Genomic DNA, 45323 nt, shown 5'->3' on the forward strand with positions numbered 1-45323 from the left:
TTATTGTGTAAATAGAAGTGTTTTCTTATTTTTAATATTAAATTTTCTATTTTACCATTACATATTCTCTTCTCCATATGCAAGACTATTTATGCGTTTGCAATGCTTTTTAGTCGAGATGACATTGGAAAGTGTAGCGACAACCTCCACAACTGTCATTCCGAGCGAGCAAGGCGAGTCGAGGAATCTGCCTGTAGAGGAGCCGTTCTGTAAAAATCAATAAAAGTCCTTTGTTATTATCTTTTCCATTACGCTTCTTTTTTTTACCTAAACAAATTCTTTCCATTACATGCAGATCTCTCCATGCGTTCGCAAGCTCACTTAGTCGAGATGACATTGGAAAGGGCAATGAAACCCCTCCAAATGTCATTCCGAGTGAAAAAAATCTTGACAGATTTCTTTCGCTCAGGATGACATGGAGAGTGGAAATATTCTCTCCGTCACTTGCAAGACTTTTTATGCGTTCGCAACGTTTCTTACTGGGTATAATACGAGGAATTTAAAGTTTTTGTTTTTAAAACTCTACACGTCAAAATTTTTATATAAAAAAACCGGACTTAATCCGGTTTTTTGCTTTTATTAATTAAATTCCAGCCATTTTAGATGCTATATCCAAGAATTTTGTGATGATTAATGCATTTGTCAAGTTATTGATAAATCCACCTATTACTGGAACTACAAAAAATGCAATTTTTGAAAATCTATATTTTTCGCAGACAGTTTTCATTGTTGTCATGGATACTGGAACGGCTCCTGTACCGAATCCTAAATGTCCTACAGACATGATAGCTGCGTCGTAATTTTTGCCAAGCAATCTAAATGTCAAGAAGTATACGAACAATAATATAAATATTACTTGTGCTAGTAGAAGTATCACAAGGCTAAATCCAAGTCCTGCTAATTGCCACAACTTCATTGTAACTATTGACATGGCTACAAATAATGCCAGTGAAAAGTCCCCAACTATATCAAGTGCTTCAAGTGTTGTTTCATTTGCTTTATCAGTTTTATCTAAATAAACTCTAACTAAGATACCACCAAGCATTGCACAAACATGAATTGGTATATTTTGACCTATTCTTTGTAGTAAAATAAATATTATTTGTCCAATTCCACAAGCTACCATTAGCATTAAAACTGCAGACATCATATTTCTTCTATTTACAAATACTTCTGCTGCTCTTTGTGTTATTGTTTTGTCATCATCTTTGTAGGCTTCTGCTTCAAAGCCAAATCTTTTTACTATAAATGTTCCAAATGGACCACCGAGGATTGAACCTGCTACAAGACCAAATGTGGCAGATGCTATTGCAACTTCCATTGCTGCCTGAGGTGCTCCAAGTTTTATAGCTTCTGGTGCAAAACTAGCTGCGTTACCATGTCCACCTGATAGTGGAATTGAGCCTGTCATCATTGAAATAAGTGGGTTTACATCAAGTACTTTACCTACTCCAAGTGCCAAAGCGTTTTGTCCTATAGATAAAAGTGCTGCTAATACTACAAATATTGCTACGAGTTTGCCACCCTTTTTTAAAAGTGCCATACTTGCTGCCGTACCACTTGCTGCAAAGAACAAGCAATAAAATAATGTGTTTACTGTTTGGAAATCAAAATTAGGTTCAAATATATTTGCATAATACAAAATCATTGTTACGATAGAAATTAATGTTCCTCCAACAACTGGTGCTGGTAAACAGTATTTCTTTAAAATTGGGAATTTTTCTCTCAAAAAATCTCCAATATAAATTCCGATTACAGCCAAAAATAGAGTTTCGAACATGCCGAACTCGACTACAATTCTTTCCATATTTTTTCCTCCCTTTTATACATTATTTATTGTATGATAATTGATAAATAAATTCAAATGAATTTTCACATTTTTATCACATTTTTTCAAAAAAATAAGTATAGCTTAAAAATTAAACTATACTTTAATATATTTTATAATTTTTGGATGTCATGATTTTTTATCGCATCTTTAACTAAAAAATCCAACAAATCTTCGTAGCTCATGCCATCAATACTTGCTATATATGGAACGTCGGATGTATCCTTAAATAAACCAGGCAGAGTATTTAACTCGATAAATACTGGCTCGTCATGGATATTCATCTTTACATCAATTCTAATATAAGAAGAGCAGTCAAAAATTTTATAGACCTTTAGTGCGTCATCTTTAATTTTTTGTGCCACTTCAGGTGCTAAATTTGCAGGACATTCTTTGTCAATTTTATTTAAATCTTTGATGCGGCGAGACTGAATTTGGTCGTCATTTTTATCTGGGAATATAATCTCAAGTATGGGCAGTGCTTTGGCATTATCTGTGCCAATAACTGCAACAGTAAATTCGCGACCGGGCAAGTATTCTTCAACTAGTGCGTTTTGATTAAAGTTTTTAAGTACATAGCGAATGCGGTCGTATAACTCTTTTTCATTGTGAACGATGCTATCTGCAGTTATGCCAACAGAAGAAGATTCGCTGTCTGGCTTTACCATTAATGGATAATTAAATTTTGTTTCTAGTTTTTGTTTGTCTGATGAAAAGACTTGAAAACTTGCATTTGGTATATTATACGCATCGAAAATATGTTTAGTAAAAGATTTATTTAAGCCAATTTCCTGAACAAAAGCAGAAGAGCCCACGAAAGGTATACCAGTGAGTTCAAATAAAGATATGATATTGGCTTGCTCCTTAGATTTTTTGATGCCACAACAAAGATTTATCAAACAATCGATAGAATCATCTTTTATAATATCGCTCAAAATATTAACTGACATTTTGATAAGACTAACTTTATGACCTTTAGCTTCTAGTGCAGCTTTGACCTCTTGGGCATCTGCAATTTCGTTTAAATTATTGCCTGTATTAGTTAGATAGCTTTGGTCTTTATTAAGACTTTCTCTATCATTATACACAACACCTACATGATACATAAAACCACTTCCTCTTTCTTATAAAATTTTAAAATTTCAATTAATATTTTTTAATATTATACAATAATTATAACATACCCATTTAATGGGAGTTTTATAGATGAGAGGTTAGTTGTGAGGGTTGCGTAGTCCTTTCTAATGTCATCTCGACTAAATGAGTGTAAACGAACGCATAAAGAGTCTACAATTAGTGGAGAGAATATGTACTGATGAAATAGAAAGTGTAGTGAAAAATATAAAAAACATTTCTATTTATTTTTACAAAATAATCCCTCTACGCATATATTCCTTGCCTTACACACTAGGAATGAGACTTAGAGGGACTTTGTGTTATTGAGTTTAATATTTAATTATTTACATTAATCCAGACATCTTAGCTGCTATATTTAAAAATTTTGTTATTATCAATGCGTTTGTTATATTACTTATAAATCCGCCTATTACTGGAACTACGAAAAAAGCAATTCTTGAGTATCGGTATTTGTCGCAGACTGTTTTCATTGTTGTCATAGATACTGGTACGGCACCTGTTCCAAAGCCTAAATGTCCTACTGCCATGATTGCTGAGTCATAGTTTTTGCCAAGTAGTCTAAACGTCAAGAAATATACGAATATTAAAATCATAACAACTTGTACCATCAGCAATATTATTAGACTGAGCCCTAAACCAGCAAGTTCCCATAGTTTCATGGATACTATGGACATGGCTACAAAAAGTGCCAGTGAAAATTCGCCAACTATGTCAAGTGATTCTAATAGACTATCACTTGCTCTTTTTGTTTTGTCTAAAAATATTCGTACCAGTATGCCACCAAACATGGCACATACGTGAATTGGTATGTTTTTGCCAAAGTGCTGGATTATGAGAAATATTATTTGTCCTATACCACAAGATATTACTAATAAATTTACTGCTTGAAGCATATTTCTTTTATTGACAAATATTTCTTGTGCTGTTTCTGTTAGTTTTTTTTGATTATCTTGTAGAGCTGCATTTTCAAATCCAAATCTCTTTACTACGAATGTTCCAAATGGTCCTCCTAAGATAGAACCTGATATTAGTCCGAAAGTTGCAGAAGCTATCGCTACTTCTGTTACGGCAGCTGGTGCTCCAAGTTTTATAGCTTCTGGTGCAAAACTAGCTGCGTTTCCATGGCCTCCTGTTAATGGGATAGATCCTGTCATAAGTGAAATCATTGGGTCAACTTTTAGGACATTTCCAACGCCAAGAGCTAATGCATTTTGTAATGCTGCAAGAAGTGCTGCCAGTGCTGCAAAAATTAATACGAGCTTACCACCTTTTTTAAGTAGAGCCATACTTGCGCCTGCTCCACTTGCTGCAAAGAATAGGCAATAAAATAATGTGTTCACAATTTTGAAATCGAAGTTTGGTTCTAAAATATTTAAATAATACAAAATCAATGTGATAATAGATATTGTAGTGCCACCAACAACCGCTGCTGGCAAGCAGTATTTTTTAAGTATTGGGAATTTTTCACGCAATAAATCTCCCAAGTATATTCCAACTACTGCTAATAGTAAAGTCTCAAACATTCCCATTTCAACTACGACTCTTTCCATATTTCCTCCTCTCAACTGAGTATTTAAGTTGTATTTTGTGTTCTCGCAAATTGTATTTTAAGAACACAAACTCAAATGCTTTAACATATTACAACACAGCTATATAAAACTTTCACTATTCATCTAGTAAAAGTATCAAATAATTTTTTAATATGGTAGAATATTATTAGTATTAAATTTTTAAACAGAGGAGTGATATTATGAGTATTGTGAAACCCTCAACTCTACCTGGTTTTATGGAGTTGTTACCTGAGGATCAAATTCTTTTTAATGAAATGAAAAATGTTATAAGAGAGAATTTTGAAAAGCATGGTTTCCTACCGATTGATACACCGGTTATTGAAAAATCTGAAGTTCTCCTTGCTAAAGGTGGTGGAGAGACAGAAAAACAGATTTATAGATTTGAAAAGGGTTCTACTGATATGAGTCTTAGGTTTGATTTGACAGTTCCTTTGGCTAGATACACTGTTGAACATTTTAATGATTTGTCTTTTCCTTTTAAGAGATATCAGATAGGCAAAGTTTATCGTGGTGAAAAGGCTCAAAAGGGAAGGTTTAGAGAGTTTTATCAATGTGATATTGACACTATAGGCAATGGTGATTTATCTCTTGTTAATGATGCGGAATTTCCTGTTGTTATTTACCACACTTTCAAGGATTTGGGTTTTACTGATTTTACTATTCACTTAAATAATAGAAAGATTTTGAAGGGTTTTTTTGTTTCTCTTGGTATAGAGGATTCTACGGATGCTTTAAGAGCGGTGGATAAGCTCGACAAAATAGGTGAAGATGCTGTAATCGAGGAATTAGTGGAAACCGGCATTTCTGTTGATGCTGCTAAAAAGATTATTGAATTTATCAAAATTGATGGCAGTGTCGATGAGATTTTAGATTCTTTAAATAATTTGGGTGTAGAGGATGATATATTCAAAACTGGTCTTTCTGATATTACTGAAGTCATTGGCTATATTAGAGATTTTGGCATTGATGAAAACTGTTTTGATATAAATCTTAAGATTGCTCGTGGCCTAGATTATTATACTGGAACTGTTTATGAGACAACTCTTGATAATTATCCTGATATTGGTTCTGTTTGCTCTGGCGGTAGATACGATAATCTGGCGAGCAACTATACTGATATGATTCTGCCTGGTGTTGGTATTTCTATTGGGCTTTCGAGATTATTTTATCAATTAAATGAGGTAAAGATTATTGAAAGTGAGAAGAAATCTCTCATTGATTTATTGATACTTCCTATGGATGAATGTATATCTGAAGGTATCAAGCTTGTTTCTGAACTTCGTGAAAATAAAGTTAGGGTTGGTTTATATACTGAATTTGCAAAGCTCAAAAAGAAATTTAAATATGCTAATCAAACTAAGGTAGAATATGTAATAGTTTTAGGTGAAGATGAGATTAAAAATAGATTTTATTCTCTTAAAAATATGAAGACTGGAGAGCAAATTGATATTTCATTTGATGAACTGGTAGAAAAGTTTGAGAGATAATCAGTAAAAATCGCAATTATTTGGGTTTTAAGTGCAAGTAATATTGCACTTTTTTTATGAAAATATTAAAATAGTAGACGAGATTAAAACTAAATATTTTTTCCAGAAGAAGAGGGATGAATTTGTATAGAGAAGATGTAAGAAATATTGCCATTATTGCCCATGTTGACCACGGTAAAACTACACTTGTGGATGCTCTTTTGAAGCAATCAGGTGTGTTTAGAGATAATCAAAAAGTGGACGATAGAGTTATGGACTCTAATGCAATTGAAAAGGAAAGAGGTATTACTATTCTTTCCAAGAATACTGCCGTTAATTACAATGGTATAAAAATTAATATTATAGACACGCCGGGCCATGCTGATTTTGGTGGAGAGGTAGAGCGTGTTCTAAAAATGGTAAATGGTGTCGTACTTTTGGTGGATGCTTTTGAAGGGCCAATGCCACAGACTAAGTTTGTGTTAAAGAAAAGTTTTGAGTTTAATTTACCTGTTATTGTTTGTATAAATAAGGTTGACAGACCTGAGGCAAGGCCTCTTGATGTGGTAGATGAAGTGCTAGATTTATTTATTGAATTGGGTGCTGATGAAGAGGTACTAGAATGCCCATTTGTGTTCGCTTCTGCTAAATCTGGTGTTGCTGCTCTTGATTTGGATGGCGAGATGACTTCTATGGAGCCATTATTCGAAACAATTATTAAGTATATTCCAGCTCCAGAAAATAAAGACGACTTGCCATTTAAGTTATTAATTTCAACTATTGACTACAATGAATATATTGGTAGAATTGGCATAGGTAAAATTGAACAAGGTATTATCAATGAAAATGCTCAAATGGTAAGGGTAAATAAACAGCTGCCTGATTTTAAAGAAAATGTAAAAATAGCACAGCTTTATGAATTTGAAGGTTTAAATAGAGTTGAGGTAAGTTCTTCGCATTCGGGTTCTATAGTTGCTATTACAGGTATTGAAGATATAAATATTGGTGATACTATTACATCTGTTGATGACACAACTCCTCTTGAGTTTGTTAAGATTTCAGAACCTACTATTGCTATGGAATTTAGAGTAAATGATTCGCCATTTGCAGGTCGTGTTGGTAAATTTTTAACTTCTAGACAAATAAGAGCTAGACTTTTTAAAGAACTTCAAACTGACGTAGGTCTTAGAGTTGAAGAAACTGACTCAACTGAAGCTTTTAAAGTGAGTGGTAGAGGTGAACTTCATTTATCTGTTTTAATAGAAAACATGAGACGTGAAGGTTATGAATTCCAAGTTTCTAAGCCACAAGTTTTATTTAAATTTGATGAAAATGGTAAAAAACTTGAGCCTACTGAAAGAGTAACTATTGATGTAGATAGCACATATGCAGGTAGTGTTATTGAAAAGCTTGGTAGAAGAAAAGGCGAACTTGTAAATATGCACGAGCCAACTGGTGGATATCAAAGACTTGAATTTATAATTCCTTCAAGAGGTCTTATTGGATATAGGACTGAATTTATGACTGATACTAAAGGTAGCGGAATTTTAAATTCTATTTTTGAAGATTATGTTCCATATAAGGGTGAAATTCCTAGAAGAGTCAATGCTTCAATTGTGTCTTTTGATACAGGAACTGCTCTAACTTATGGTCTACACAATGCACAAGAGCGTGGCATACTTTTTGTAGAGCCGGGCGAAGATGTATATGAGGGTCAAGTTGTTGGTGAAAGTCCAAAAGGCGTTGAGATTGAGGTTTCTGTAACTAAGGCGAAGAAAATGTCAAATGTTAGAGCTTCTGGGTCTGACGATGCCTTAAAATTATCTCCAATAAGAAATATGAGTCTTGAAGAGGCTCTTGAATTTATAGAAGATGATGAATTAATTGAAGTTACACCTCTAGAATTTAGACTTAGAAAGAAAATATTAAACTCACAACAAAGATATAAATCTAAGAAAAATAAAAACTAAGTGGTGAGAACTGCCAAAGTATAAGGTGATAGAATGTTTCAAGCTTATTTAGATATAATTAAAAACTTTGCACAAGTATATTCAATACTCTTCATATTCAATTTGCTTGTGTCAATGTTTATAATTCTATTTGACCACAAAAAGCCAATATCCACATTATTGTGGGTAATGGCAATTAATTTTTTGCCACTAATTGGATTTATATTTTATCTTTTCATTGGGCAGGATATTTCAAAATCAAAGATTTTTGATGGTAAAACAAAAGCTGACAGGATTATAGAAAAAGAGTTTAAAAATCAACTCAAACAAATCAAAGAAGGTACTTTTGAATTTTCTAATAACAGGACAAAACAATATGTAAATATGATTGAGATGTTCAATAGAGCTGAGGGCGAAATTTTATACACACATAATGATGTTAAGATTTTTAATGACGGCAAAGAGAAGTTCAAACAACTTTTTTATGATTTAGAAAATGCAAAGCACACAATTTATGTTCAGTATTATATTTTCAAATCTGATAAATTATCTACACAATTTATGAATATTTTAAAATCTAAAGCACAAGAGGGGCTTGATGTTTATCTATTAATTGATGGCATGGGTATAAGAAATATGCTGCTTCACGATAGAAAAATGCTCAGAGAATCGGGAGTAAAACTTGGGATATTTTTCCCAGGTATGATAATTAAGATAAACACCCATATGAATTATAGAAATCACCGCAAAATTGTAGTCATAGACAAGAGAATTGGTTATGTAGGTGGATTTAATGTTGGTGACGAATATGTATCTAAAGGGCCTATGGGCTATTGGCGTGACACTCATCTTAGAATAGTAGGCCCAGCTGTCAATGGACTTGCATGGAGATTCTTTTTAGATTTTAAATTTGCATCAGATGAATATACAAAGGGTTTTACTACAGAATATTTTGACAAAAGTATAGGAGATGTAGATATAAATATTGTCACATCGGGGCCAGATACTAAAGCTGATTCAGTAAGAAATGGGTATGAGAAATTAATCACCAATGCCAGAAAAGAAATATATATACAAACACCATATTTTGTACCAGATGAAGGATTACTAAAATGCCTAAAAGTCGCTGCACTCAGTGGGGTAAATGTAAATATAATGTTTCCCGCTAAAAGAGACCATCCCTTTGTGCATTGGGCATCGCTTTCATTTATAGGTGATTTGCTAAAATGGGGCGTAAATGTATACAGATATGAAGGTGGATTTTTGCATACAAAATGCGTCATTAGCGATGATTATCTATCGAGTGTAGGAACTGCAAATTTTGATATAAGATCTTTTGAGCTCAATTTTGAAGTCAATGCCTTTATATATGATGCCGAAGTAAATAAAAAATTGAAAGACCATTTTATTGAGGATATGAAACTTTCCACTAAAATAACTCCAGAATATTATGCAAAGAGGTCAAAGATAGTTAAAGTAAGAGAGGCATTCTCGAGGCTACTATCGCCACTATTGTAATGGAAATAGAAATACAAAAGAAAAAGATAAAAAATCTTAGAATAAAAGTAGAAGATGGAGTTATCAAAGTATCAGCACCTAGATACATGAATAAGGCTGAGATTTATCGCATTATTGACAATAACCACAAAGTCATAGATAGAATGAAAATAGAGGATAAAAATAGAAATAGATACAAAAATCATCTTTTTGGTGTACAATTAAATACAGAAGATGAAGCAGAAATTGAAAAGATTTATAGAGAAGAATTGCCAAAAGTGTTGGATAAAATTTTTGAAAAATTTATTAAATTGACAGGACTAAAACCAGTAGAATATAATATACGAAAAATGAAAGTGCGATGGGGCACTTGCTATCCAACTAGGAAGATGATAAATATAAATTTGAAATTGGCAGAAAGACCACTAGAGCAGATTGAGGCAGTAGTGTTGCACGAACTTGTGCATTTAAAACATTATGGGCATGATGAAGAATTTGTCAAAGAATGTGAAAAATACATGCCTAACTATAAGATTATTGAGCGTGAACTTAAACATTAGGTGATAGAATGAAGAAGTTTTTGAGAATTGTACTTATATTTGTAGCTGTTGTAATATTTATGAATGTATTTAATATATCAGTATTTGTAGGAAGAAAGAAGATAGACAGATATTTTGTAATGGAGCAATTTGAAAAAATTAATGGTAAAGAAATTGTGGATAAAGCCAAAAATGTTGGTGGTGGAGTAAAAAGTAAAGTAAATAAGATGATTGAAAGCACGAGATAATCGTGCTTTTTTTGTGCGTGGGGAGTGGAATGTAATTTTACATTAATAAATTTCAAATGAAAACTTTTATATACACTATTATGTAGAACCAGAAAAAACTTCTACACGTTGTCATTCTGAGCGATCAAAGCGAAAGTCCGCGTGTACTCGAAGAGTTAAAAATCTTTTTCGACTTTTTGCTATAGTTGTTCGTGGTTTGGGTGCTTGAATACTTTTTTATTTTAAACTTTACAGATTCTCTCAACTAATTGTAGACTCTTTATGCGTTCGCAACGCTTCTTAGTCGAGATGACACTATAAGAGGATTACATTTAAGATTTACTATTGTTATTAGAATACACAAAGAAAACTCGCAAGAATTGAAGCCTATAGACGATTACAACTCTTACAACTGTCATTCCGAGCGGAAAATCCGAAGGGTTTGAAGTCGAGGAATCTACCTGTAGAGGAGTCGTTCTGTAGATATAAATAGAAGTCTTTTCTTATGCTTATTTCACAACATTTTTTATTTTAAACTTTACAGATTCTCTCCACGACATGCAGCTCCTTCGACTTCTGAATCTCACAAGATTTCTTTCGCTCAGGATGACATGGGAGGGGAAAAATTCTCTCCATCACATGCGAGACTCTTTATGCGTTCGCAACGCTTCTTAGTCGTGATAAGATAGTGAGTGGAAAGTATTTTCTAATAAAAATGTAACTTTTATTTAACTAATTTTAGTGCGATACAATGGTATAATAAGTTTATGATATATATATTATTATTTTTAGTGCTATTTACTGGTTGTTGCAAAACTGAAGTTATTGATGAAGATTCTATGAATGGTTTTGATGCTAAACTTATTTATAATGCTTCTTGTGACGAGAGTTTAATTATAAAAAATAATGAGAAAAGCTTCGAATTAAATTTAAGCAATATTAGTCCGTGGAAAATACAATTTTGTAACATTGATGGAGATGAAATAGAGCTTGCTATTGGTGTGAAGAAAAAATCTCCATATCATAGTGAAAAGGTTAAAAGATTATTCTTATACAATCTTAGTTTTAAAAATAAAAGGTTGAAACCCAAATTAAGAATAAGTCGATTGTCTAATCCTTTGGTGGACTTTTGTATGCTAGATATTGATGGTGATGGATTTGATGAAATTATATCTATAGAAAAAGACATTAAAAATTGTTTTGATTTTAATGGATATGATTATGCTAATGCTTTTGTTTTTGAAAAAAATTATAGAAGTAAAAAATTAAATGCAAAGCCTTATTTCATAGATAAAAATGGCAGTATTAAAGTTGAAAATGAAATTTATGAGTTGTTTTTGGATGGAGGAGAGATAAAATGGCAAAGAAAAGATATTTAGTAATTTGCATTTTAGTTTTACTAATTGTGACGACGGCTTGCAACAAAAAAACTACTGAAGTTACGAATTCAAATAGCAAGGCTAAAGTTGCTCTGCAAGATACGAGTTTTCTAGAGGAGATGGAGAGAAAGAATGTAAATTTAGAGTTTAAGCAATCTGAAATTAATCCAAAAGTAAAAGATTATGATATAAAAAATGATTTATCTAATGTAGAAAATATTGACTTGTTTGGCAAATTTATACAAGCACAACAAGATGATTTAGTAGAAAATGGTTTTGTGATTACAAAGACTAAAAATATTGCTGGTTATGATGGGAAAGATGAATATCAATATGACCAACTATATCAGATTTATGAAGCCAATGAATACATGGAGATACCTTCTTTTGTAACTACAGATTCTGTAACTCACATTTTCCATATCTTTTATGATAACTTTTTGAGAACATTAGAAAGAGAAAAATTATATCCAGAACTTCAAAATTTCAACCAAAAATTATTGGCAACAAATATTGATCTGTACAATAATTTAAAAAATGAAGAATTAAAGAAAATTCAATTAAAAAATGTAGCTTTCTTGGCAACTGGTGCAAGACTTATGAATCTAGAAATGGTGGAGACACCAAAAGAAGCTAATGCGATAGTTGATGAAGAGCTGAAAAAAGTGGAAAATGAAGCTTTGGACGAGTCCCCCATCAATAATTTCCAGATAGACTATTCACAGTTAAAGCCGAGAGGACATTATACAAGAAGTGAAGAACTAGAAAAATATTTCAAAAGTACAATGTATTATGGTCAAGTGGGATTTTTCCCTAAGAAAAATGATGAATATGATAGAGAAACTGTTTTACAATCTATGTTACTCACTTACAGTATCTATAACAACAAAGAAACTCTAAAATCGTGGGAAAATCTAGTTGGCCCAATAGATTTTTTAGTTGAAACTGCTGACGATATATCTATTAAAGATTATGCCAGAATACTTTATGGAATATATGGAAAAGATATAGACATAGATAAAATTGATGATGAAGAAAAATTAAAACAAACTTATAACGCAATAGACGACTTACCGATGCCGCAAATTGCAGCATTTCAAGGAAAATCATTTAGACTCATTCCTCAAAGAAGCGTAATTGATAATATATTATTGCAAAACACAGTAGATGTGGCAAAAGATGAGCCTTCCAAAAGACCAATATACTCAGGGCTCGATTTGATGAGCACATTTGATAATAAAATGGCAAAAAAAATTCAAAAAAATGATGACTATAACAAACATTGGGACAAATATGAAGAAAGAATTGACCAAAATATTAAAATATTTAATGAAATGCATGAATCTGATTGGCAAAAGAATTTATATCGTGGTTGGCTTTGGATGTTATCTTCTTACAATAAAGAATTTAGAGAAGGATATCCTAAGTTTATGCAGAATGAATCTTGGCAAAAGAAAGATTTAGTATCTGCACTAGGTTCTTACGCAGAAATGAAACACGACACTATTTTATATGGCAAGTCTGTAATGGCTGAAGCAGGAGGTGGTATGGATATAGAGTCTTATTCATATGTAGAACCAAATATTGATTTATATGAAAAATTATCATGGCTCATTGAATACACAAAAATTAATTTAAAAGATAGGGATATACTTGATAATTCAGGAGAAGAAAAACTTGACAACTTCAAAGAAATGGTAGATTTTCTAATACTTTGTTCTAAAAAAGAATTGAATAATGAAGTTATATCTGAAGAAGAAAATCAAAAACTTGCCTACATTGGTGGCTGGATGGAAATGCTAATGATAGATTTCGTAGAATCAGTTGACGAAAATAGTGTTATGCACTGGTATGAAATATCTAATCCACAGGACAGAAGAATGCCTATAGTTGCCGATTTGATGAGGGTAGCAAGAAATTCAGTAGGACTTAAAGAAGGAGATATATTCTCTATAGCAACAGGAAAACCAGCAGAAATTTATGTAATTTATCCAGTAGGTGAAAAATTATACATGGGTCGTGGTGGAGTATTCACTTATTACGAATTTGTGGATAATAAAAGATTAGACGATAAAGAATGGCAAGAAATGGTATTTAAAGATGAGAAAGAATATCCAAGTTGGTATAAAGATATAATAAAAGAAGAAAAGCCTGAGTTTGAAGGCGGAGTAGAGGCTTATTGGTGAGAGAAGGAGGGAAACCTCCTTTTTTGTATATAAGTTGATATTTTGAATTTAATTTTATATTTACTTCTGCAAGACTCTTTATGCTTTCGCAACGCTTCTTAGTCGAGATGACACTATAAGAGGATTTCATTTAAGATTTACTATTGTTATTAGAATACACAAAGAAAATTTGTAAGAATTAAAGTCTATAGACGATTACAACCCCCCAACTGTCATTCCGAGCGGAAAACCCGAAGGGTTTGAAGTCGAGGAATCTACCTGTAGAGGAGTCGTACTGTACATATAAATAGAAATCTTTTCTTGAACTTTTTCACCACTTTTTTTATTTTAAACTTTACATATTCTCTCCACGACATGCAGATCCTTCGACTACAGAAATCTTGACAGATTTATTTCGCTCAGGATGACATGGGAGGGGAAAAATTTTCTCCATCACATGCAAGACTCTTTATGCGTTCACAACGTTTCATAGTCGAGATGACAGTTGACGGAGATTTCATTTAAGATTTACTATTGTTATTAGAATATACAAAAGAAAATTCGCAAGAATTGAAACCTATAGACAATTACAACCCCTACAACTATCATTTTGAATGTAAAGCCTAAAACGCTTAATATTTTCATTATAAAATTCTAAAATCTAAATCAAAATTTCCAATAAAACCTTTATGTTGTATAATAAAAGAAATGTTTTTGTTTAAAATGTTATAATTAATATAGGTGATAATATGTTATTAGATTTAGTTAAAAAAAGACGTAGTATTAGAAAATTTACTGATGAACCTGTTACTAATGAGGATATTAAAAAAATTATTGAGGTGGCTCTGCATGCTCCTACTGCTAAAAATCTAAATCCTGTTAGATATATTGTGGTAAGGGACAAGGATAGGCTAAAGGAGCTTTCTAAATTCAAAAAAGTTGGTGCTCATTTTATCGATGGTGCTAGTGTGGCAATTGCAATTGTTACAGATACGGAAATTTCACCTGTTACTAATCACCAAGATGCTTCTATTGCTGCGAGCTTTATTATGCTACAGGTGGCAGAGATGGGTCTGGGTGCTACTTGGGCGAATGTTACTACTTCTGTAAATGCTGATGGACGTGCTGCTAAGGATGTTTTGAGAGAGTTTTTTAATTTGGATAATAAGTTTGATGTTGAATGCATTATGGCGATTGGGCATCCTGCGGAGCAAAAGTCAGAGAAGATTGCTTTTAATTACGATGAAAATGTATTTGAGGATTTAGATGATATTAAATAATTTAGAGGAAACTGAAAAATTTGGACTTTTTTTAGGTCAAAATTTGCAAAGTGGCATGACAGTTTGTTTAAATGGTAATCTTGGTGCGGGCAAAACTACAATGACCAAAAGTATAGCCAAAGGACTGGGCATTGATGATTATGTAACTAGTCCGACTTTTACTATCGTAAATGAATATTATGGTTCTATTAATTTATATCATATTGACACTTATAGACTTGATGATGAAGCTGATGTAGACTATTTAGGATTTGATGAATATTTTTATTCTGATGGAGTGACTATAGTTGAGTGGGCAGAGAAGATTAGATATGCACTTCCTGAAAATTTTATTGAGTTGAATATTAGTTCTGATGGAAATAAAAGAAAAATTGATATTGTGGCTCATGGAGAGAGGGAAGAAGCATTAAAGGAGAAAATACATGAGAGTTTTGGGGATTGATACTTCAACAAAAACAACAGCTGTGGGTCTTGTAGAAGATGGAAAGACAATTGCAGAGTATAATTTAACTGGACTTACTTTTCATTCTGAGTCTGTTACCAATATGATTGAAGAAATATTTAAGAAATTTAATTTTAAATTAAGTGATATTGATTTAATTGCTGTCGGCATTGGACCAGGTTCATTTACTGGCCTTAGAATTGGCATAACTGTTGCAAAAGTACTGGCATTTACATTGCAAAAGGATATTGTAGGAGTATCTTCACTTGTAGCAAATAGTATGAGAGACAGTGGCGTAGTGGCTGCTTTGGCTGATGCTAAAAGAAATAAATTGTATGCTTCTATTGTGAATAATGAAAACCAATTAGAAATACTAATGGAAGATGAAATAATATCAGTAGAAAATTTTAAAAATATTTTATCAAAATATGAATTTATTACTTTAACTGGTATAGATGCACCTAATTTTATTGATAATTTTGAAAATGCAAAGTTAAGTTTAAATTTAGAAATGAGCGGGGCAAGTGTAGCAAAACTTGGTATTATAGAATATGAAAAAAGAGGTGCAGATAATACATTTAGTATTGTTCCTAATTATTTGAAACTGTCCCAAGCTGAAAAACAATATGAAAAAAACAAGAATAGCTAATATAAAAGATATTGATAAAATTTATGAAATAGAGAAAGAAACTTTTAAAAATCCTTGGTCAAAAGAGTCCATATATTATGAGATATATGAAGATGAGCTTTCTGATGTAATTGTAATTGAAGAAAATGGAGAAGTTGTGGCATATATTGGGTATATGATTATCTTTGATGAAATTCATATAGCTAATGTAGCTGTTGCTCAAAAATCACGTGGTTGTGGTTATGGAAAGTTACTTTTAGAGGAAATTTGTAAATTTGCAGATGAACATGATAAAAAACTAACATTAGAAGTAAATGCACACAATGATGTTGCAATTTCACTTTACAAAAAATATGGATTTAAAAGTTTTGGTACACGAAAAAACTATTATGGGCAGGGAGAAGATGCTCATATAATGTGGAGGGAGTGAATAATAGATGAAAGTTTTGGCGATAGAGTCTTCATGTGACGAAACCTCTGTTGCAGTATTAGAAGATGGAAGAGAGATTCTATCTAATATTATTGCAACGCAAATTGAAACTCACAAAAAATTTGGCGGTGTAGTGCCTGAGGTTGCTTCTAGACAGCATGTTGAAGCGATTAACACAGTATTAAAAGAAGCCCTAGATACGGCAGGTGTTAGGCTAGATGAAATAGACATAGTATCTGCGACAAAAGGGCCAGGATTAATAGGTGCTCTTTTAGTGGGACTAAGTGCAGGCAAAACAATAGCAATGGCTATAGATAAGCCTTTTGTAGGTGTAAATCATATAGTGGGACATGTTTGTGCAAATTATATTTCGTTCAAAGATTTAGAACCGCCATTTGTAGGTCTTATAATTTCTGGTGGACACACATATCTTATCGAAGTAAAAGATTATGTAGATTTCACGCTTCATGGTAGAACCCAAGATGATGCAGTCGGTGAAGCCTTCGACAAAGTGGCAAGAAGTTTGGGACTTGGTTATCCAGGGGGTCCGTTAATTGATAAATTGGCAAAAAAAGGAAAAGAGACAATTGAATTTCCACGTGTCATGATAAAAGAAAATAATTATGACTTTTCATTTAGCGGTTTAAAGACAGCGGTATTAAACTATCTAAATTCAAAAAAACAGAAAAATGAAGAAATAATTGTAGAAGATGTTTGTAAATCTTTCCAAGAAGCCATAGTTGATGTCTTGTTAGAAAAAACATTTAGACTTGCTGAAGAAAAGAATTTGGACAAAATTGTACTATGTGGTGGAGTGTCTGCTAATTCAAGGATAAGGGAAGCTTTCCTTGAAAGAGCAAAAATAGAAGACAAAAAAATATATTATCCAGATATTAAATTGTGCACAGATAATGCAGCGATGATTGGCTCAGCTGCCTTTTATACTTACAAAAGTGGAAAGGTAGAAGAAGAAAATTTTGCTAATCCTAACTTAGGTCTATAAGATAAAGTTAATCAGATTATATATTATATATTAATTAAAAATGAAATTTTGGATTTCTCTTGATTGAAATGTCAGGTAAAGTCCAAAATTTTTTTATTTTTGGGAATACTACTAATTGTCATTCCAAGAAAGATGGAGTCGTCGTGTACTCAATGGAAAGGGAAACAACAACCCAGCAACCGTCATTCCGAGTAAAAGAAAAAGCGTGAGAATTTTCTGTAATCTCCTTGTACTCGAAGAGTGAGGAATCTGCATGTATAATAGCCACTTTGTAGAAATAAATAGGGAACTAATCTTAAAAAATAAAAAGAAAAAGTTCTAAGAAAAAAATGTAAATAGAGTGACAACTTCTCAATCTGTCATTCCGAGCGGAAAACCCGAAGGATTTGAAGTCGAGGAATCTGCCTGTGTAGGGGTAGCTTTGTAAAAATAAATAGAAGTGTTTTCTTATTTTTAATATTACATTTGCTATTTTACCATTACATGTTTTTCCATCACATGCAGACTCTTTATGCGTTCGCAACGCTTCTTATTCAGGATGACTTAATAAGCTAAAATTTACTTCTGACCAAAAAGCATTTTCTATCCAATATAATGTCATAAAATAATTAATTATTTAAACTATAATATATTATTTATGCTACAATTGATTTATCAAACACATAAGAGAGGCTTAGAATGGAAAAAATTTTAAATTAAAAAAACAGAAATTTCTATTATTTGGTGTAATATCTATATTATTCTTATCTCAAAACATATATGCTTTAAATGACACCAAAACTACATCAGAAATAACTAATAATGTAGAAAACGAATTCAACTCAAACTACATATCTAAGACTAAGATAGAAGGGTATATTTACTTGCAAATTACCACAAGTAAATATGGGTATCTAAGCAATAATGAGAGTAAATATATTATTTATTACAATCCAAACAAATTTAAAGATGTAAAAGATGTATTAGAAAAGCTAAATGTCGCTCATCCAATTTATGGTTATGATTTTCATAAACAGATACCTTGGTATATTGATGAAAAGTTTGATAGATCAAAAAAGGAATGGCAATATTACGCGAAAGCTATTTTTGTGCCTATAAAAGATATCTTTATTGGTGGAGAAAGAATTAAAAATTTTTATGAGATTTATTTTGTATCTCCAGATAATTATATAATGCACTTTGAAAAATATGCCATAGGAATTGAATCTATAAATGGAGATTTACTTTTTCATCTCAATAAAGAAAGAAGACCTCATTTCAAATATCGTGATATTGAATTTCCTGAAATAAAAGTAAAACCTGGCTATAAATTTATATCTTGGATAGATATAAGAGAAAAAGAAATAAATCTAGATGACGATATTAAGAGTACTAGTATATATGCTAAAGTCGAAAAATTAGATGATGTAATTATAGATGACGGAAAAACTACAAAACCAGAAGGTTATGTAGAGGTCTTTTTTAATCTTGGGCATGCAGCCGAGCACAAAGAAAATATTTCATTAAAATATTTTGTCAAAAAAAATACAGATATTTCAGACAAATTACCAATCACTAAAGAACAAGATATATTACTAAAAAAAGGGTATAGTTTGGGAAAAGAAATTTGGACTGAATCTATAAAACATATTTATGATGAAGACACAAAATATAATTTGAACTACAATTATGCAGGAGATATAATAGATAGATATCTACCGGGTTATTTAAAAATAAAATATAAAGCTCGTGAGTAGAAGATAGAATCGGAAGAAAATAAATTTCCAATTATTGAATACATAAATCTAGATGCAAAATTAAAAGTATCTGATGTTGGATTTCCCAATTTGAAAATAAAAAAAGGCTATAAACTAGGGAAACCAAGCTGGATAATGGATTCAGACACTCAAATTATCGATAGAGATATTGTGTTTAAAGCAAATATAATCCCTGATAAGGCAACTAATGATAAACTTGAACATAAAATATTATAAATTCTCATAAAAAATAATTTTTAAAACAGATGGCAATGGATATATAAATGGAACAAAAGAATATATTGTTGATAGTAATGATATAAATAATCTAAAAAATATAAATTATCCAAAGCCAATTGGATATGATGGTTATAAATTTCAAAAATGGGAAATTATAGACGATAATTTATTTTCTAAAAATGAAGACACTGTAATTGTGGCAAAATTTATAAAAGAATTGGATAAAGGTTTATCGGATGATTTTAGAATAAAAAGAAGGTCTATATATTTAGACTCTAGTAGAAAAATAAAAAGAAAATCATTTTAAAAATTGGTTATGACAAAGTAAAAATTGAAAATGAATCTATAAAATATTTACAGAATTTAGATTCCCCTCCATTTATTTATAACAATCGCACAATGTTACCAATAAGGAGTGTAGCAGAATTACTGGGATTTAAAGTAAAATGGGATGAAAATACTAAATCAGCAAAACTAATTAAAGACAAAACTGTAGTAATAATACCAAAAGACAGCAACAAAATATTAGTAAATGATAAAATATATTTTACAGATACAAAATCTATCATCAGAAATAATCGCTTTATGCTCCCAATTGGAAACATATCAAGGGCATTGGGCTTAAAAGATGATGAAGATATAATTTGGAAAGAAGATACGCAAGAAATTATTTTAAATATATAAAGAAGAAACATCCAATATCAATTGGGTGTTTTTTGTTTAATTTTTAATTTCAAAATTTTATCTAATTTTTATTAACAGTCCTAAAAAATGTTATAATAAAAGTTGGAGGTCGATATGATAGATATTTTAAAAGTTTTTATACTTGGTATTATAGAAGGTTTGACAGAATTTTTGCCTGTTTCTTCAACGGGCCATTTAATTATAGCTGATGCTTTTATTAAACTTGAGCCAAAGTCTTTTTCAAATGCTTTTAATGTAATTATTCAGCTTGGAGCTATTCTTGCTGTGTTTTACTTATATTTTTATGATATTAATCCAATTGCTAAGGGAAAACTTGTACAAGAAATTGGCGAAGAGAAATACAATGAGCTAAGTTTTAAAGAGAAATTTAAATACAGAGATATGTCAACTATGCGTTTAATTGCAAAGATAATTGTTGGATTTTTGCCAGCGGCTTTTTTTGGTTTTTTGTTAGATGATTTAATAGATGCATATCTTTTTAATACTACTACTGTTTCTATTGCTCTTGTATTTTATGGAATTGTTATAATTTTTATGGAAAAAAGAAACAAGGAAAAGTCGTTTAAATATGAGTCATTAGATGATATTGGAATTAAAACTGCTCTTGTTATTGGTTTTTTTCAGTGTCTTGCAATGGTTCCAGGGACATCACGTTCAGCGGCTACTATTATAGGTGCTATGATTATGGGGTGTTCTAGAACTAGTGCTGCAAAATTTTCTTTTTATCTTGCTGTGCCAACAATGCTTGGTGCTACTTCTCTTAAAATTATAAAAATGGGATTTGCATTTAGTGCTTGGCAATGGTTTTTGATTATATTAGGTGGAGTTATTTCTTATATTGTTGCAATTGTGGTAATAAAACAATTTTTGGGGTATATAAGAAAACACGATTTTATTCCCTTTGGTATTTATAGAATAATACTTGGGACATTAATTTTATTTTTAGGATACTTTAATATAATCTAAGGAGGAATTATGAAAGATTTTAAGGTAGGAGTAGTACAATTAAGAGCTACTAGTGACAAAGATGAAAATATAGATAAAATGAAGTCTTATGTGACTGAGGCAGCGAAAAAAGGAGCAGATATTGTTGCACTGCCTGAAATGTGGAACTGCCCTTATCAAAATTCATATTTTCCAAAATTTGCTGAAACTGAATGCGAAAAAACTTATATTTCAATGCAGGAGGTCGCTAGAGAAAATAATATTTATTTAGTTGGCGGCTCAATTCCAATAAAAGAAGACGGTAAAATATACAATAGGTCTTTTGTATTTGATAGAGATGGCAACGAAATTTACAAATATTCAAAAATTCATCTTTTTGATATTGAAGGATTTTCTGAGTCTGATACAATATCAGCTGGTAAGAGTTTGGGACTTTTTAAAACAGAATTTGGAAATTTTGGGCTTGCAATTTGTTTTGACTTGAGATTTCCTGAAATATTTGAAGATATGAGAAATTTGGGAGCAGAAGTTTTCTTTGTACCATCTACTTTTTCTGTGAGAACAGGCGAAAAAGCGTATCATCTATTGAATAGAGTGCGTGCCATAGATAATCAAAGTTATTTTATCACACCTGCTATGGCTAGGGATAATGAACTTTCAAAGAATGCTTTTTCACATTCTTTGGTAGTTAAACCTAGTGGAGAAGTAATGCTAGATATGGGAACAGATGAAGGTCTAGAAGTTGTAGAGATTAGATCTCATGTAATAGAAAAAGAAAAGAAATATATGCCATTAGATAGATCTAGAGAAAATAGAAAAAATAATTAATGACAGTCAGCATTATGAGCTGGCTGTTTTTAATTGCAAAAATTTTATAGAATATTTTGGTTCTATTTATATTAATTTTATAGATAGGTATTAAAGAATTATTTAAATTAGAGAATTAAAAGATATTTTTATTCCTTTGCTACCCAATAAATAGTGTTTAAATTAGAAGTATTAATTAAAAAACAATCATTTATTTTAAAATTAAAAAATATTTATCTCTAATTTGTGTAATTATTTTTCTTTTTTTATATTTTTAGGTTTTTTGAGTTACAATTTGTAAATAAAAGCATTATAATATGGGTATAATTAAATTATCGATGATTAAGAGAGGTCATCGTTTTATTTTATATTATATCTTATATCGCTACTTATTTTATTTTTTATGCAAATAAATAGAAATTTATCACAGTAAAATGATTTACTGGTATTATATTCTATTATTGAAGATATTTTAGTGATATAATTAATTATAGTGCTTTATAGGGGGTGATTTGGTGTCAACAGATGCTGTAAAAAGAGTCAGAGACTCTGAAGCAGATGCTAAAAAAATCATTGATGATGCGAATTCAAAATCAAAAGAGATTATTGAATCTGCTAAGATCGATGCCAAACAGGCCTATGATGATTTAGTTTCAAAGGCCAAAGAAAACCGTGCTCATATTCTTGAGAAGGCAAGAGTAAAGGGTGAAAAAGACAGCATACCGATAATTGATGAGGCTAAGGCAGAAATAGATGATTTATCTAATATTGATGTTAATTTAGCTTCGAATGCAATTAAATCAGTTGTAGAGAGGATTGTGAATAATAATGGCAATAGTTAAAATGAAAAAATTTAACCTCTTTACCTTTGATGAAAATAGAGAAAAGCTTTTGGATAGATTTCAGAAGTTTAATTATGTTCATCTTGTGGAAACTGATGTGGAAGATGGTTTTGATGAGGAATTTTCTAGACCAAAGTCATCTGAGGAACTTATTGAGATTGATAATAAAATTAAGAGATCTAAAGATGATATAGACCTTCTACTTAAGTTTAAAGATAAAGAAAATTTATTGAAAAGCTTAAAAGAGGGTGTCGAGGATATAAGTCTAGAGGAATTAGAAGAGAAAGCTATTAGTTTCCCTTTTGAGAAAATTGATGGTGAGATAAAGTCTTTAATCAATCAAAAGGATAAAAACAAGAGTGAAATTCAAAATATAGATTCAAAAATTGCAGATTTAAAGCCGTGGAAGAAGCTTGATTCTTCTATGGACGATATTAATTCTCTCGATTCTGTAAATGTTTACACAGGAACCGTGTCATCAAAGTATGCACAGGAGTTCGAAGAAGAGATTTTAAAATTTGATCTTATGCATGTTGAGAGAGTTTCACAAGACAAGAATTATTATTACTATTTGATTATTGCAGATTTTTCTATTGATAAAGAGGTTAAAGAACTTCTGACAACTTATGGTTTTACTCCATTAAGTATCAAGGCAGAAGATAGAGTTATTGATAAAATCAATTTTTATGAAAATTTAAAAAAAGATTTAAGTGACAAAAATAATAATATTGATGAAAATTTAAAAAAGTATTTGGTATATTTAGATGACTTCAAGATAAGTTATGAGTTTTATCGCAACGAAAAAATAAAGATTATGTCGGAGTCGAAGTTTTTAAAGACTACAGAACTTGACCTTATTGAGGGTTATGTTCCAGATAATAAATTAAAAGATTTTGAGTCTGAAGTTCAAAAAGTTTGCGGTGAAAATTATTATTTAAGTGGCAAAGATGCAAATAAGGATTCGAAAGATGTGCCAATTTTACTTAAAAATAATTCTTTTGTAAGTCCTTTTGAGTTAATGACAGAGATGTATGCTATGCCTAAATACAATGAAATTGACCCGACACCATTTTTTGCACCTTTTTACTTTATTTTTGCTGGAATAATGGTTGGTGATTTTGGCTATGGTCTTTTAGTTTTTTTAGGTACTTTATTTGCTTTAAAAACTTTTAATTTAACTGAGAAGAAAAGGCGTTTTATTAAGTTTTTTAATTATCTTTCTATTTCTACAATAATTTTTGGACTTATTTTTGGTTCGTTTTTTGGAGGAATTATTGATTTGCCAAGTTTGATTGACCCGGCTGAGGATTCTACTTTACTTGTTATTATTTCTCTAATACTTGGTGGTATTCATATATTCTTTGCTTTGGGAATTAAAGCTTATATGAACTTAAGAGATGGAAAACCAAAAGATGCTCTTTTTGATGTAGGTTTTTGGTACATGGCTTTAATTGGCGTGATTGGATTTTTGTTAGGAGGTCCAATTGATATATTAATGCCATATAAAAAAGTGTTTTTGGCAGTCATGATAATTGGAATGATAGGTATTGTAGCTACAGGTGGACGAAGTGAAGAGTCTACGGCAGGTAAAATTGGATGGGGAGTATATTCTCTTTATGGGATAACTTCTTATCTTGGTGATTTTGTTTCATATCTAAGACTAATGGCTTTAGTTTTATCGGGCTCGTTTTTGGGCCTTGCTATCAATATGATTGCAGGAATGTTATTCGGTTCTGGAATTATAGGAAAAATTTTTGCAATTTTAATTTTTGTAGCATTTCAACTTTTTAATGCATTTCTTTCTTATTTGTCAGCTTATGTGCATACAGCTAGGCTTACTTATGTAGAGATGTTTAATAAGTTCTATGAAGGTGGCGGAATACCTTTCAAGAAGATGATAGAAAATTCAGATTATTTTAATATAGACTAGGAGGAGAAATATGTTTAATGAGTTAATATCACAATATGGCGGACTAATGATGGGAGCAATTGGTATATTTTTGGCAGTTGCACTTGCGGGTGCTGGTTCCGCTAAAGGTGTAGGAATGGCAGGGGAAGCTGCGGCTGGTGTTGTAATTGATGAACCAGACAAATTTGGTAAGTCATTAGTTTTACAATTATTGCCAGGTACACAAGGTTTATATGGTTTCGTTATTGGTCTATTTATTTTATTTAGATTATCGGTAGATACTCCTGTGGATACAGGATTTATGTATATGGCAAGTGGTGCAGTTATTGGACTTGCTGGTTTAATTTCTGCCATTTCTCAAGGAAAGGTTTCTGTAGCTGGTATTAATATACTAGCAAAAAATGAAGAGCAACAAGCTAAAGGTATCATTTTTGCAGTAATGGTTGAGCTTTATGCTATCCTTGCTTTTGCAATTTCTTTCTTTATATTATTTAGAGCCTAGGTGATACTATGGCTGGATTAGATAACATATTGGCGAAAATTAAAGATGATGCAGAAAAACAAGCAGATGTTATCGTTAAAGAAGCAGAAGCAAAAAGAGAAAATATTATAGCGAGTGGTAAGGATAAGGGCAGAAAAGCCGTTTATCAAATTTTAAGAACAACTCGTGAAGATAGAAACAATATCTTGATGCGTGCTTCTTCTCAAGCTAAGTTAAAAGCTAGAGATATGATAATTACGGCAAAACAGTCTAAAATTGATGAGGTTTTAAATAAAGTTTTGCATGAGCTTGATAATTTAAGTGAAGAAGAATTTATTAATTATGTTAAGAATAATTTAAAAGAGATAAATTTGAGCGAAAAAGATGTAATAGATGTTCCAAAAAAATATAGAGAAGCTATAAAAACAGCAAATCTCGGTGTTACTGTTTCAGATAAAGATGTTCAAAATGGTTTTAAATTGCACAAAGATAATGTTTTGTATAATGGCGATTTTGAATCTATACTAGAGTCTTCAAGAGAAGATTTAGAAAAAGATTTAGCGGAAGAACTCTTTGATAATTAGGAGGTCATTTATGGATAGAAATAAATTTATCCAAAGTTCGGCACGTGTCCGCATTCTTGAAAAAAAACTCTTAAAAAATGAAAATTTTATGAGATTATCAGAGCAAGAATCACTAAAAGATACGCTTAGAGCTTTAACGGATACAGTTTATAATGAATATTTGAATAAACTTGAGTCTCCTACCAAATACGAAGATATGCTGTCAAATGAGCTTACAAAACTATTTAGAGATTTATATGAACTATCACCTGAAGATACTCCAGTTGATATGGTAAGCCTTAAATATTTTTATCACAATATGAAAGTTTTGATAAAAGAAAATATTCAGAAAGAAGACTTTTCGCATCTGTATATTTTGGTGAAGGATTTTGACTTAAAAAATTATCGTGAAGCTCTAAAGAAAGAAATTTCTAGAGATAAGTATCAAGAAATGCTATTAAACGCTAAAGAACTTTACGAAGAGACTCATGATCCTCAAATTATTGATGTATTTTTTGATAATGAGTATTTTAGAGAATTGTTAGAAATAGCAGAAGAGTCTAAAGTGGATTTATTTATACGATATGTTAAAAATTTAATTGACTTTACTAATATCAGGACACTTTTAAGAGTAAAATCCGAAGGTGCTGGTAGTGAATTTCTCACAAATGTGTTGATAGATGGAGGAAATATCTCTAAAGATTCATATTATTATCTTTTGAAAGCAGATTTAAATGATAGTGATACTTTGAAAAAACTAGAAATTTATAAATATGTAAAAGAAGGACTTGAAAATTATAAAGAAAACAAGACTTTGACAGATTTTGAATTAGAAATGGACAATTATTTTATAGATTTAATTAAAGAGGTAAAATATATTACTTTTGGTCCAGAGGTTATTTTCGCATATGCTCTAGCAAAAGAAATGGAAATAAAAAACTTGAGAATAGTTTTGGTTTCTAAATTAAATGGGCTTGATAAAGAATTTATCAGAGGAAAGTTGCGTGATAATTATGTATAAAATAGCAGTAATAGGAGATAAAGACTCTGTCCTATCTTTTAAAGCTATTGGTGTAGATGTATATGTAGCATATGAGAAAGACAAGGCAAGAGCTATTGTAGATAAACTCTCAAAAGACGACTACGGAGTTATATTTATCACAGAAGAATTGGCAGCTAAAATACCAAACACTATTTCAAGATATGACGATAAGCTTGTACCGGCAATTATTTTGATACCGTCTAATAAAGGTAGTCTTGGAATTGGAATGGAAAAATTAAATAAAAATGTAGAGAAAGCAGTAGGAGCTAATATATTGTAAGGAGGAGCTTTATTGAAATCAGGAAAGATAATTAAAGTATCCGGACCACTTGTAGTGGCAGAAGGCATGGAAGATGCCAATGTCTATGACGTGGTTGAAGTTTCAAAAGATAAATTAATAGGCGAAGTTATAGAGATGAGAGGAGATAAGGCTTCTATTCAGGTATACGAAGAAACAACTGGTATTGGACCTGGAGATGATGTTTATACAACTGGAGCACCTCTTTCTGTAGAACTTGGACCAGGCATGATAGAAGAAATGTTTGATGGAATACAACGTCCTCTTGAAATGCTAAAAGATGAAGCTGGAGACTTTTTAAAAAGAGGAGTAACTGTAAATCCACTAAATAGGGAAAAGAAATGGGAGTTTTCACCACTTGCAAAAGTTGGGGATGAACTAGTAAGTGGCGATGTTCTTGGTACAGTAGAAGAAACAGCTGTTGTTACTCATAAAATAATGGTGCCAAATGGTATAAAGGGAAAATTAAAAGAAATAAAGAGTGGTTCATTTACTGTAGTAGATACTATAGCAGTTCTAGAAACAGAAAATGGCGATAAAGAACTTACTATGATGCAAAAATGGCCCGTTAGACGTGGGCGACCTTTTGCAAAAAAAATTGACCCTAAAGAACCTTTAGTTACAGGTCAAAGAGTTATCGATACATTTTTCCCAATAACTAAAGGTGGTACGGCGGCAATTCCAGGTCCTTTTGGATCAGGAAAAACAGTAGTACAACATCAACTTGCCAAGTGGGCAGATGCTGAAATTGTAGTATATGTAGGATGTGGCGAACGCGGCAACGAAATGACTGATGTATTGATGGAATTTCCTGAACTTATTGATCCAGACACAGGCGAGTCAATAATGAAGAGGACGGTTTTAATTGCAAATACATCAAATATGCCCGTAGCTGCACGTGAGGCTTCGATTTATACAGGAATTACAATTTCGGAATACTTTAGAGATATGGGTTATTCTGTTGCTATGATGGCTGACTCTACATCCCGTTGGGCAGAAGCTCTTCGTGAGATGAGTGGGCGTCTTGAAGAGATGCCTGGTGATGAGGGTTATCCTGCTTATCTTGCATCTAGAATTGCAGAGTTTTATGAGAGAGCAGGACGTGTCATTGTAAATGGAGCAGAAGAAAGAGAAGGAGCTTTATCTGTAATTGGTGCGGTTTCTCCTCCAGGTGGAGATATTTCTGAGCCTGTTACACAAAATACTTTGAGAATTGTTAAAATATTCTGGAAGCTCGACTATGATTTATCTTATCAACGTCACTTCCCGGCTATTAACTGGATAGATTCATATTCTTTATATCAAACAAAAATAGATAAATATTTAGATGAGAATTTAAATGATGCATTTTCTGCTAACAGAAAAAGAGCAACAGCATTATTGCAAGAAGAAACAGGCCTTTTGGAAGTAGTTCGTCTAGTAGGGCGTGATACATTATCTGAAAAAGACCAATTAAAACTTGATATAACAAAGTCAATCAGAGAGGACTTTTTACAACAAAATGCATTCCATGATGTAGATACCTATTGTCCTTTAGAAAAACAGTATAAAATGCTCGATACAATTTTATACTTTTATGACAAATCACTAGAAGCTTTAGATAAAGGCGTTTACTTCTCTGAAATTGAATCTCTAGATGTAAAAGAAAGAATTGCAAGAATGAAATATGTTGACAACGAAAAATTGGAAGAAATTGATTCGATAAAAGAAGAGATAGATAATTCATTGAAAGATTTAGAAATAGGAGGTGCCGAAATAGATGCTTAAAGAATATAAATCAGTAACGGAAGTAGTTGGCCCTCTTATGGCAGTAGAAGGTGTCGAAGGAGTTACTTACGAGGAACTTGTAGATATTGAAATACAAACAGGAGAAAGAAGACGTGGTCGTGTTATAGAAATAGAAGGCGACAAGGCCATGGTACAAATATTTGAAGGTTCAAGTGGTATTAACCTTCAAGATACTAATGTTAGATTTTTAGGAAAGCCTCTAGAGCTTGGAGTATCACCTGATATGATAGGCAGAGTCTTTGATGGGCTTGGGGCACCTATTGATGGTGGGCCTAAAATAATTCCCAAAGAAAAAATAGATATAAATGGTACTGCAATAAATCCAGTATCAAGAGACTTTCCATCAGAATTTATTCAAACGGGAATATCTGTAATTGATGGTCTAAACACTTTAGTTAGAGGACAAAAACTTCCAATATTTTCAGCAGCAGGACTGCCACATAATGAGCTTGCTGCACAAATTGCAAGACAAGCAACAGTGCTTTCAGGCGGAGACTTCGCTGTAGTTTTTGCAGCTATGGGAATCACATTTGAAGAAGCACAGTACTTTATTGATGACCTTACAAAAACAGGAGCCATTGATAGATCGGTATTATTTATAAATTTAGCAGATGACCCTGCAATAGAAAGACTTGCCACTCCTAAAATGGCACTAACTTGTGCAGAATATTTGGCGTTTGAGCAAAACAAACACGTACTTGTAATATTGACAGATATGACAAATTATGCAGAAGCCCTTCGTGAAGTTTCTGCAGCGAGAAAAGAAGTACCAGGAAGACGTGGATATCCAGGTTATTTATATACAGACCTTGCAGGTATTTATGAAAGAGCGGGTAAAATCAAAGGTAGAAATGGTTCTATAACACAAATACCAATTTTGACAATGCCTGAAGGTGACATAACTCACCCAATACCTGACCTTACTGGATATATAACAGAAGGACAAATAATACTTTCCACAGAACTTTATAAACAGGGACTTGAGCCGCCAATAAATGCCATACCATCATTATCAAGACTTAAAGACAAAGGTATAGGCAAAGGAAAAACTCGAGAAGACCATGCAGATACGATGAACCAAATATATGCAGCATATACTGCCGGTAAAGAAGCAAAAGAACTTTCTGCAATATTAGGAGAAACAGCCCTTTCAGAAACTGATAAAGCTTTTGCCAAATTTGCTGAAAAATTTGAAGAAAGATATGTATCGCAAGGTTTTGAGACTAATAGAGCAATTGAAGAAACACTAGACATTGGGTGGGAACTTCTTTCACTAGTTCCTAAGAGAGAACTTAAGAGAATTGATGACGAATTGATAGAAAGATTTTATCTAGGAGAAAAAGAGGCTGTAGAGGCAAATAACAATTCGGATATAGAAGGTACTCAAATAAATGAAGCAGAGGAAAATAAAATAGAAAATGAGGGATTATAATGGCAAAGATGAATATAAATCCCACAAGAATGAATCTGTCAATATTAAAAGACAGGCTCGAAACCTCAACCAGAGGACATAAGCTTTTAAAAGATAAACAAGATGAGCTCATGAGGCAATTTATCAATCTCATAAAAGAGAACAAGAAACTCAGAGAAGAAGTAGAAGAAAAATTACAAGAATCCTTCAAATCTTTTTTGATGGCGTCTGCAACAATGAGCCCTCAAATGTTAGAAGAAGCAATAGCACTACCCACTATGAAGACTTTTGTAGATATACAAAAGAAAAATGTAATGTCAGTAAATGTACCAAAGATGAGTTTTAAAACTGAAAAAATATCAGAAAATGCTTCGAGATATCCCTATGGATATGCACAAACAACTGCTGACTTGGACTTTGCTATAGAAGATCTTACAGAAGTTATGGACGAGCTTTTAGAATTAGCACAAAAAGAAAAAGCAGCCCAGTTAATGGCAGATGAAATTGAAAAAACAAGAAGGAGAGTTAATGCTCTAGAGTATAAGACAATACCAGACTTGAAAGACACCATAAAATATATAAGAGCAAAGCTTGACGAAAACGAAAGAGCCAATATAACAAGACTTATGAAAGTCAAGGATATAATATCAAAAGAAGAATTGAAAGAACCAAAAACTGAAAAGATAAACAAAGCTCTAGTGTAAATAATGTAAAAAGAAGAACGATAATTTATGAAAAGATTAGTTGTCATTTTTGTAATAATTGTTGTACTTTGTAATAATACTGTGTTTGCGGCTAAATAAAAAACTCAAAAAAAAATAATGAAGTAGTAATTTCTATTTATGACAGTATAGATGAATATTAGCAAGAGAAGCAAGATGAAGTCTGCAAATACTCATTTGGAAAACTACTAACATTAGAACTTGTTTTTATCAGGAAACATGATGGAAATAATGAAGACTATTATTATTTAATATTCGATAAAACAATTCGTTATTTTATAGTAAATAATCCTAATATCCAACGCGAGATTTTTATTTATTCAGGGATAAATAGAGAGAGTATCAGAAAAAAGATATAAAATACCTGAATTATATATGATATTGAAAATTTTATAGAGTTTAATTATATTAAAAATGAAAAAGGTCGGAATATCCGATCTTTTTTGTTGCCAAAATCTATTTTTAGTGGAAGATTGTATATTATATTTATTCAAATAATAAAACTAAATATTATAAGAAATCTCTACTAAAAAGCGTGCCAACGCATAAAGAGTCTTGCTTGTAATGGAGAGAACTTTTCCCCTACCATGTCATCCTGAGCGAAAGAAATCTGCCAAGATTTCTGAAGTCGAAGGATCTGCATGTAGTGGAGAGAATCTGTAGAGTTTCAAATAAAAAGTATTCAAACACCCAAACCACGAACAATCATAGCAAAAAGTCGAAAAAGATTTTTAACTGTTTGAGCGTAAGCGAGTTTTAAAAATCCGTCTTTTTGCGAGGTAAAGAAAAACTAAAGAGGCTAAAACTTTGTCTAAAAAAGGCGTGGGGGCTTGGTTGGTAGCTCGAAGGAAAGGAAAGGGGGCCTCGCAGCGGAAGCGGAATGCCCACTTTCCTTCCTTCGAAAGAATAATAAGATGGCAGTATAAAAAAATATTTATTAAAAAGACTTCTATTAATTTTTACAGAACGGCTACTCTACAGGCAGATTCCTCGACTACGAACCCTTTGGGTTTTCCGCTCGGAATGACAGTTGTAGGGGTTGTCGTTGATCTTTCCAATGTCATCTCGACTAAAAAGCATAGCGAACGCATAAAGAGTCTTGCATATAGTGGGGAGAATATTCCCTCTCCCATGTCATCCTGAGCAAAAGAAATCTGTCAAGATTTCTGTAGTCGGAGGATCTGCATGTGGTGGAGAGAATCTGTATAGTTTCAAATAAAAAGTATTCAAACACCCAAACCACGAAATAAGATGGTTTAATCTTATATAAGTGATATTACTATAACTTTTTTCATACAACGCACTAAATTATGGTATAATGTTATTAATTTTTATGGAGGTGTATTATGCGAGCAGTTATAACAGTTGTAGGTATTGACCGAATTGGAATTGTATATGAAGTAGTAAAAAAAATGGTAGAGTTTGAATTAAATATCGTAGATATCACTCAAACAATTTTAGATGACTATTTTACCATGATAGTTGTAGTTGATTTAACTAAAATGAATGCTGAGTTTCCTGAAGTGGTAGATGCATACGAAAAACTAGGCGAAAAGTTGGGTCTATCTATTAGAGTTCAACATCAAGGTATTTTCGAAAAAATGCATCAAATTTAATGGAGGATAGTTATGGATAAAAATAAAATACTGGAAACTGTCCGCATGCTCGATCAAGAAAATCTAGATATCAGAGCCGTAACTTTGGGGATATCGCTTTTAGATTGTATTGATAGTGATGGGGAAAAAGCACGCGAAAAAATTTATAAAAAAATCGTCAAATATGGAAAAAATTTAGTAGAAAAGGCTAATGAAATTGGCAAAAAATACGGAGTTGAAATTGTTAATAAAAGAGTATCGGTTACTCCAATTTCACTTATTGCTGCTGCATCAAATGATGATAATTATGTAGAATTTGCGAGGACTTTAGATAAGGCAGCCAAAGAAATTGGTGTTGATTTTATTGGTGGTTTTTCGGCTCTTGTGCAAGGCGAGATGACAGAATCTGATGAAAAATTAATTAAATCTATTCCACTAGCACTTTCTAATACTGATTTTGTATGTTCTTCTGTTAATGTGGGAAATACAAAAATGGGACTAAATATGGACGCTGCAAAACTCATGGGTGATGTCATAGTAGAAACAGCACAAAAAACTAAAGATAATGATTCTATAGGTTGTGCAAAACTTGTTGTATTTGCAAATGCAGTGGAAGATAATCCATTTATGGCGGGAGCTTTTCATGGTGTAGGTATGGGCGATGTAGTTCTACATGTGGGAGTTTCTGGTCCAGGGGTGGTGAAATATGCAATTGAAAAAGTGCGTGACAAAGATTTCAATATTCTTTCGGAAACTATAAAAAAGACAGCTTTCAAAATAACTAGACTTGGAGAATTGATAGGAAAAGAAGTGGCAAAAGAAATAGGAGTTAATTTTGGAACAATTGATTTGTCGCTTGCCCCAACACCTGTTATTGGAGATTCTGTTGCGAGAATATTAGAAGAAATAGGAATTGAAACTGTAGGCGGACATGGAACTACTGCGGCACTGGCACTTTTAAATGACGCAGTCAAAAAAGGCGGAATAATGGCATCGAATCATGTAGGTGGTCTCAGTGGAGCATTTATACCCGTGAGTGAAGATGAAGGCATGATTGCAGCAGCTCGAAGTGGTAAGATTTCTCTGGATAAATTGGAAGCGATGACTTCTGTTTGCTCAGTTGGGCTTGATATGATTGCAATTCCGGGAGATACTAAACCATCAACTATAACTGCAATGATAGCAGACGAAGCTATGATAGGAATAATAAATAATAAAACTACAGCAGTTAGGATTATTCCAGTTATTGGAAAAAATGTAAAAGAAGAGGCATATTTTGGTGGACTTCTAGGGTCAGCGCCGATAATGCCAGTGCATCCTGGTTCTTGTGACAAATTTGCCAATAGAGGAGGCAATATTCCTGCACCAGTACACAGTTTTAAAAATTAATTGCATAATTTTTGAGTATAAATTATTCGAAATAAAGTTATAAATTCAAATTTAATTATAATCAATATAGTATTGTAAAAATAGCATTTCTTAGGAGTGCTATTTTTTTTACACAAATGTAATATTGAATTGATTATAGTATTTTTCATATATTAATTTGGGGTATATATTAAATTACAATGATAGCACATAAAAAGTATTTATATTTTTCAATAGACAAACGATTTTGTTTATAAAAATTTCCATATCACTAATGATTAGTGCTCATATGTATTGTTTTCGTGCTTTTTCTGTGCTAAATTTATTGTATAAATTATTTTAATTTTGAGCTATTTTATAGCTCTGATATTTTATATGTAATTTTAAATTTTGTGAAATAATAAATATACTTATTTTATGAAATTTAGAATTAAAACTTAGGAGGGAAAATATGATACGACAGAAAAGGTTTATCACACTGTTTCTCGCAATTTTGTTATTGATAGGTACATTTCCTGTTAATATTTTTGCAGCAGTGGAAAAACCTAATTGGGACAATGCAGCATTAGAAGAGATTGATGCTAATTATTGGGCATTGCCCAAAACTACAAAACCAGTTTCTATAAGTACACAAGATCCAGTGAAGGTAACTTCTCTTGTATATGATGGAAACTATGTTAATGCTAAAGGTCAAACGGTGATTAGATTTGCATGGCAACATAGACAAACTGTTAAATCTAGTTACTGGCAAAAGGTTATTTTTAAATTTGATCCAGACCTTTTTAATAAGATTAATTGGAATGATACTAAAATTCACACTAAAAATGGTGATGTTTCATTTGGCTCTAATAATGCTGCAAATGCTAAACAGATTCCATTTTACGGTACTGGCGGCTTAATTGAAGGGTCATTTGGTGGTAAGGATATCAGAATTCCGATTGATATTGTATTAAATAGTGGCGTAACTGTAAATGATTTGAATAAAGACTATTTAATACAAAATCGTATTACTGATATGGCTGAGACTTCGGTGCTATCCAATTCTTTTGGAAATGGTCACACATATCAGTCTTATACAAAAGCTACCATGGTGCCTTTTGCTTCAGGTTCTTTTTCTAAGAGTTTACCGCAAAGGTATTATGATCAACCTGAAAAACTTGATATTTATGGTACTACAAGTTTTGCAATATATGATGATGTACAAAAAAAGGTACTTATATATTATGGATATCAAAAAAATGACACTTTAACAGGTAAGATGGATATAGTTGGTTTAAAACAAATAATACCGACTGCTTTTAAGAATATTTTGAAAACAGACCAAGATGGAAATGTGGGGCAAATATATCTTGCAGATTATAATTTAAGCAGATGGAATAATAATATCTCTATTAAATTTAAAAATTCAGATTTTAATAATGACGGTTCTAATGAGAGAATAATTTTTGCACCAAATGGTTTTAATAGAGAAGATAGTTTTAGAACAGTTACTATTCCTAAACTAAATGACTATGCAACTTGGGGTGCTACTAAGGACATAGTCCGTGTATACACTGTATTTGAATATAACATAGATGAAGAAAAGCTAGAGAAGTTATATGAAGAGGAAGATTTTCTTAAAAACTTTATAGCAACAACATCTTATGTAGTAGGTTCTGCCGATCAGTGGAAAGAATATAATTTAACTCTAAATGAAAATGTAAATATTCCGGCTGGTGGCAAATTACAAGTTAATTTTGAAACATCACTTAGCAAAAAGAATGCAGATATCATTGTAAAGGTTGGAGATAGATATTTTAGGTACAATAATTATCCTTATGCAGCTGATGCTGAAGGACAAATAGGTAATCTTTATTTTGATTCAACTACTAGTACTTCAAATAAATATAGAGAAACTCTACATGATGGTATGTCAATACCACAGGGTACGGATATTAAAATATACACTCTATCAGCTTATGATAAGAATACTAGTGCCAATATTACTCTAGGTGATAAGACTTTTACAGCTAATGCAGGACTAAATTCAGTTAAATTTGAAGATCTTTACGAGTCAAAAGAAAATATTGGTATTCAAATTCCAAGAAATGAGTTTAATCCAAAGGTTGATGAAATATTTACTGATTCAACTGAAATGACTGGTTACGCAAAGAGAGTAGAAGCTGATGTTTTAATAAGACAATTACTTCCAGCTTCCAAAAAAATTGATGTTAGAAGACCTACTGATAGTGTAGCCACACCAATTGATATCAATGGAACTCAATACGATGGATATAAATTTACATCTTCTAAATCTGACGGGACTTCTACTTTCAGTTTTGTTAAGGATGCACCTATAAAATTTAGAACAGTTAAACAAAATATATTTCCTGGAAAATGGGTAATTGAACAAGTTCAATCCAAAATAGATTTTGACTACAATGGTGGTATTTATAAATCTGGCACAACAAATATTGACCACGTTGAAAAAATTGTTCCTTTTAATAAAGAATATTATTACAATCCATCTACTGGAGAATTAAATCCTAATTATACTCCTAATGGTTTCGTGGGAGATAATATAAAATTAGAAGATAATGAAGGTAATAAATTAACTGGAGAGGCACTTGCTAAGAGACAGTTTATTTTTAAGGAAACTGAAAGCAATTACAAGACTAATATGCCTAAGCTTTTAAATGATTATGATAATAGTATGACTATTATTGGTTGGACTACTGTCAAATTAAAAAATGGTGAAAAGACACAAGAACAGCAATTTAGAGAGCTAAAGGCTGGCGGAGATGCTAATCATGTTAGAAATATTGATGATTGGAAGAAAACAGAGCCTCTAATTTTCGATGAAAAATCTCCTATAAGTGAACATAAAACTGTGTATGCAGTATGGGGTGAAAAAGGTATTTCACTAGTGCCTAACTGGTCAGAAAATGGCATAGAAAAATCTGGAATAGTAAATGTGCCTATATCTAATGGAAAACCTGGTGATAAAGTTACTTTAACTTCTGTCTACGGGCAAGGAGATTTTGTAAGACCAGGATATTCACTTGTTGGTTTTTCTGTAAATAAAGACGCTAAAGAACCTGATAAAAATGAGACTTTATTAAATGGTAAAGTTATAGATAGATTTTTGCGTGATGGCGACACATACACTTTACCTGAAAATTATACTGACGGAATGAAACTCTATGCTGTATGGAAACCATATTTCACGGTAAAAGCTTCAAAAGAATGGAGCCCTGAGTATTCACTTGATAACAATAAAAATAATTTACAATTAGCTCTTTTAGGTAGACCTGCAGTGGGTGCTTTTGGTGGAGAAGTAGTAGATGTAGATGGTCAAGCCATATATTATCCTATGCCTGGCACAGAAAAAGATTATACTGGGTCTGGAGAAGTGATATGGGAAAACATGCCATCTTATGACGGAAAAGGTAAGAGAATGTCATATCTAGTAGTCGAACTAGTTGACGACACGATGAAACAAGCCTTTAAAAATGGTTCAACAGATATGACAGACTATGGAATAATAATCTCACCTATGTCGGGTACACCTGGTACTGATACTTTCAAACCTCCAAGAAAAATTCAACCTGTCGGATTTGAAGGAGAAGGAGGAGTAGACGCTTTTACAGGTGCTACTGTTAGATCACATTTTACTGATACAAATTATAATAATGCAGTAAATCCACATGACACTTCTGATTTTGGGTATTTTGACACATATGGATATAAAACAGTGTTGACAAATACAAAAGCTGAAGTCGTTATGCCGATTATTGACCAAGTAAAGGTAAAAAAGACAGAGCCGCGAAATGATATTACTATTAATATTAAGGACGACATTACAGATATAGATGAAAGTTATACAGTAAAAGGGAAAATAGATTTTGCAGCAGATAGTAAAAGTGACATAGAATACACCGCAACTTATAAAAATGGAGAATGGACAATTGTTTTTAACCCTTATGGTGAAGCTATTTCCCTTGATAAAGAAAATTCGAATTCAGAAAAATTAGTTTTAAAAACAAAAGATCCACTTGAAGTTGATGATAAAATAACAGCTTCTTCACAAAAAGGTGCTGCAACATCTCCAGTTACTCAAATGATAGTTCAGTTAGATGAACCATCTAGACTTCCTACTGATATCAAACAGGTAAAAAATATCAGCGAAGGCGATAAGTATTATTCAGTAATTGAAGCTAAAGAATTTGAGCTTGAATTAAATGGCATTCCAACAAAAGTAATGCCTTCAAATACTGAATATACATTAGTTGATGAAGCAGGCGAAGAAGTTTTAATTGAAGGAGCACCTATAACTGTAAAAGCAGATGAAACTGGCAAAATTACTTTTAAAATTCCTCATAATGAAACTAATGACGGTAAAATATATAAAATTAAAGTAAAAGAACCAGATAGAGATCCTAATACTACAACAGATTCTGTAACACTAGTTACAAAAGCTCCAAAAATTAGTGCTTTAAATAAAATAGAGGGCTTTGTAGGAGAGCCAATAAAGCCACTAAAAATTACTACAGATAAGGATGCAAATTTAATATTTGATCCGTCTATTTTACACAGTGGTCTATCTCTAGATAAGACAATTGGAGATTATAATAGACAGTGGACAATTAATGGTACACCTACAATAAGTGGACAAAGTTCTTTTGTTTTTAGGTCAGGAGATGAATTTGGAAATAAATCTTTCCTTTATTCTGTAAATATCAATATTTTAGATAGAATAAAAGTTGTAGAAGATACATCGAGTGCAGTTCCTGCTGGCATGCTGAGAGTGACTTTTAAACTCGCTGATGATGCTAAAGGAAAGCTTGAAATTAATGGAAATCCTGTTGAAAATAACAGTATAACTTATGATGTAAAACAAGGACTTGCTTTGTCAGATGCAAAATCTTTAGGCCTTGATATACCTGAAATTGTTGCAGATGATGGATATACTGGTACTACTTGGACTCCAGCTATTCCCGATATATTTAATGAAAGCGGAGAATATATAGCTAGTATAAAACAAAATATTATTGAAACTGATGGAATAGGCGAAATACCAGAAGGTTATACAAGAGTTAAGTTTGTCACTGGTAATGGAGTTGAATTTACAAACGCTAAAATTTATGATGTTTTAAATGGAATGACTCTACCAGCTTATTATTATCCAAACTACAATGTAGTTGGTAATTTTGAAGAACCAGTGAGATGGACTTATACTGATGGAATGGACACCCTTCTTGCTGAGCCTGGAACATTAATCGTAGGAAAAGCTGGAGATAAAGCTCCAAAAGAGATAGAGATTAAAGCCGATGCTAAGTCTACAGGAAATATTAAGATAACAGTTGAGTCAGAGAATTTAATTGACAAAGAAAACAATGTATTAACTGTAAAAGAAGATAGTATATGGCATGATATTAAATCTGAGGCAGAAAATCTTCTAAATGTAAATTCTGAAGAGTCTATTCTTTGGACATTAAATGGGGAACCTATAACTGATGCAACTCGTTTTAGTGATGATTCGACTATTAAAGTGACTGTCGTTAAAAATATTGTCACTGGTACGAATAAATTAGATGCACCAAGAGAAGGATACACTAGACTTGAATTTAATGCAGATAGCGAAAATTCAGATGCAGTAATTAGCTATGGGGAAATCAAGGATATAGAATATTTTTATATTGATGCTCTAAATGGCACTGAAGTTTCTGTTCTAGGACTTGAAAATATCACAGCGACAAAAGAGGGAAATGCATTTAAAGAGTGGAGTCCTACACTTCCAACTTATGGAAATGTAGAACAGCTTCCTGATAAAGAGTTTACTGCTATATATGAAGCTCTAGATTCGGTAATAGCATTTGTACCAAGCGATATAAATAATCCGGCTAATGCTAATGATGAAAACATCCCAACCACTGACTCTAATGGCAATACTATAGATAGAAATAATTATGTAGTAGTTGCATTCAAATTAAATCCAGAAAATTCGGGGACTTTGAGTTTAGGTGAGCTTTCTAATGAATCTGTAATTTCAGCATTAGTATCTAAAAATACAGATTGGGCAAATGTTGAAATGCCAAAAACAATTGCCAATGCAAGTTACGATTTTTGGTATTGGGAAGATTTAACTGGAAGTGTTAATGATGGCGATGTCAGAATAGCAAACTTTATAACAAGTGGACAAGAAATTAGTGCAGATAGTGCTGATTTACCAGAAAACTACCACAAAGTTACAATAACTAAAGGTACTGGTGTAGAAGATGATGCACTCTTTGGAAAATCTTATGCAGTTAAAGAGTTAGCTACTCTTCCACAAGATAAATTCCCAGTATTAACTGCAAGTGAGGGATATAAGAATCCTACTTGGAATGTTGAAGAACCTTGGAATGTTAAAATGCAAGATAAAGATATTGAGTTTACTGCGTCAGCTGTATCGACAGATTTTGATAATGAAAATGTCGATAAAATCGAAATCAAAACTCAGCCAGAGCTAAACTATAAAGACGGAGAAAATCTTGATTTAACATCTTTAGTAGTAACACTGACAGATAAGAATGGAAACAAAGTAGATGTTCCATTTGAAAAGTTTGCAGAGTATGGTTTAACAACAAACCCAGAAAATGATACTACACTAACTGCAGATAATAATGGTAAACCAGTAGAAGTAAGTATCAATGAAAATGTAAAGGCGAACACTGATAATTTAACAGTTGTACCTTTCTCAAATGAAAGTGTAATAGCTTTTGAGCCAAGTGACAAAGTTAATCCAACTGATAAAACAGATGAAAATATTCCAAAAATAGATAAAGATGGAAATGAGATTAAACTTTCTGACTATACTATTGTGGGATATGTGGCCAAAGAAAATGGTACTTTGACATTGGGCGATTTAACTAATAAAGAAGCCATTTCGCTCCTAGTTAAAAATGCTACTCCTTGGGCAGATGTTCAGGCACCTACACCTGTGGGAAATGAAGGTTACAGATTTGGTTCTTGGAATCCTAATCTTGAAACAGAAGGCAATGTAAGTGAAAAAACTTTTGAAGCAAGTTTCTATAAAGCTGATTCTATCATTCCAAAGAATGTAGATAATGCTACTAATCCGGATACATCAAGATATTCACTAGTAAAATTTGTAACTTCTGATGAAAACAAAGGAAGTGTGATAGCTAAAGAAGATTCAGGTTCTACAGAATTCTGGGTTGATGTAAGGGAAGGAAATGTAATTTTTGCAGATTTAAGTGAAAAGGTGAATGTGACTGCAAAAGAAAATTATATTTTCAAAGATTGGACAAAAGATGACTTAACTATAGTTAAGGAAGCAACTAGAATTAATGAAGAATTTGTAAAAGTAAATAGTGAAATTACAATTAAGGCAAACTTCAGTGATAACTTTGAGAGCATCATTCCTGGAACTGGAAATACTAAACCAGAAGGATATGTTACAGTAATATTTACTTCAGGAGACAATGCTAGTCTTGATGGAGAAAAAACTTATTATATTAAACCTGATGGTTCAGTTAGACTTGGAGATATTATAGAAAAAGCTCCGATTATAAATCCTAATGAAGGCTTTAAAGTATCAGAGCCAAACTGGAAAAAAGAAGGAGAAATTAAGAGCCTAGATATTTTAGAAAAGATAACTTCAGATATAACTTTAGTGGCAAATGTAGCAAAAACTGATGCTGAAAGTTATACTCCGGTTATTAACAATTTATCCGTAGGTAAAGATGCTACAGTTAGTCCAACTGATTTTATTTCAAACTTAAATAAATCGGTAAAAGTTGGAGAAGATACTTTTGATAAATTACCAACTGGAACAAAAGTAGAATTTGTGGGCGATGCTCCAGATACTACAAGTGCAGGAGAAAAAGAAGTTACCTTAAAAATAACTTATCCAGATGGATCTGAAGATGAAATTAAGGCGAACTTAGAGGTACTAGACCCTCCTAAAAAAGAAGCAGAAATTTATACACCAGTTGACAACAACCAAACTGTAAAAGCTGGTCAAAAACCTCTAGCTTCAGACTCAGTTAAATTTACAAAGGACGGCGAAGATGTAGCTATACCAGATGGAGCTGTAATTGTTTGGGCAAGTGAACCTGATACTTCAACTACTGGAGTAAAAGATGGCACGGTTACAATAATCTATAGTGATGGAAGTAGGGAAAATCTAGCTGTAAAAATTACAGTTGAAGAAAAAGACCCAGATATCATTCCAGTAGAAAATGCTGATACTCCAATAAAAGATGGTTATGTAAGAGTTGTATTTGAAAAAGATAATAAAATTAAAGAACTAAAAGGCACAACTATTTACGATGTTCGCAAAGATTCTGATGTTAGATTGGGAGATTTAACAAAACCAGAAATAACTCCAATGGATGGTTATAAAGTTTCTGAGAGTCCTTGGAAATTAAATGGCGATAAGTTAGACGAACTAAAGAGAATTAAAGACTTTACAGAAAAAGAAACAGTAACAATAACGGCAACTGCTGATGAGAATCAAGCTCTCGCTAACGAACCTACTGTAATAAATCAAACTGTAATATCTGGCGAAACTCCAATAGCTGAAAAACATGTAAGTAATATAAATGAATTACCAGCGGGAACAAGTGTAAATTATAAAGAAACACCACCAACAGAAGTTGGTACACATGATGTAACTATTGTAATTAATTATCCAGACGGAAGTTCTGAAGAGAAAACTACAAAGATTACAATTGTAACAGCTGATGCTATAGTTCCAGTCCTTCCAAAAGATCCATCTAATCCTGACTCTGGTGAAACTGAAAATCCAGATGAAACACGCTATGTATTAGTAGAGTTAAAAGCTGGAGAAAATGGAACATTAGAAAAAGTTGGAGACAATAAGACACTTAAATTCTATGTTGATAAAACTAAAAATGTTACTTTTGGAGATATTTCATCTAAAGTAAATCCAGTTCCTAATGAAGGTTATGATTTTACTAACTGGACTGGTGAAGATGGAACAGAATTAACTGAAAATTCTAAGATTACAGATAATTTAGTTGCGACTGCTAATTTTACAAATAAAGCAGCTTCCAATGAACCTAAAGTAAATGATGTTAGAGGAAGTGACAAAACTATAGGCGGAACTGGAGTAGCTGGAGCAAAGATTGAAGTCAGTCTTCCAAGTGGAGAAAAACTTACTACAACAGTTGGCACAGATGGAACATGGAAAGTTGAAGTTCCAGAAGGGACTAATCTTCAAGCTGGAGATAAAATAGAAGTTACTCAAACAGAAAATGGTAAATTACCAAACAAAACTACAGCAGAAGTTTTAGAAAAAGATGTATCAAAAACACCTACAATTCTTCCTGCAACTGAAGGAGATACAAAAGTAACTATCACAGTTCCTGAAAAAACAGATGGAACAGTAGAAGTTGTAGTTAATAAAGGTAAAGATAACGAAAAAACTTATACCGCTACAAAAGATACAGATGGAAACTATATTGTAAATCTAACAGAAGAACTTAAAGCTGGAGATACAATTGATGCAGTATTTACTGAAAAAGATAAAAAATCTACTGAAGCAAGTACTGTCACTGTGCAAGGAAAAGAGGCATCAGATGCAGTTAAATATAATCCAGTTGCACAAGAGATTACTAAGAAATTTGGTGAATCAGTAACAGAAAATGAAATAATTGGAGCAGTCACAGTTCCAGATTATCCTGAAGATGCAGAACAAAAACCAGTGGTAACAATTGACAAAGGTCAAATACTACCAGATGGAAATTCGCCAGGAGAATATAATATAAATGTAACAGTAACTTATCCAGATAAAACAGAGGATAGAATAACTGTTAAAGTAACTATTGTTGAAGATGAAGTTAAGCCTTTAGCAGATACAATAGAACCAAATATTCCAACAAAAACTCCAGTAGGAGATATCAATAATCTTACAGATACTGAAAGGGAAGAAATCGCAGATAAGATTAAAGAAGCCAATAAAGATATTTTCCCTGAAAACACGACAGTTTCTGTAGATAATAAAGGTAATGCAACTATTATTTATCCAGATAATAGTGTAGATACTATTGTTGCAACTGATTTAGTAAAACTAACAGAGAGTCCAGAAGATAAAACTTCAAGAAAGCCTGATATCAATAAACTTGAAATTGGTGATATGATAATTTCTGGTAGAGGTGTGGCAGGTTCACAAATTATAGTAACTCTACCTAGTGGAGATACACTTGAAACAATTGTAAATGATGACGGCACTTGGGCAATTAAATTGCCTTCTCCAGTAGAAGATGGCGAAAAATATGTTGCAGTGCAGATAGAAGAAGGTAAAGAACCATCAATTCCTGATGAGGAAAGTGTAATAAAGGACAATAAACCTGAGGAACCAAATATTCCGGATATACCTGAAATACCAGAGTTCCCTGATAGACCTATGCCACCTATACCTGAAAGGCCAGAAAGAGATTATGATGATTACTTTAAATTCCCTATTTATGTAGAGGAAAAACCAGTAATTGAAGAAAAAATAGTTCCACAACGTGAATATCTAATTCATAATGCGTATATGAGTGGATATCCAGATGGCACATTTATGCCAAATGGAAACATGACTCGTGCAGAAGCTGCAGCAATCCTTACAAGGTTATTAAATCTGCCAGTTGCAGACATAAATGCACCTAACTTCACAGATACGCCAAGTGGCTGGTACAATGCATATATTAATGCTATTGTGAAAGCAGGTTATATGAGTGGGTATCCAGATGGCAGTTTTAAACCAAATGCTAAGATAACAAGAGCAGAATTTGCACAACTAATTAAAAATATTGGAAATGAAAACACTACAGTGGCTCCATTTGAAGATATTAAAGGTCATTGGGCAGAAGATGCAATCAATAAAGCTTTTGGCAATGGATATATAACAGGATATCCAGATGGGACATTTAAACCAGATGGCAATATAACAAGGGCAGAAGCTACAGTAATTTGCAATAAGATGTTTGACAGAAAAGTTGATATAATAGGTCAACTAACAGATTTATCTAATGTAGGTTCAATAAAATTATTTAAAGATGTAGACTCATCACATTGGGCTTATTTTGAAATAATGGAAGCTACAAATGACCATAGATTTTATAGAAGAACTATTGGGCTAGTAGAGGAAAATTGGACAGAAATTAGATAAAATTAAATAAATATACTAAAATAATAATGGTATATTTTAAGAGAGACGAGTAATGCTTGTCTCTCTTTTTTTGTATGACGGGCATGTTCTAATGCTGGGGTGAAATTCCCTAAGGAGCGTAGTTGTCGACGAATCCCATAGCAACTTGCAAGTTTCACATGGTGAC

The 45323-nt window shown here is 32.1% G+C and carries 31 protein-coding genes and 1 pseudogene; 28 read left to right on the forward strand and 4 right to left on the reverse strand.

Features of this window, described 5'->3' with window-relative positions; genetic code table 11:
* Positions 1–583: 583 nt before the first annotated feature.
* The 4 genes and pseudogenes from ABID14_RS08330 to ABID14_RS08340 all read right to left on the reverse strand — a co-directional run bounded on the left by ABID14_RS08330 (position 584) and on the right by ABID14_RS08340 (position 4515).
* Positions 584–1762 carry a sodium/glutamate symporter gene (locus ABID14_RS08330; protein WP_435529961.1) on the reverse strand — a complete coding sequence of 393 codons (1179 nt, stop codon included), beginning with the start codon at positions 1760–1762 and terminating at the stop codon, positions 584–586.
* Positions 1716–1826: pseudogene (locus ABID14_RS10130) on the reverse strand (hypothetical protein); the annotation flags it as partial. The gene ABID14_RS08330 and the pseudogene ABID14_RS10130, both read right to left, overlap by 47 nt.
* A 115-nt stretch (positions 1827–1941) precedes the next feature.
* Positions 1942–2934, reverse strand: a complete 993-nt coding sequence (locus tag ABID14_RS08335) for a D-alanine--D-alanine ligase family protein (RefSeq protein WP_354369036.1) — start codon at positions 2932–2934, stop codon at positions 1942–1944.
* A gap of 354 nt (positions 2935–3288) precedes the next feature.
* Positions 3289–4515, reverse strand: a complete 1227-nt coding sequence (locus ABID14_RS08340) for a sodium/glutamate symporter (protein WP_354369038.1) — start codon at positions 4513–4515, stop codon at positions 3289–3291.
* 200 nt (positions 4516–4715) lie between these two features.
* On the opposite strand from ABID14_RS08340, the gene hisS reads away from it, so the two are divergent.
* From hisS to ABID14_RS08480, 28 genes are all read left to right on the forward strand, one after another.
* A complete protein-coding gene (hisS, locus tag ABID14_RS08345; protein ID WP_354369040.1) occupies positions 4716–6023 on the forward strand; it encodes a histidine--tRNA ligase in 1308 nt (435 codons plus the stop codon).
* 116 nt (positions 6024–6139) lie between these two features.
* A complete protein-coding gene (gene typA / locus ABID14_RS08350; protein ID WP_354369042.1) occupies positions 6140–7972 on the forward strand; it encodes a translational GTPase TypA in 1833 nt (610 codons plus the stop codon).
* 33 nt (positions 7973–8005) lie between these two features.
* Positions 8006–9469 (forward strand): cardiolipin synthase, encoded by a 1464-nt coding sequence (gene cls / locus ABID14_RS08355; protein ID WP_354369044.1) that lies wholly within the window; start codon positions 8006–8008, stop codon positions 9467–9469.
* Positions 9469–10008: a M48 family metallopeptidase gene (locus ABID14_RS08360; protein ID WP_354369046.1), complete on the forward strand. Its 540-nt coding sequence runs from the start codon at positions 9469–9471 to the stop codon at positions 10006–10008. Before cls ends, ABID14_RS08360 begins: the two co-directional genes overlap by 1 nt.
* A gap of 8 nt (positions 10009–10016) precedes the next feature.
* A complete protein-coding gene (locus ABID14_RS08365; RefSeq protein ID WP_354369048.1) occupies positions 10017–10235 on the forward strand; it encodes a hypothetical protein in 219 nt (72 codons plus the stop codon).
* A 746-nt stretch (positions 10236–10981) separates the two neighbouring features.
* Positions 10982–11593: a hypothetical protein gene (locus tag ABID14_RS08370; RefSeq protein WP_354369050.1), complete on the forward strand. Its 612-nt coding sequence runs from the start codon at positions 10982–10984 to the stop codon at positions 11591–11593.
* Positions 11572–13779, forward strand: coding sequence for a DUF3160 domain-containing protein (locus ABID14_RS08375; RefSeq protein WP_354369052.1), 2208 nt, complete (start codon positions 11572–11574; stop codon positions 13777–13779). The genes ABID14_RS08370 and ABID14_RS08375 overlap by 22 nt, the downstream gene beginning before the upstream one ends.
* A gap of 728 nt (positions 13780–14507) precedes the next feature.
* The gene (locus ABID14_RS08380) at positions 14508–15038 is read left to right on the forward strand and encodes a nitroreductase family protein (RefSeq protein ID WP_354369054.1); all 531 of its coding nucleotides are present in this window, start codon (positions 14508–14510) and stop codon (positions 15036–15038) included.
* Positions 15025–15480 (forward strand): tRNA (adenosine(37)-N6)-threonylcarbamoyltransferase complex ATPase subunit type 1 TsaE, encoded by a 456-nt coding sequence (gene tsaE, locus ABID14_RS08385; RefSeq protein WP_354369056.1) that lies wholly within the window; start codon positions 15025–15027, stop codon positions 15478–15480. The genes ABID14_RS08380 and tsaE overlap by 14 nt, the downstream gene beginning before the upstream one ends.
* Positions 15461–16129: a tRNA (adenosine(37)-N6)-threonylcarbamoyltransferase complex dimerization subunit type 1 TsaB gene (gene tsaB / locus ABID14_RS08390; RefSeq protein WP_354369058.1), complete on the forward strand. Its 669-nt coding sequence runs from the start codon at positions 15461–15463 to the stop codon at positions 16127–16129. The genes tsaE and tsaB overlap by 20 nt, the downstream gene beginning before the upstream one ends.
* On the forward strand, positions 16107–16538 hold the full coding sequence (rimI, locus tag ABID14_RS08395) for a ribosomal protein S18-alanine N-acetyltransferase (protein WP_354369060.1): 432 nt from the start codon (positions 16107–16109) through the stop codon (positions 16536–16538). Before tsaB ends, rimI begins: the two co-directional genes overlap by 23 nt.
* 7 nt (positions 16539–16545) lie before the next feature.
* Positions 16546–17541 (forward strand): tRNA (adenosine(37)-N6)-threonylcarbamoyltransferase complex transferase subunit TsaD, encoded by a 996-nt coding sequence (gene tsaD, locus ABID14_RS08400; protein WP_354369062.1) that lies wholly within the window; start codon positions 16546–16548, stop codon positions 17539–17541.
* An 863-nt stretch (positions 17542–18404) separates the two neighbouring features.
* Complete coding sequence (locus ABID14_RS08405; RefSeq protein ID WP_354369064.1) at positions 18405–19277, forward strand: hypothetical protein; 873 nt, start codon at positions 18405–18407, stop codon at positions 19275–19277.
* Positions 19278–19862: 585 nt separating this feature from the next.
* Positions 19863–20201, forward strand: coding sequence for a copper amine oxidase N-terminal domain-containing protein (locus ABID14_RS08410; protein WP_435529962.1), 339 nt, complete (start codon positions 19863–19865; stop codon positions 20199–20201).
* A gap of 114 nt (positions 20202–20315) precedes the next feature.
* Complete coding sequence (locus ABID14_RS08415; protein WP_354369066.1) at positions 20316–21188, forward strand: undecaprenyl-diphosphate phosphatase; 873 nt, start codon at positions 20316–20318, stop codon at positions 21186–21188.
* Between the two features lie 9 nt (positions 21189–21197).
* On the forward strand, positions 21198–21995 hold the full coding sequence (locus ABID14_RS08420; RefSeq protein ID WP_354369068.1) for a carbon-nitrogen hydrolase family protein: 798 nt from the start codon (positions 21198–21200) through the stop codon (positions 21993–21995).
* A 494-nt stretch (positions 21996–22489) separates the two neighbouring features.
* Positions 22490–22816 (forward strand): hypothetical protein, encoded by a 327-nt coding sequence (locus ABID14_RS08425; protein ID WP_354369070.1) that lies wholly within the window; start codon positions 22490–22492, stop codon positions 22814–22816.
* Positions 22803–24746: a V-type ATP synthase subunit I gene (locus ABID14_RS08430; protein ID WP_435529960.1), complete on the forward strand. Its 1944-nt coding sequence runs from the start codon at positions 22803–22805 to the stop codon at positions 24744–24746. Before ABID14_RS08425 ends, ABID14_RS08430 begins: the two co-directional genes overlap by 14 nt.
* A 10-nt stretch (positions 24747–24756) precedes the next feature.
* A complete protein-coding gene (locus tag ABID14_RS08435) occupies positions 24757–25227 on the forward strand; it encodes a V-type ATP synthase subunit K (RefSeq protein ID WP_354369074.1) in 471 nt (156 codons plus the stop codon).
* 8 nt (positions 25228–25235) lie between these two features.
* The gene (locus ABID14_RS08440; protein WP_354369076.1) at positions 25236–25790 is read left to right on the forward strand and encodes a V-type ATP synthase subunit E; all 555 of its coding nucleotides are present in this window, start codon (positions 25236–25238) and stop codon (positions 25788–25790) included.
* Between the two features lie 10 nt (positions 25791–25800).
* The gene (locus ABID14_RS08445) at positions 25801–26790 is read left to right on the forward strand and encodes a V-type ATP synthase subunit C (protein WP_354369077.1); all 990 of its coding nucleotides are present in this window, start codon (positions 25801–25803) and stop codon (positions 26788–26790) included.
* Positions 26780–27091, forward strand: coding sequence for a V-type ATP synthase subunit F (locus ABID14_RS08450; protein ID WP_354369091.1), 312 nt, complete (start codon positions 26780–26782; stop codon positions 27089–27091). The genes ABID14_RS08445 and ABID14_RS08450 overlap by 11 nt, the downstream gene beginning before the upstream one ends.
* 12 nt (positions 27092–27103) lie before the next feature.
* The gene (locus ABID14_RS08455) at positions 27104–28876 is read left to right on the forward strand and encodes a V-type ATP synthase subunit A (protein WP_354369079.1); all 1773 of its coding nucleotides are present in this window, start codon (positions 27104–27106) and stop codon (positions 28874–28876) included.
* The gene (locus ABID14_RS08460) at positions 28869–30329 is read left to right on the forward strand and encodes a V-type ATP synthase subunit B (RefSeq protein WP_354369081.1); all 1461 of its coding nucleotides are present in this window, start codon (positions 28869–28871) and stop codon (positions 30327–30329) included. The genes ABID14_RS08455 and ABID14_RS08460 overlap by 8 nt, the downstream gene beginning before the upstream one ends.
* Positions 30329–31012: a V-type ATP synthase subunit D gene (locus tag ABID14_RS08465; protein WP_354369083.1), complete on the forward strand. Its 684-nt coding sequence runs from the start codon at positions 30329–30331 to the stop codon at positions 31010–31012. The genes ABID14_RS08460 and ABID14_RS08465 overlap by 1 nt, the downstream gene beginning before the upstream one ends.
* Before the next feature lie 1364 nt (positions 31013–32376).
* Positions 32377–32646, forward strand: coding sequence for an ACT domain-containing protein (locus tag ABID14_RS08470; protein WP_354369085.1), 270 nt, complete (start codon positions 32377–32379; stop codon positions 32644–32646).
* Between the two features lie 12 nt (positions 32647–32658).
* The gene (locus ABID14_RS08475; protein WP_354369087.1) at positions 32659–34014 is read left to right on the forward strand and encodes a PFL family protein; all 1356 of its coding nucleotides are present in this window, start codon (positions 32659–32661) and stop codon (positions 34012–34014) included.
* Positions 34015–34444: 430 nt separating this feature from the next.
* On the forward strand, positions 34445–45157 hold the full coding sequence (locus tag ABID14_RS08480) for a Rib/alpha-like domain-containing protein (protein ID WP_354369089.1): 10713 nt from the start codon (positions 34445–34447) through the stop codon (positions 45155–45157).
* Positions 45158–45323 lie beyond the last annotated feature (166 nt).

The sequence above is a fragment of the Peptoniphilus olsenii genome (assembly GCF_040545475.1).
Lineage (GTDB): Bacteria > Bacillota > Clostridia > Tissierellales > Peptoniphilaceae > Peptoniphilus_A > Peptoniphilus_A olsenii.

Excerpts from the sequence above, each read along its gene's own strand:
- ABID14_RS08335 (WP_354369036.1), bottom strand. The coding sequence starts at position 2,934 with ATGTATCATGTAGGTGTTGTGTATAATGATAGAGAAAGTCTTAATAAA.
- ABID14_RS08340 (WP_354369038.1), bottom strand. The coding sequence starts at position 4,515 with ATGGAAAGAGTCGTAGTTGAAATGGGAATGTTTGAGACTTTACTATTA.
- hisS (WP_354369040.1), top strand. The coding sequence starts at position 4,716 with ATGAGTATTGTGAAACCCTCAACTCTACCTGGTTTTATGGAGTTGTTA.
- typA (WP_354369042.1), top strand. The coding sequence starts at position 6,140 with ATGAATTTGTATAGAGAAGATGTAAGAAATATTGCCATTATTGCCCAT.
- cls (WP_354369044.1), top strand. The coding sequence starts at position 8,006 with ATGTTTCAAGCTTATTTAGATATAATTAAAAACTTTGCACAAGTATAT.
- ABID14_RS08360 (WP_354369046.1), top strand. The coding sequence starts at position 9,469 with ATGGAAATAGAAATACAAAAGAAAAAGATAAAAAATCTTAGAATAAAA.
- ABID14_RS08365 (WP_354369048.1), top strand. The coding sequence starts at position 10,017 with ATGAAGAAGTTTTTGAGAATTGTACTTATATTTGTAGCTGTTGTAATA.
- ABID14_RS08370 (WP_354369050.1), top strand. The coding sequence starts at position 10,982 with ATGATATATATATTATTATTTTTAGTGCTATTTACTGGTTGTTGCAAA.
- ABID14_RS08375 (WP_354369052.1), top strand. The coding sequence starts at position 11,572 with ATGGCAAAGAAAAGATATTTAGTAATTTGCATTTTAGTTTTACTAATT.
- ABID14_RS08380 (WP_354369054.1), top strand. The coding sequence starts at position 14,508 with ATGTTATTAGATTTAGTTAAAAAAAGACGTAGTATTAGAAAATTTACT.
- tsaE (WP_354369056.1), top strand. The coding sequence starts at position 15,025 with ATGATATTAAATAATTTAGAGGAAACTGAAAAATTTGGACTTTTTTTA.
- tsaB (WP_354369058.1), top strand. The coding sequence starts at position 15,461 with ATGAGAGTTTTGGGGATTGATACTTCAACAAAAACAACAGCTGTGGGT.
- rimI (WP_354369060.1), top strand. The coding sequence starts at position 16,107 with ATGAAAAAAACAAGAATAGCTAATATAAAAGATATTGATAAAATTTAT.
- tsaD (WP_354369062.1), top strand. The coding sequence starts at position 16,546 with ATGAAAGTTTTGGCGATAGAGTCTTCATGTGACGAAACCTCTGTTGCA.
- ABID14_RS08415 (WP_354369066.1), top strand. The coding sequence starts at position 20,316 with ATGATAGATATTTTAAAAGTTTTTATACTTGGTATTATAGAAGGTTTG.
- ABID14_RS08420 (WP_354369068.1), top strand. The coding sequence starts at position 21,198 with ATGAAAGATTTTAAGGTAGGAGTAGTACAATTAAGAGCTACTAGTGAC.
- ABID14_RS08430 (WP_435529960.1), top strand. The coding sequence starts at position 22,803 with ATGGCAATAGTTAAAATGAAAAAATTTAACCTCTTTACCTTTGATGAA.
- ABID14_RS08435 (WP_354369074.1), top strand. The coding sequence starts at position 24,757 with ATGTTTAATGAGTTAATATCACAATATGGCGGACTAATGATGGGAGCA.
- ABID14_RS08440 (WP_354369076.1), top strand. The coding sequence starts at position 25,236 with ATGGCTGGATTAGATAACATATTGGCGAAAATTAAAGATGATGCAGAA.
- ABID14_RS08445 (WP_354369077.1), top strand. The coding sequence starts at position 25,801 with ATGGATAGAAATAAATTTATCCAAAGTTCGGCACGTGTCCGCATTCTT.
- ABID14_RS08460 (WP_354369081.1), top strand. The coding sequence starts at position 28,869 with ATGCTTAAAGAATATAAATCAGTAACGGAAGTAGTTGGCCCTCTTATG.
- ABID14_RS08465 (WP_354369083.1), top strand. The coding sequence starts at position 30,329 with ATGGCAAAGATGAATATAAATCCCACAAGAATGAATCTGTCAATATTA.
- ABID14_RS08470 (WP_354369085.1), top strand. The coding sequence starts at position 32,377 with ATGCGAGCAGTTATAACAGTTGTAGGTATTGACCGAATTGGAATTGTA.
- ABID14_RS08475 (WP_354369087.1), top strand. The coding sequence starts at position 32,659 with ATGGATAAAAATAAAATACTGGAAACTGTCCGCATGCTCGATCAAGAA.
- ABID14_RS08480 (WP_354369089.1), top strand. The coding sequence starts at position 34,445 with ATGATACGACAGAAAAGGTTTATCACACTGTTTCTCGCAATTTTGTTA.